This is a genomic window from Candidatus Pantoea communis (assembly GCF_011752685.1).
Classification (GTDB): Bacteria; Pseudomonadota; Gammaproteobacteria; order Enterobacterales; family Enterobacteriaceae; genus Pantoea; species Pantoea communis.
Map to the genome: position 1 here is coordinate 171,856 of NZ_VWXC01000008.1, position 56,262 is coordinate 228,117.

The window sequence follows — 56,262 nt, forward strand, 5'->3', positions numbered from 1 at the left end:
CGTTCTCCAGCCAGTTCACCAGGGTAAACAGCGGCGCATCGCCAATTAAACGGTCACCCATCACCACATCGGCATCGCTCAGGTCGATATCGTCACGCCAGTTTTTCACATCATGAAAAACGCAGGTTAATTCGCAGCCCTGTTGGGCCAGCAAAGGCACCAGCGCCTGCGCCATCACATGCAGTTCGATAGGGAGATGGTAGTGCAGTGTCAGTCTCTCAGGTAGTTTGACAGTGGTCATCCCGGCAGAGGGAACGGGCCAACCGGGCAGCAACTCCTTGCTCGCGGAAATCAAGCCTTCATCCAACGGTAACTGCTGAATCACGCCACTGTGTTGTATTAATGCAATCAGTGTTGTTGCCTGAGCAGCAGTGAAACTGGCGGAAATGCGCGGTGCCAGATAACAGAAGCCGAGGCTGATGCTGTGATCGACCGGGCGCAATGCGTCCAGCTCGTCAGGATCACCAATGGCGATTTGCACCGGGTGGCGACAGCTGGTGCCGAGACCATGGGCAAACAGCTGTGGAGTAATCCAGTATTCCACCACCTGAATCAGCGGTCGTTGCAGATGCCAGCGGGCATGACTTTCCAGGCGAACCAGCTCATCGGTGAAATGGGTCAGCTTCCAGGGGCCACTGCCTATATCCACTGCATCAGGATGTGGCAGCAGGCAGTATTGATGTGCCAGACGCTGCGGCAGCCAGTAGTCGCTCTGACGCAATTGAATACGCAGAGCCAGCGGATGTGGCGCCTCAATGCGTTCGATAGAGGCCAGCAGGCGACTGCCGCGCACGGTTTGCATAATCTGCTGTAACTGAGCAACCAGCTGCGCAGCTTGAATTGGCTCATCGTTGTGCCAGCTGAGCTGAGGTCGTAACTAGAAATACCAGTCACAGCCGCTGCCATCATGTTGCCAGTGATGCGCAAGATCACCTTCTACATCGTCGCCATTAAAGCGCGTCAGGCCAGAGAAAATCTGCCGTACCAGGTGCTGCTCAGCCCTTCCGGTTAGACGCAGCGGCCGCAGCGGCTCCATCGCGCGATAATAGGGAATGCGCAGCACCGGTGCCTGGTTCTGCCATTGGCCGCCCATCAGCGGCCGCAGCATTTTCACCAGCCGCTCAGGATGAAGATCCAGTACCTGCAACGCTTGTATCGCTTCGCCCGCTTCCAGTTGCTGGGTTAGCAGCTGCTGGCGAAGTTGTTCAGGTGAGATCAGAAATGTCAGTTCGCCTTGTTTTCCGCGACCGGACTCGCCGCGCCAGTGCAGCCAGCCTGCATCCTGCCACTGGCGTAATAAGGTACGTACATGGCGCTCACTGCAAAAACAGTGTTGTGCCATGGCGGCTACGCTCAAACGCAGAGGCTCGCCCTGGCTGAGTTGCCACAGGCGCTGAAATTGATTAACCCGATGAAGTTGGCGCATGGCTAAATCCGGAACAGTTTCCTGAAAGTATTCACTATTAGTTCCGTAATTACCAGGCGATAGTAGATTCCTCACTCAGACAGGAGAAATTGCATGGCTCGCCTCGCGGCATTTGATATGGATGGCACGTTGTTACTGCCGACGCATCGGTTAGGGGATGAAACCATCGACACCCTGCATGCCTTGCATCAGCGCGATATCACCATTGCCTTTGCCACGGGCCGCCATCTGATGGATGTGCAGGTGGTACGTGAACAGCTCACCCTGCCGGCCTGGTTGATCACCGGCAATGGCACACGCATTCACGATCTGGAAGGTCAGCAGCTGTTTGGCTGTGATCTGTCCTCTTCTGTAGCCGAAGAGGTGATCCACACGCATTGGCAAACGCCTGCATCAATTCATATTTTCAACGATGAGGGCTGGTTCACCGATAAACCGTTGCTGGGAGCATTGGAAGCACACGTGATGAGCGGCTTCCATTATCAGCTGCGCGATTTGCGTCAGATGTCGGCGCATGAGGTGACCAAAATTTGCTTTATTGCGCCGCATGAGATGCTGCAGGCGTTAAAAGTAGAGTTGCAGCAAGCCCTGGGTGAGCGCGCCAATATCTGTTTTTCCGCATGGGATTGTCTGGAAGTTCTGCCGCTGGACTGCCACAAAGGCGCGGCGCTGGCGCATCTGTGCCAGCATCTGTCGCTATCAATGGCGGATTGTATGGCGTTTGGTGATGCGATGAATGATCGCGAAATGCTGGAGCGCGTTGGCAGCGGGTTCATCATGGGCAACGCCATGCATCAATTGAAATCGTCGCTGCCGCATTTACCGATTATTGGACATTGCGAGACACAGGCGGTGTCTCATTACTTAAATCACTGGATGAGCACACCACACCTCGATTATTCCCCCGAATGCTGAGGCTTACAGTGAACCGGACAGGATGTCCGGTTTTTTATTGCATACCCGTCATACTTCGAATTGCAGGTGCGTTGGCTGCACTCGTTTACCCGAATCACTTACTCCAGTAAGCTCATCGGGATGCTCTCGTTTGCCGCCTTCCTGCAATTCGAATTATTTAGGGTAAAACTCACGCAGCCACGGCTGAATATCCCCGATATGCTGCGCGACCCACTCTGGGTTGTAATAGGTGTCCGGATAACGCTCACCACTGTCGCACAGTAGTGTCACCAGCGAACCTTGCTCGCCATTTTCCCGCATGCGTTTCGCCACCTGCAGCATGCCCCAGAAGTTGGTGCCGGTTGAAGCGCCAGGGCGACGACCCAGAATTTTCTCCAGATGAAGCATCGCAGCCACTGTCGCGCCATCGGGTACTTTGATCATTTCGTCGATCACATCCGGTAAAAACGACGGCTCCACACGCGGACGTCCGATGCCTTCAATCATGCTGCCGCGATCGCTGCGCAGCGCGCTGTCACGACTATGCCAGAAATCAAAGAACACGGAGTGCTGCGGATCCACCACCAGCAGACGCGTATCGTGCCCTTGATAACGGATATAGCGGCCCAGTGTGGCCGAAGTCCCGCCGGTTCCCGCGCTCATCACTACGGTATGCGGCACCGGGAAAGGTTCATGCGCCATCTGACGGAAAATACTTTCTGCGATGTTGTTGTTGCCGCGCCAGTCGGTGGCGCGCTCGGCATAGGTGAACTGATCCATAAAATGACCGTTGAGTTCACGCGCCAGACGTTCCGATTCGCTATACAGCTGACAAGGATCGGCAACGAAATGGCACTCGCCGCCGTAAAAACGGATCATTTCAATTTTGCGTTTCGCCGTGCTGGCGGGCATCACGGCAATAAATGGCAGACCCAACAAACGCGCAAAATAGGCTTCTGACACCGCCGTGCTACCGGATGACGCCTCAATGATAGGCGTATTTTCGCGGATCCAGCCATTGGCCAACCCATACAGGAACAGCGACCGCGCCAGGCGATGCTTCAGGCTGCCACTCGGATGGGTGCTTTCATCTTTGAGGTAAAAGCGGATGCCCGGAAAATCCTCCAGCGCAAAGCGAATAAGATGCGTATCCGCAGAGCGTTGAAAATCGGCGTTAATTTCATTGATGGCGTGGCGAACCCAGGGCGTTTGCATGTGACGAATCCGTAATCATTATTGTGCACAGTGTAAGGCACTGGCAGGAAAATAAGGTTGCTTTAATCCGGGTATAATGCCCGAATAAGAGAAAATTTTTCTCCTGGAGCGCCGAATGCTAGATAAAACTGACCGCACTTTGCTGGCGATACTGCAACAGGATTGCACATTATCACTGCAGGCCTTGGCGGATGCGGTGAATCTCACTACCACGCCGTGCTGGAAACGCCTGAAAAAGCTGGAAGATGATGGCATTATTCGTGCGCGCGTGGCTTTGCTGGATGGGGAGAAGATGGGCCTTTCTCTCACCGCTTTCATGTTTGTCAAAACACAACAGCACAGCAGCGACTGGTTTCAGCAATTTGTTGCCGTGGTACAGCAGATGCCTGAAGTGATGGCATTCTATCGCATGGCCGGAGAGTACGATTATCTGCTGCGCATCCAGGTGGCCGATATGAAAAGTTACGATGCATTTTATAAACGTCTGGTGAATGGCGTGCCAGGCCTGATTGATGTGACCTCCAGTTTCGCCATGGAAGAGATTAAATACACCACCGCGTTGCCGGTAGCGCCCTGAACGGGCACATAAAGAGAGCGTCTTGTGCGATTATTCAGCCAATTAAGTTGGTATTTCCTGCGCGAGTGGCGGCGATATCTGGGTGCCGTCAGCTTGCTGATTGTGATTGCGTTATTGCAACTGCTGCCGCCGCATGTGGTCGGCGTGATTGTTGATGGCGTGACGCAACACACTTTAAGTAGCGGCAAAATTTTCATGTGGATCGGCGTGATGCTGGTGACGGCAGTCATCGTCTATCTATTGCGCTATGTCTGGCGCGTGCTGCTGTTCGGTGCGTCCTACCAGCTCGCGGTTGAATTACGCGAAGATTTCTATCGCCAGCTGAGTCGCCAGCATCCGGCGTTCTACTTGCGTCATCGCACTGGTGATTTGATTGCACGCGCCACCAATGATGTGGATCGCGTGGTGTTTGCCGCCGGTGAGGGCGTCCTGACGCTAGTGGATTCGCTGGTGATGGGCTTAGTGGTGCTGGTGGTGATGAGCGTGCAAATCAGCTGGGAGCTGACGCTGCTGGCGCTAATCCCGATGCCGCTGATGGCGATTGCCATTCAGAAAGATGGTTCTCGTCTGCACCAGCGCTTCAAAGTGGCCCAGGCCGCGTTCTCCAGCCTGAACGACCAAACACAGGAGAGCCTCACCAGCATTCGCATGATCAAAGCCTTTGGCCTGGAGGATCATCAATCGCAACAGTTTGCTGACATTGCGCGCGACACCGGCAAGAAAAACCTGCATGTGGCGCGAGTTGATGCACGTTTCGATCCCATCATTTACATCGCCGTGGGTTTCTCTAACCTGCTGGCGATTGCGGGTGGTGGCTGGATGGTGTGGCACGGTAGTTTGACGCTGGGTCAGCTCACCAGCTTCGTGATGTATCTGGGACTGATGATTTGGCCGATGCTGGCGCTGGCGTGGATGATCAACATCGTTGAACGTGGGAGCGCGGCATGGAGCCGTATTCGCGCGCTGTTGGCGGAAGCGCCGGCGGTGGAGGATGGGCAGAAAGTCCTGCCCGCCGACGCTGGAGATTTACAGGTCGCCATTCGTGAATTCCATTATCCCGCCAACGCAGGCGCGGCGCTGAGCCATGTTAATTTTCAACTGAAACCGGGGCAAATGTTGGGGCTGTGCGGTCCAACAGGCTGTGGTAAAAGCACGCTGTTGAGTCTGATTCAACGTCATTTCGACATCGACCAGGGTGACATTCGCTACCATAACCTGCCGCTAACGCAGCTGCGACTTGATAGCTGGCGCAGTCGGCTGGCGGTGGTGAGCCAGACGCCATTTTTGTTCTCCGATACCGTGGCCAATAACCTGGCACTGGGGCGTCCGAATGCGTCTCAGGAAGAAATTGAGCGTGTGGCGCGCATGGCCTGTGTACACGATGACATTCTGCGTCTGCCGCAGGGCTATGACACTGAAGTGGGTGAGCGCGGTGTGATGCTTTCTGGCGGTCAAAAACAGCGTATTGCCATTGCCCGCGCGCTGTTGCTGAATGCGGAAATCCTGATCCTCGACGATGCACTATCCGCGGTGGACGGTCGCACAGAGCATGAAATTCTGCACAACCTGCGGCAGTGGGGCAAAGGCCGCACATTGATCATCAGTGCGCATCGTTTATCGGCGTTGACCGAGGCCAGTGAAATTCTGGTGCTGCAACAAGGTGCGGTGACTCAGCGCGGCGATCATGACTGCCTGCTAGCGAAAGAGGGATGGTATCGCGATATGTACCGCTATCAGCAACTCGAAGCGGCGCTGGATGAAGATGAAATCGCAGAGGAGGCGAATCATGGCTAAATCGCAACGTTTGTGGCCAACCCTGAAACGCCTGCTGTCATACGGTAAACCCTGGCGAAAATCGTTGTGGCTGGCGGTTGGCATGCTCTGGATCGCGGCGGCGGCAGAAGTCACCGGTCCGGTGCTGGTGAGCTACTTCATTGATAATTTGGTGGCGAAACACCAAATGCCTTGGGCCATCGCCATCGGGCTGCTGGTGTGCTTTATTTTGCTGCAACTGCTGGCTGCGGGTTTGCACTATTTCCAGGCGCTGCTGTTTAACCGCGCGGCGATTGGTGTGGTGCAGCAGTTACGCGTGGACGTGATGAACGCGGCGCTACGTCAGCCGCTTAGTGCCTTCGATACCCAGCCGGTGGGGCAGATTATTTCGCGCGTCACCAACGATACTGAAGTGATTAAAGATCTCTACGTCACGGTAGTAGCCACCGTGCTGCGCAGTGCGGCACTGATTGGCGCAATGCTGGTGGCGATGTTCTCGCTCGACTGGCGCATGGCGCTGGTGGCGATTGTCATCTTCCCGCTGGTACTCACGGTGATGCTGATTTATCAGCGTTACAGCACGCCGATTGCACGTCGTGTGCGTAGCTATCTGGCGGATATCAATAATGGTTTCAATGAAGTGATCAACGGCATGAGCGTGATCCAGCAGTTTCGCCAGCAGGCGCGCTTTGGTGAACGCATGGGCGAGGCCAGCCGCTCACACTATCTGGCGCGCATGGAAACTCTGCGACTGGACGGTTTCTTGTTGCGTCCGCTGTTGAGTCTATTTTCGGCGGTGATTCTCTGTGGGCTGCTTATGCTGTTCAGCTTTGCCACGCCCGGGGTGTTTGAGGTTGGCGTGCTTTACGCCTTCATTACCTATCTGGGACGCCTGAATGAACCGTTGATTGAGCTCACCACGCAGCAATCGATGCTGCAGCAGGCGGTGGTTTCGGGCGAGCGTATCTTCGAACTGATGGATGCCACACAACAGGGCTACGGTGGCGATAATCAGCCGTTGGCTTCTGGGCGCATTGCCTTGCACGATGTCAGTTTTGCCTACCGCGATGATCGGGATGTGCTGAGCCACATTAGTCTGGAGGTTCCGGCGCGCGGTTTTGTGGCGCTGGTGGGGCATACAGGCAGTGGCAAAAGTACGCTGGCGAATTTACTGATGGGATATTACCCGGTGACACGCGGTAGCATCGAGCTGGATGGTCGCCCCTTACCGCAGTTGACGCATGAAGCGTTGCGGCAAAGCGTCGCGATGGTGCAGCAGGATCCGGTGGTGCTGGCTGATACCTTGTTAGCCAACGTGCGGCTGGGACGCGATATCCCGGAAGAGCAGGTGTGGCAGGCACTGGAAAAAGTGCAGCTCGCCCCGCTGGCACGATCGATGTCAGAGGGCATTCATACGCGGCTGGGTGAACAAGGCAACAATCTGTCGGTCGGGCAAAAACAGTTGCTGGCGCTGGCGCGAGTGCTGGTTTCGCTGCCACAAATTTTGATTCTTGATGAAGCGACTGCCAACATCGATTCCGGTACCGAGCAGGCGATTCAGCATGCGCTGCGTGCACTACGCCAGCACAGCACGCTGGTGGTGATTGCGCACCGTCTTTCTACCATCACTGAAGCGGATCAGATTCTGGTGTTGCACCGTGGTCAGGTTGCCGAGCGGGGCACGCATGCACAGTTGCTGGCTCAACAGGGGCGTTACTGGCAGATGTATCAGCTACAGCAGGCGGGTGATGAACTCGCGGCGAGCATACCCGCGCAAGCAGAAGGGTGAATTGCACCTTTTTTGCGCAGATTTATCGGATTGTTCTGTATTGATGCACTTCTTTGAGGCTTAAAGCACCAAAGGGGTGCAATATTGCAACACCTTTCTTTTGTCCTGTTTCCAAACTGAGCCACCCATCACATAACGAAGTGCGATACAGCGCGTCCAGACCACTGACTGCTCACCTTTTTTCATTTATGGCACAGCGTTTGCTTATATCTCCTCGTGTCCGCGAGACTCACTCAATTTATTATCTGGAGGGGAACGTATGAAGCTGGTTACCGTGGTAATCAAACCATTTAAGCTGGAGGACGTGCGTGAAGCTTTATCCTCCATTGGCATTCAGGGACTGACTGTTACCGAAGTGAAGGGGTTTGGTCGCCAGAAAGGTCACGCAGAGCTTTACCGCGGTGCCGAGTACAGCGTGAACTTCCTGCCAAAAGTTAAAATTGATATCGCGATTGCGGACGATCAACTCGATGAAGTGGTGGATGTCATCAGCAAAGCCGCTTACACCGGCAAAATTGGCGACGGCAAAATCTTCGTCGCAGAACTGCAGCGCGTTATTCGTATTCGTACCGGCGAGACCGACGAAGCAGCACTGTAACTGGGGCTCTGAATTGTGATGGGATGGAAAGAAATGAATAAAATGATGACTAAGTTGGGCCTCACCAGCCTGGCACTGTTACCGTCTCTGGCCATGGCGGCAGCACCTGCCGTTGCGGACAAAGCGGATAACGCCTTTATGATGATCTGTACCGCTCTGGTACTGTTTATGACGATTCCGGGCATCGCCCTGTTTTACGGCGGTTTGATTCGCGGTAAAAACGTCCTGTCGATGCTGACCCAGGTTGCCGTGACCTTCGCATTAGTCTGCGTGCTGTGGGTGATTTACGGTTATTCACTGGCCTTCAGCGAGGGCAACGCCTTCTTCGGTAACTTCCAGTGGGCGATGCTGAAAAATATCGAGCTGAAAGCGGTGATGGGCAGCTTCTATCAGTATATTCACGTCGCGTTCCAGGCTTCCTTCGCCTGTATCACCGTGGGCCTGATTGTGGGCGCGATTGCTGAACGTATTCGCTTCTCAGCAGTACTGATTTTTGTGGTGGTCTGGTTGACGCTCTCTTATCTGCCAATCGCACACATGGTGTGGGCTGGCGGTCTGCTGGCGCAAGACGGCGCGCTGGACTTCGCTGGCGGTACCGTTGTTCATATCAACGCAGCCGTTGCGGGTCTGGTGGGTGCTTATCTGGTGGGCAAACGTGCTGGCTTCGGTAAAGAAGCGTTCAAGCCGCACAACCTGCCAATGGTCTTCACCGGTACTGCGATTCTGTATGTGGGCTGGTTCGGTTTCAACGCCGGTTCTGCTTCTTCAGCTAACGAAATCGCAGCATTGGCCTTCCTGAATACTGTTGTGGCGACTGCAGGTGCGGTGCTGTCATGGGTGTTCGGTGAGTGGGCAATGCGTGGCAAACCTTCTCTGCTGGGTGCGTGTTCTGGCTTTATCGCCGGTTTGGTTGCTATCACCCCGGCTTGTGGTTATGTCGGTGTCGGCGGCGCGCTGATTATCGGTCTGGCCGGTGGCCTGGCAGGTATCTGGGGTGTGACCACCCTGAAGAAATGGCTGCGTGTGGATGACCCGTGTGATGTGTTCGGTGTGCACGGCGTGTGCGGTATCCTGGGTTGTATTCTGACCGGTGTGTTCGCCTCCTCTTCACTGGGCGGCGTGGGCTACGCAGAAGGCGTGACCATGGGCCATCAGGTTTGGGTTCAGCTCTTCAGCTGCGGCGTGACCATTGTCTGGTCAGGTGTTGTCGCCTTCATCGGCTTCAAACTGGCGGATATGATCGTTGGCCTGCGTGTTCCAGAAGATCAGGAACGTGAAGGTCTGGATGTGAACAGCCACGGCGAGAACGCTTACAACCAGTAAGAAATGCGCGGTAGAAGAGCAGTGCGCTAAAATTATAAAAAGACGAGGGGGCGATAATATCGCCCCTTTTTTTATGCGTCGCGTTGGCGCATGACGCCTTCCTGAACGGTGGTTGCGACCAGTGTCCCATCCTGCGTGTAGAACTCCCCACGTACAAACCCACGTGCACCTGAAGCTGAGGTGCTCACCACGCTGTATAGCAACCACTCTGAGAGGTCGAACGGGCGGTGGAACCACATGGAGTGGTCAATCGTCGCCACCTGCATGTCAGGCTCTAAAAATCCTTTACCGTGCGGCTGTAGTGCCACAGGCAGGAAGTTGAGATCCGAGGCGTAACCCAGCAGGTATTGATGAATGCGGCGATCGTCCGGCAGCTTGCCGTTGGCACGAATCCACACCTGGCGCATCGGCTCATCAACACGGCCCTTGAGCGGGTTATGGATTTGCACCGGCCGGATATCCAGTGGACGTTCAGCGAGAAACTTTTCTTTGAGTTTGAGCGGCAAATGGGCTGCCAGTTTTTGTGCCAGGTCCTGCTCCGAGGGGAGATTGTCCGGGCCTGGCACCGACGGCATGCTGTTCTGGTGCTCAAATCCGCTTTCGGGTGCCTGGAATGAGGCTGTCATGTAGAAAATGGGGTGACCATTTTGCACCGCGCTGACACGACGCGCGCTGAAGCTTTTGCCATCGCGCAGGGTTTCGACATCGTAAATGATGGCTTTTTCGCTATCACCAGGACGCAGGAAGTAACTGTGGAACGAGTGGATGATGCGCTCTTCCGGCACGGTTTGTTTTGCTGCGTATAACGCCTGACCGACGACCTGGCCGCCAAACACCTGGCGCAGGCCGAGATCTTCACTTTGGCCGCGAAACAGGCCTTCTTCGAGTTTTTCGAGATCGAGTAAATTAAGCAGGTTTTGCAGTGCCTGGCTCATAGCAGATTCCTCTGGGGGGCAATCGCGTCAGTGTGAAAGATCCGACCAGTTTCCGTCAATGATTTTGCCGTGATTTCAGCGAGCTGGCAGCGCTTTTGGGCGCAATCCGGTTTTTTGTGCCAGAATTAAGGGCATTCGGCGGTTGAAAAGCTACCCGACAATTTGTCCGCCGACAATCATAGTGTTCATAAGGAGACGACATCGATGAAACTCTGGCACGTTATTAGCGGTGTGACGCTGGCGGCAGCATTGGCTGGCTGTGCCGATCACAGTAAGCCGGTAGCCACCCCAACGCTGGGCTCCGCCGTTGCGGGGCAGCAGGCTGCGATTACGCAGCCTAATGTTAGTGGTTCGGTGTACATTCGTCAGCGCATTGCGTTGCCGCCGGATGCGGTGCTGACCGTTACGCTGTCCGACGCTTCACTGGCCGATGCACCATCGAAAGTGCTGGCGCAGCATGTGGTGCGCACTGAAGGGAAACAGGCGCCGTTCCAGTTTGTGCTGCCGTTTAACCCGGCCGATATTCAGCCGAATGCGCGTATTCTGTTAAGTGCGGCTATCGCTATTGATGGCAAACTGGCGTTCATTACCGATACTGTGAAGCCGGTGATTAATCAGGGCGGTACGAAAGCGGAACTGCTGTTGGTGCCTGTGACCAATATGGCGATGCAGACCACGCCAGGCGCGGCGACGACAGTGCCGTCAACGTCGCCAACGCAGGTGGTGCCTTCTGCTTCGGTGCCTGCGCCGACGAGTATGTGAAAATCACTCGGTGCTAGTCTGGGCGCACTGCCTGGGAAGCATGTAAAAAACTGGGACGGGGGAGTGTACGGGTAGGCAACACTGTTGCGTAAAGTCGCTGTCTCGTCCCTGATCGCTCGGCACACGCCATCCCTGGCGTGTGACGCTTTACTCCACAGTGTTGCCTGCCCGCACCTCAGCAGGGGTGCGCTTAGTACTCCCAGCGATACTTCTCTAATTCAATCTCACCGGCATCACTGACTTCGATGCCTTCGGCTTCCAGCGCATCGCGCTGGCGGAAGAGATCATCGCCTTGCAGAGAAATGCGGCCATGGCGATTGATGACGCGGAACCACGGTAATTTGCTGCCCTCGGGTAAGCGACGTAATACGCCGCCGACTTGTCGGGCTGCGCGCGGTGAACCGGCAAGCAGGGCGATATCGCCGTAGGTGGTGACTTTGCCTCTGGGGATCGCGGCAATGATTTGCCAGACGCGCTCGGAGAAATTGCTTGTGTCATTCATACACGCACCGGATTCAGCGAATAAATGGCGACTTTAACATGCCGGGAGGGCGAGAATCAGGGTTTTACTGGCAAGCTGTTCAAGAAAACAACGGTCACCCGGCCTGCGCTTGCAATTGCCAGGGGGTTACTTGATAATGCCTGCGCTTTCGAAAGAGAGCTCGTCAATGGGGGCCCTGTTGGTTCTCCCGCAACGCTAACTTGTGAACTCGGTCAGGTCCGGAAGGAAGCAGCCGCAGCAGGCGACGCGTGTGCCGGGATGTAGCTGGCAGGGCCTCCACCATTTCTACTCCCCGAAAAAATCCTCAAGAAATCAGTACACAGCGAAACGCTGGCACTCCTTTGCCTGTGAATCATTCCCTGAAGGGAAAAGATGGCGTAACGAACAGCGGGTAAAAATAGTTAGCGGACGAACTTCCAGACAGAAACCGGTACTTTGTCGTAAAGCTTATTCATCGTCAGTTCAGCGAGACGATGATCGGCCGCAGAATAAAATACCGCGAGTTCGTTGTCAGATAATTCGTACTTGTTTTTTTCAATCACCCGTTCAAGGGTGTCAATTGAGCGACAACGACGCAGTCGCATCAAATAGTCTGTTTTGGTTAAGGCTTGGTTGCTCATAAATAAACCGGTCTCACTCTGATGCTAAAAGGAATGGCTGGGTTGTTGGAGAAAAGCGCACTCTTCGGCAAACAGATTAAATAAGCGTCTTGCTGAACGTTGCCACCGTTGAAGATCCTGAGTATTGATTCCATAACTGCTAAACAGCATAAAGGTATCGTCAAGATATTCATCGATTTGCGTAATCAGCGCTTCATCTTCAACGTGCTTAATTTTGTAATTCATCGTGAAAGATGCGATATGCTCAATCAAATCGTTGAGCTGTAAATTGCTTTCCGCAGTAGGGTCATTCACCCAGCCGTGATGGCTGTCAGTCAGTGTCGCCATACTTTCGTCAAACAGGTTCTCACACAGGAATTTAAGCTGGGCAATATCATGCCGTTTTGGTGAGTATTCGTCCATCTTTTTCCCCTCCAGAGCTTGCACAGTGACCGCAGCGCGGCGAGATTTGGAAAAGCTATCAGGAAGCGATCACGAATATTAAGAATTCAGCGACTCTTTAAATATAATCCACATTCATTAGCTTTGCTCACCTCAATTACCAAATATTACAATTCGTCAGCGGGCGAGGGGCGGGTATTGTCTATCACTGAAAACGCCAGTGCGCCCGGTACTATCTGGAACAAAACCTCTTCATGCTGGGTAGATGTTTCATTTAAATCCAGGCAAGGATTAAATAAATCCCACTTAAAATCGTAAAGCATTTTAAATCGATTGTTATCGTGCGGTTGAATGGAAATAATCTTAAAACTGTCGGGAACTAATTGCGCGTTTTGAGAATACCACTGTAAATCACCTGCCAGGGCTTCGGCTATTTTGAGAATATTCCCCTGGATAATAGCCTGCAACTTCTCGCAATCGTCCTCATCCACAGCAATATCACAATGAATAATAGACTGCATTTCGCTTCCGGTAAAAAAGGAGGATGAATCTATCATTGGGGTTCTGGCCAAATATTGCAAGTTAACTCTGTGCAGAATACGTAATCGTTGCGATGGGATTTATCGCTCAATCGATTCAGATCCAGTGATAGCCACAGAGTCAGCGCCAAATGGTTAACTTTTGAAACACTTTCTCTCGGGTATCGCGCGGGGAAAATCAGGTAGTATAATTGTTATGTTATAACGTTTTTGGTCTCCCTCCATGAATCACAGTGGTTTACTCCTCTCACTTAGCGACCGTCTGCTGGTCGCGCTGCTGCTTATCGCGTTCCTGGCGCTCGCTATCTATTGGGGAATGCAGAAATGATGCATTTCAACCGCTTGCAGGGCGGCTATCAGGGACAAGCGGTGACCCCCATAGTTACCGGAGAACTGGCGGCAGGCAGTATGACGGCATTAATCGGCGCGAACGGCACCGGAAAATCCACGCTACTGAAAACCATCGCCGGTCTGTTGCCGCCGATTGCAGGGACTTGCGAATTAAAGATTTCGCCTAAGGCGCTTGGCTGGTTGCCGCAGCGTAGTGAGTTAGAAACCCGTTTCCCGCTTACCGTTTATGAGCTGGTTGCTATGGGATGCTGGCCGCGCTGCGGCTGGTTTGGTGGCATCAATCGTGCGATGCGACAGGAGATCGATGCCGCACTGGATGCCGTGCAGATGCGTGATTTCGCCGATGCGCAGCCTTCAATGCTTTCCGGCGGCCAGTTGCAGCGGGTGCTGTTTGCGCGCCTAATGCTGCAGCAAAGTAAAGTCTGGCTGCTGGATGAACCCTTTAATGGCATCGATACGCAAACCGTCACGCTGTTGATGTCAATCCTTGAGCAGCAGCAGCAGGCGGGCACCACCTTATTAGTGGTGTTGCACGATCGACCACTGGTCGCGCGTTACTTCAAAGATGTGTTGTCACTTGATGATGCTGACTCCGCTCAAACTCCACTGCTGCGCAGGGTGGCTTCGTGACATTGATTCAACCGTTTATCGAATTTGGTTTTATGCGCCGTGCATTAGTGGCTTGTGTGGCATTAGCGCTGAGCGCCACGCCGCTGGGTGTATTCCTTTCACTGCGTCGTATGAGTCTGGTGGGCGATGCGCTCTCCCATGCGGTGCTGCCTGGCGCGGCGATTGGCTATCTGGTTTCCGGCTTATCGCTGGTGGCGATGGGCATCGGCGGGTTGATTGCGGGGTTAGCCGTTGCGCTGCTTTCTGGTGCCGTCAGTCGATACACCCCCTTAAAAGAGGACGCCAGTTTCTCTGGCTTTTATCTCGGCTCGCTGGCGCTGGGCGTGACGCTGGTGTCATTGCGTGGATCGAGCGTCGATCTGCTGCACGTGCTGTTCGGTTCACTGCTGGCCGTCGATAACGCGGCCATCCTGCTGGTGGGCGGCATCGCGGCTTTCACTTTGCTGATGCTGGCAGTGATTTTCCGTCCGCTGGTGATTGATGCGTTCGACCCGGATTTCCTGCGTGCGCAAGGCAAGTGGAGCGCGCCAATCGTCCACGGCATCTTCCTGATGCTGGTGGTGCTGAATCTGGTTGCGGGTTTTCAGGTGCTCGGCACGTTGATGTCGGTGGGATTGATGATGTTACCGGCGACCAGCGCGCGTTTCTGGAGTCGCCATCTCGCCTGCATGCTCGGCATCGCCATGCTGCTGGCGATGATCGCCGCGCTGGTAGGTTTAATTCTTTCCTGGCACTTCTCACTGCCCGCTGGACCGGCGGTGGTGCTGAGTGCTGCCGTACTGTTTTTGCTTTCTGTTTTAACAGGACCGTGTGGCGGCCTGCTGCGCCGTCGATAACTATACAATTAGGGGATACGAATGAAGAAGTTACCGTTGAGTCTGGCGATTGGCGCCATGTTGATTAGCCCACTGACCATGGCGAAAACCGTGGATGTGGTAGCGAGTTTCACCGTGCTGGCAGATATCGTTAAGCAGGTGGGCGGCGATCACGTTAACGTGAAGTCGCTGGTGCAGCCTAACGGCGATCCTCATACCTTCGAACCAACGCCACAGGATAGCCAGGCATTGGCTAAAGCCAATGTGGTATTTGTGAGTGGTTTGGGGATGGAAGGGTGGATGGATCGCCTGATCAGCGCCTCCGGCTATAAAGGCACGATTGTGGTCGCCTCCAACGGCGTCAACACGCGCAAAATGGAAGAAGACGGCAAAACCGTGACTGACCCACACGCGTGGAATAGCATGCACAATGGCGTGATTTATGCCACCAACGTGATGAATGCGCTGATTAAAGCCGACCCGGAAGATGCGGCGGATATCCGCAAGAGCGGTGAAAGCTACATTCAGCAGTTGGAAAAACTGGATAGCTGGGCAAAAACGGAGTTTGCTGCAGTGCCGAAAAGCAAGCGTAAAGTGCTGACCAGCCATGATGCCTTTGGTTACTTTGGCCAGCGTTACGGTGTGAGTTTCCTGGCGCCAGTCGGTTTCTCCACGGAAGCCGAAGCCAGTGCCAGCGATGTGGCATCGATTATCAAGCAGCTGAAGGCTGAGCACATCAAGACTTACTTCATGGAGAATCAGACCGATCCGCGTTTGGTGAAACAGATTGCCAGCGAAACCGGCGCACAGCCAGGTGGTGAACTCTATCCTGAAGCGTTGTCCGAGGCGAACGGTCCTGCTGCGACCTATGTTGCTGCCTTCAAGCACAACGTCGATATCATGTTGCAGAGCATGAAGTAAAAAAAAGGCCGGGGAGCATCCCGGCCAATTATCACGACACTTTCCTACCTTTTCTTTTTTCTTCCCTGAACCGCCTTAAAGCGCGGATTTGTTTTGCAGATCACGTAAATGCGACCTTTACGACGCACGACTTTGCAATCCTTGTGACGGGTCTTGGCAGACCGTAATGAACTTAAAACCTGCATGCGTTAACTCCTGATTAATTGCCGCGCGTCAGGAAGCTGCCGAAACGCTTGTTGAAGCGTGCGGCGCTGCCTTCTTTGGTGAGATCTTTTTGCTTGCCGGTGTAGTGGACGTGGGATTTAGACGAGACATCCAGCGTCACGTACGGCAGCACTTCACCTTCGAACTCAATGGTGCGTTCGGTTTTAATGGTGGAACCGATTTTGAAATACTCATCGACAGAGGTGTCGTGGAACACCACCGGACGGTAATGAGGATGGATATTGGCTTTCATAACTGCACTCTCATGTAATGTTATAATATAACAATAGTATGAACCTGCAGAGAATTGATTGCAACCGCGATCGCAGTAAGGGTATTGAACGGTCGGGTGAAGGGCGGTGTTCAGGCAATAAAAAAGGCCGCTTGCGCGGCCTTTTCAACAGGTGACAACTTAGTGTTTGTGCTCGACCGGATGGCCTTGCTCAATCTCCGCTTTGTTCTTACCAAAGCGGCGACGTACCACCACAAAGAACACTGGCACGAAGAAGATCGCCAACGCAGTTGCGGTGACCATGCCGCCCATTACGCCAGTACCTACGGCGTTCTGTGCGCCGGAACCAGCACCGGTACTGATGGCCAGCGGCAGAACACCGAGGATAAAGGCCAGTGAGGTCATCAGAATTGGACGCAGACGCATACGTGCTGCTTCCAGTGTTGATTCCACCAAACCTTTCCCTTCCTTCTCCATCAAATCCTTGGCGAATTCAACGATCAGGATGGCGTTCTTCGCCGACAAGCCAATGGTTGTCAGCAGTCCCACCACGAAGTAGACGTCGTTACTGAGTCCGCGCAGGGTGGTGAAGATCAATGCACCGACCACACCCAGCGGCACCACCAGCATAACGGAGAACGGAATCGACCAGCTCTCATACAATGCGGCCAGACACAGGAACACCACAATCAGCGAGATGGCGTACAGGGCAGGGGCCTGGTTACCGGACAGACGTTCCTGGTAAGACATACCGGTCCAGTCATAGCCGATACCCGCAGGCAGTTTGCCCGCCAGCTCTTCCATCAGGTTCATAGCATCGCCGGAGCTCTTGCCTGGTGCAGCCTGACCCAGAATCTCCATCGATGGTAAGCCGTTGTAACGTTCCAGACGTGGTGAACCGTACTGCCACTTCGCCGAAGAGAAGGCTGAGAACGGAACCATAGTGCCGGAGCTGTTACGCACAAACCATTTGCTGATGTCATCTGGCAACATACGCGAGTCAGCCTGGCCCATGACGTACACTTTCTTCACACGACCACGGTCGATGAAGTCATTGACGTACGAACCACCCCAGCCCGCGCCCAGCGTGGTGTTGATGTCAGACAGCGACACACCCAACGCCTGCGCTTTTTCCTGATCGATGATCAGTTTGTACTGTGGCGTATCTTCCATACCGTTTGGACGCACGCCCACCAGCGTATCCGGATGCTGGGCAATCATGCCAAACAGCTGGTTACGCGCGGCGGTTAACTTCTCGTGGCCCAGGTTACCCTGGTCCGTCAGCATGAAGTCGAAGCCGGTGGCGTTACCCAGCTCGATAATCGCTGGCAGGTTGAACGGGAAGACCATCGCATCTTTGATCTGACCTAACGCCTGCATGGCGCGTCCGGCAATCGCTGGCACTTTCAGGCTGGCATCGCCACGCTCATCCCACGGTTTCAGGCTGACGAAAGCAATACCGGTGTTCTGACCACGACCCGCAAAGCCAAAGCCGTTAACGGTAAATACCGAGTTAACGCTGTCTTTCTCTTTGTTCAGGAAGTAATCGGTCACCTGATCCAGCACTTTCTGCGTACGTTCCTGGGTTGCACCGGCTGGCAACTGCGCCTGCGCCAGTAACAGACCCTGATCCTCTTCCGGCAGGAAGGAGGTAGGCAGTTTCAGGAACAGATACGCCATGCCGACTACGATCACCAGGTAGATCACCAGATAACGACCGGTGCTACGTACGATGTGACCTACGCTATCGACGTAGTGGTTGGTGCTCTTATCGAACAAGCGGTTGAACCAGCCGAAGAAGCCGGTGGTTTTACCGTGATCGCCTTTCTTGATCGGTTTCAGCATGGTGGCACAGAGTGCCGGCGTCAGAATCAACGCCACCAGTACTGAGAGTGCCATCGCGGAAACGATGGTGATCGAGAACTGACGATAAATAACCCCGGTCGAGCCGCCGAAGAAGGCCATCGGGATGAATACTGCGGACAGCACCAGGGCAATACCCACCAGCGCACCCTGAATCTGCTCCATCGAACGTTTTGTCGCTTCTTTCGGCGGTAAACCTTCTTCCGCCATCACACGCTCAACGTTCTCTACCACCACGATGGCGTCATCCACCAACAGGCCGATGGCGAGCACCATCCCGAACATCGTCAGGGTGTTTATCGAGTAACCAAAGGCACTGATAATCGCAAACGTACCCAACAGCACCACCGGCACCGCAATGGTCGGAATCAGCGTGGCGCGGAAGTTCTGCAGGAACAGGTACATCACCAGGAACACCAGCACGATCGCTTCAAACAGCGTTTTCACCACTTCGAAGATCGAGATCTTCACGAACGGCGTGGTGTCGTACGGGTAAACGGTTTTCATGCCAGCCGGGAAGAACGGCTGCAGTTTGGCCAGCTCATCTTTCACCGCTTTGGCGGTATCCAATGCATTCGCACCGGTTGCCAGTTTCACACCGATACCCGAAGCCGGTTTGCCGTTGTAGCGAGCGATGATCTCGTAGTTTTCACCACCGAGTTCAATCTTCGCCACGTCACGCAAGCGTACCTGTGAGCCATCCTGGTTCACTTTCAGCATAATATTGCCGAACTCTTCGGTATTGGTCAGACGGGTCTGGGCAATGATCGAGGCGTTCAACTGCTGGCCAGGTACGGGCGGTGTACCCCCTAACTGACCGGCGGCGACCTGGGTGTTCTGGGTGCCCAACGCACTGATGACATCGACCGGCGTCAGCTGGTAGTTGTTCAGTTTGTGCGGGTCGAGCCAGATGCGCATCGCGTACTGCGCACCAAACACCTGAGTATCACCGACGCCAGGCGTACGGCTGATCGGGTCTTTGATGTTTGAAGCAACATAGTCAGAGATATCATTCTGCGTCATGCTGCCGTCATCACTGACAAAGCCCGCTACCATCAGGAAGCTGCTGGAGGATTTTTTAACCTGAATACCTTGCTGCTGTACTTCCTGTGGCAGCAGTGGCATCGCCAGCTGCAGCTTGTTCTGTACCTGTACTTGCGCGATATCGGCGTTGGTACCGGACTGGAAGGTCAGCGTCAGGGTTAAAGTACCGGACGAGTCACTGCTCGAGGCCATATACATCAGGCCATCGATGCCGTTCATGTTTTGTTCGATAACCTGGGTTACCGAATCCTGCAGCGTTTTCGCATCAGCACCCGGGTAGGTTGCCTGGATTTCAACGGCCGGCGGCGCAACATTGGGATATTGCTCAATCGGCAAGCTGATAATCGCAAGAGTACCTGCCAGCATAATGATGATGGCAAGCACCCAGGCAAAAATGGGGCGATCGATAAAGAACTTAGCCATGTATCAGTGGCTCCTGTTTAGGACGATGATTTAGCAGACTGTGATTCCGGTGCTGCTTTGGCATCATCTTTGACTTCTTGTGGTGTCACCTGCGCACCTGGCTTGGCACGCTGAAGACCGACGGTGATCACGCGATCGCCTTCTTTCAGGCCATCCGTTACCAGCCATTTGTCGCCAAATGCCTGATTAGCGGTGATATTACGGACTTCCACTTTGTTATCTGCGCCCACTACCATCGCGGTTGCCTGACCCGTTGGGGTACGAGTTACGCCCTGTTGCGGTACCAGCAGTGCGGTTGGGTTGGTGCCTTCATCCAGACGCGCACGCACAAACATCCCTGGCAGCAGGCGATGGTCCGGGTTCGGGAAGATGGCGCGCAGCGTGATAGAGCCGGTGGTTTCATCCACGGTCACATCAGAGAATTCCAATGTGCCTGTCTGCGTGTATGCGTTACCGTTTTGCATCAAGAGCGTGACGTTGGCTTTGCCGTCATTCTGTTTCAGCTGACCGGATTCCAGCTCTGCGCGCAAACGCAGGAAATCATCACTGGATTGGGTCACATCGACATACATTGGATCGAGCTGCTGCACGGTTGCCAGCGCAGTGGTTTGACCGCTGGAGACCAGAGCGCCCTCAGTGACTGACGACTTACCAATGCGACCGCTGATCGGCGACGTCACTTTGGTGTAAGCCAGATTGATGCGGGCGGTTTCCACATTGGCCTGGGCTGCCTGAACGGCTGCAGCCGTCTGTGCAGCGGTGGCCGCAGCGGTGTCATAGTCCTGCTGGCTGATGTACTTAGTACCCAGCAGCGGCTTATAACGTTTGATGGTTAACTGCGCGACGTGTGCATTGGCTTGCGCCTGTGCTAAATCGCCTTTGGCGCTGTCATAAGCCGCCTGGTAAGTTGCCGGATCGATCTGATACAGGGACACGCCTGCTTTGATATCCGTTCCTTCCTCAAAATTACGCTTCAGAATAATGCCTGACACCTGAGGGCGCACTTCTGCCACGCGGAATGCCGAAGTACGTCCTGGCAGTTCGGTGGTAATTTTCAAAGGCTCGTTTTTTAACGTCACAACACCCACTTCTGGGGGCTGCTGCTGGGCGGCTTGCTGGGATTTATTATCATCACATCCTGTTAACACAAAGCTGCCTGAAAGCATCAGGACGGCCGCCAGAGGCGCTAATCCTCTGTTTTTATTCATAAATAAACCTCTAGTGTCCGATATCAAATGATCAATGGATCACAAACCGATAAACCCATTGCTGCGTTAAAACACGGGTCGTGCTATGGTACATACATTCACAAATGTATGTAAACTTGCCAGTTTGTAAAAAAAGTCCTCTATGGCACGAAAAACCAAAGCGCAAGCACTTGAAACGCGGAACCAAATTCTGGATGCCGCTTTAGCACACTTCTCTGAACACGGTGTGGCTGCCACATCCCTGGCAGATATCGCAACAGCGGCCGGCGTCACGCGCGGTGCTATCTACTGGCATTTCAAAAATAAAGCCGATGTTCTGCATGAAATCTGGCTTCGGTGTGACGCTGGGCTTGACGATGTGGAACTTGAGTATCAGACAAAATACCCGGGCGATCCACTTTCTGTTATCCGTTCGATGTTGATCTATATCCTTGACGCCACAGCAAAGGATCCACAAAGACGCGCATTAATGGAGATTATCTTCCATAAATGTGAATTCGTTGGCGAAATGTCGACATTACAGGATATGCGTCAAAGTTTACTGCTTGAGTGTTACGACCGAATTGAATTGGTGCTACGTGAGTGTATCGAAGTGGGCCAGTTGCCTGCGGGATTGAACACGTTGCAATCGGCGCGTCTGATGTGCGGCTATATCAACGGTATGATGGAAAACTGGCTGTTTAACCCACAGGCGTTTGATCTGGCGACAGATGCGCCGCAGTTGGTGGATGCCTTTATTGATATGCTGCGGCTCAGTCCCACCCTCTCCTCGGCGCGTTAATTAACGCCCTCTGCCGCCTGTTTCTGCTGATAATCGCGTTGGACAATCGCCAGCGCGGCTAACACGGTTGCGGTCGGCACCTGGTTCTCTTCCAGCAGTTGTATCAAATCCACTGCCAGTTTGATCTCATCGGATGCAGTTTCCAGTGACATGATTTCTCCTTGTTAAATACGTAATTTTGCCGCCACCAGCAGCATCAAAATGGAACCCAGCAGTGCCACCCCAAAGCCAGCGGGATGCAACGTCGCTAAATCACCCGTTGTAAAATAAGTCGCGATGTAACCCCCAATTAACGCACCAATCACGGCCAGCACCAGCGTCGGAACACACCCACCCGGCCGACCGGGAAAAACCATGCGCTTGATGCAGCCAGCCACCACGCCAATCGCTATCCACATAATTAGGGTCATGATTTTCCTCCTTCATTCATAGGGGGAGTATATATCCTAAATAATTTCAGGTGCAGGCAAGTGGCAAAGGAATGAACCCGCAGGGGCTTACTCATGCAGACACGGGGGGAATGAGCGTAGCCAACGCACCTGCCCTGTGAAGTATGACGGGTATAAAGGAAAGTGGGCGGTGACTACCGTGCCGGGCCTGACATTTCCAGTTTGTGCATCGCATGGCGACAGCGTGCCAGCCGCTCGTGCAGCACTTCGATATCGCGGATCAACTGCTGCTGCACGCTGAGGGTTTCGGCGCGCGCCAGATGTTGCTCACGTTGTTCGATCATCGCCAGCAAGCGCGTTTCATAGCCCTGATACTCTTCGCGCTTCGACTGGCGCGGATCAACGCGAGGACGCTCACGCGGGGTGCGCAGTTGCTGGCTCTGGCATTCGCGTTGCAGGGCGGCAATCTGGTCCAGCACTTTCTCCGCCAGCCACTGACGGCGTATGACGTTGGTATCAGCAGCGATGAGCTGGGTTAAATTCTGTTCCAGCTCAGCAAGATAATCAGCGAGCCGCGTGCCTTTGCAATGGAACAGTTGGGCGTCAAAACGGGGCTGTCGGCAGGCACCATCGCGTTGCTGTGCGATTTGCTGTCGTAGCTGATCGACAATGGCGAGCAGACGTTGATGTGCGGGCGGTTGGGGCATCACTCTGATTCCGACTGTGTTAACGTAGCGCAGTTCCGATTTTATCAGGCATCAGGCATGCAACGAATTTTTCTTCTGTGTCTTGGCTGGCTGGCGATTGTGCTGGGCACGCTGGGCATTGTATTACCTTTGTTACCGACCACGCCATTTGTGTTGCTGGCCGCCTGGTGCTTTGCCCGTTCGTCACCGCGTTTTCACCACTGGCTGCTGTGGCGCTCGCCGTTTGGTCGCTATATCCGCCACTGGCAACAGCATCGCGCCATGCCGCCCGGCGCCAAAGGCCGCGCCATGTTGCTGATTGTCATCACCTTTGCCGTCTCTATTTGTGTAGTTAACATGCTGTGGGTGCGGATTATGCTGGGCATCATGTTGTGCGCGCTGCTTTTGTTTATGTGGCGTATCCCGGTAGTGGCAGAAAATGCTGACAGCGGCGATTAAGTGCGGCAGGGTTGCATTTAGACAGGTATTTGCATAGATTTGGGCATCTTCGTGCGTGGCTTCCCTTTTTAAACGTCTTCGCTTAACCCGGTTTCCGGGTATTGGCGCTGTCGGATGCTGCGCGTATTAGATATTTTTCCAGGCGTAACACTTATGACCGCAACTGCTCAGCAGCTTGAACTCATCAAAAACAGCATCAAAAGCATCCCTGACTACCCTAAGCCGGGCATCCTGTTCCGTGACGTCACCAGTTTGATGGAAGATCCGCAGGCCTATGCCGCGTCGATTGCCATTCTGGTTGAACGCTATCGTGACAAAGGTATCACCAAAGTGGTGGGCACCGAAGCACGTGGCTTCCTGTTTGGTGCACCGGTGGCACTGGGTCTGTGTGTCGGTTTTGTGCCGGTGCGTAAGCCGGGCAAGCTGCCGCGTGAAACCTACAGCGAGAGCTATGAGCTGGAGTACGGTTCTGATGCGCTGGAGCTGCACAAAGATGCCATTAAGCCAGGTGATGTGGTGCTGGTGGTGGACGATCTGCTGGCCACCGGCGGTACGCTGGAAGCTACGGTGAAACTGATCCGCCGTGCCGGTGGTGAAGTGAAAGATGCTGCGTTCGTGATCAACCTGTTTGATCTGAGCGGTGAAGCGCGCCTTAACGCGATCGGCATTGATTGCTACAGCCTCGTGAATTTCCCCGGCCACTAAGGCCCTGTGCGCCGCTGGCCTTGGCCATCGCGGCGCATTTCATTGCGCGTTCCTGCCGTCGTACCTTGGTATCAATATCTGATAAATCGTACCGCTCAAGCGGATGCGCGATGACATTCAGCGCCTGCAGCGCGGGTATAGGCATATCCCGTTGTGGCTGTTAGACTACTGCCCATATAAACAGGGGTTGCGAAGCTGCATTTTTCCTCTTTGTCTTGTGGCGGAACCCGGTTCATTTAGCCGCACCGCTGTGCCAACTCAATAAATTCCAGTGATTGAATCCACATGAGCTATCAGGTACTTGCGCGAAAATGGCGTCCCCAGGCTTTCGCTGACGTAGTCGGTCAGGAACATGTGCTGACTGCGCTGGCCAACGGATTGTCACTGGGACGAATCCATCATGCTTATCTCTTCTCCGGTACACGCGGCGTGGGGAAAACCTCGATCGCCCGTTTGCTGGCGAAAGGTCTTAACTGCGAAACCGGCATCACCTCCACGCCATGTGGTCAGTGTGATAACTGCCGTGAAATCGAGCAGGGGCGCTTTGTCGATCTGATTGAGATCGATGCCGCGTCACGCACCAAAGTTGAAGACACGCGCGATCTGCTGGATAACGTGCAGTACGCCCCGGCGCGCGGTCGCTTCAAGGTTTATCTGATCGATGAAGTGCACATGCTCTCGCGTCACAGCTTTAATGCGCTGTTGAAAACGCTGGAAGAGCCGCCGTCGCACGTCAAATTCCTGCTGGCGACCACCGATCCGCAAAAACTGCCGGTGACCATTCTGTCGCGTTGCCTGCAGTTCCATCTTAAAGCGCTCGACGTCGAGCAAATTCAGCAGCAGTTAGTGCATATATTGCAGCAGGAGCAGATTGCCGCCGAGCCGCGTGCACTGCATCTGCTGGCGCGTGCCGCTGATGGCAGTATGCGTGATGCCCTGAGTCTCACCGATCAGGCGATTGCCATGGGGCAGGGCAGCGTGACGCGTGAAACCGTGGCGCAAATGCTGGGCACGCTGGATGACGAACAGCCGCTGGCGCTGATTGAAGCGCTGGTGGAGGGCCAGGGTGAACAGGTGATGGCACTGCTGAATCAGGCGGCATCGCGTGGTGTCGAGTGGGAAGCGCTGCTGGTCGAGATGCTGCGTTTGCTGCACCGCGTGGCAATGGTGCAACTGCTGCCGGCTTCGCTGGGCGAGGATGATGTGAATCAGGCACAGCGCCTGCGCGATTTAGCGCGCGTCTTACCGCCCGCCGACGTGCAGCTCTACTACCAAACTTTGTTGATGGGACGTAAAGATCTGCCGCTGGCACCGGATCGTCGCCTCGGTGTCGAGATGACGCTGCTGCGCGCGCTGGCGTTCCATCCGCAGGCGACCATTGCCGAGCCGGTTGCGCGGCCCAGTCTGATCCCGCAGGCGGCACCGCAAGCGTCTGCTGCATCCGCAGGCGTTGCTGCGCCGGCCTCTTCCGCTCAGGTTACTGCTCCAGCTTCGTCAGCCAACACTGCCGCGTCAGCAACGCCAGCGGCTTCCGCTCCCGGACCTGCAGCCACTTCTTCGGCACCTCGCACCGCCTCTGCCGCGCAGCCGCAGATGGCGCCGCCAATGCAGGACGCACCGCCGATGGCTGATGATTACGCCGATATGCAACCGGCGCCAGAACATATGTCCGACTCCACCAGCCAGCTGTTACAGGCGCGAACGCAGTTGCTGCGTCAGGGAGCCGGCAAAGCAAAAAAGAGTGAGCCGGCAGCGCGTCCCGCGCGGCCGGCGAACCCGGCGCTGGAACGTCTTGCCAGTGTCACCGAACGCGTGCAGCAGCGTGCGTCTGAACCCGCGGTAAAAACGCCCGCGAAGCCAGAAGCCTATCGCTGGAAAGCCCAGCAAACGGTCGAGGTAAAAGCAGAGCCCATCGCAACGCCAAAAGCCTTGCGTTCCGCTCTGGAGCATGAGAAAACGCCTGAGCTGGCGCTTCGTCTGGCCGAAGAAGCCCAGCAGCGCGATGCGTGGGCCGCCGAAATAGCCGCACTGACGTTGCCAAAACTGGTGCAGCAGGTGGCGTTAAACGCGTGGAAAGAGGTGGGCGAGAACGCCGTCACGCTGCATTTGCGCAGCAGTCAGCGTCACCTGAATTCAGCGTCGGCAAAACAGGCGTTGACGGAAGCGCTCAGTCAGGCAGCCGGACAAACGGTTGAACTGACCATCGTTGAAGACGATAATCCTGCGGTGTTGACGCCACTGGAATGGCGTCAGGCCATTTATGAAGAGAAACTGGTGCAGGCGCGCCAGTCGATTGAAAGCGATACTCACATTCAGACATTGCGTCGATTCTTCGATGCCGATCTGGATGAAGAGAGTATTCGACCCGTTTGAACACCCGCTGTCGCGCGTGAGTGGCGCGCAGCCCCAGCAGAGAGAGAAGACTATGTTTGGTAAAGGCGGATTGGGCAACCTGATGAAACAGGCCCAGCAGATGCAAGACAAAATGGCCAAAGTTCAGGAAGAGATTGCCGCGCTGGAAGTGACCGGTGAATCAGGCGCTGGCCTGGTCAAAGTCACCATCAATGGTGCACATAACTGCCGTCGTGTTGAAGTTGATCCAAGCTTGCTGGAAGACGACAAAGACATGCTGGAAGATCTGATTGCGGCAGCCTTTAACGATGCGGCACGTCGCATTGATGAAACGCAGAAAGAGAAAATGGCCTCTGTGTCTTCTGGTATGCAGCTGCCACCTGGCTTCAAGATGCCGTTCTGATGCAAACCAGTCCACTGCTTGAATCTTTGATGGAGTCCTTGCGCTGCCTGCCGGGTGTAGGCCCGAAATCGGCGCAGCGCATGGCTTTTCAGCTGTTACAGCGCGATCGTAGCGGTGGCATGCGTCTGGCGCAGGCATTGACCCGCGCGATGTCGGAAATCGGCCACTGTGCCGATTGCCGCACTTTCACCGAGCAGGAAATTTGCACCATCTGCGCCAATCCGCGTCGTCAACAAAACGGCCAGATTTGTGTGGTGGAGAGTCCTGCCGATATCCACGCCATTGAGCAAACCGGCCAGTTTGGCGGTCGCTACTTTGTGCTGATGGGCCACTTGTCACCGCTGGATGGCATCGGTCCACAAGATATCGGTCTGGACCGGTTAGAGCAGCGCCTCGAGCGTGAAACGCTGACCGAAGTGATCCTTGCTACCAACCCTACCGTGGAAGGTGAAGCGACGGCCAACTACATTGCTGAGCTGTGCGGGCAATATGGCGTTGATGCCAGCCGCATTGCACACGGTGTGCCGGTCGGTGGTGAGCTGGAAATGGTCGATGGCACCACGCTGTCGCACTCGCTCGCTGGACGCCACAAGATTAAATTCTAATCACTTGCCGATGTCTTCACCGACATCGGCTTGAAATTCCCATCATCATCCCCATTTCTCTCTCAACCTATGATCAACCCCGATTTAGTTGAGGTAGCAATGACCATGAAAGGACAAGAGACGCGTGGCTTCCAGTCAGAGGTAAAACAACTTCTGCATCTGATGATTCACTCTCTCTATTCAAACAAAGAGATTTTCCTGCGTGAGCTGATCTCCAACGCCTCTGATGCCGCTGACAAACTGCGCTTCCGCGCCCTGTCCACGCCGGATCTGTATGAAGGCGATGGCGACCTGCGCGTGCGTATCTCGGTCGATAAGGATAATCGTACGCTGACCTTAAGCGATAACGGTATCGGCATGCGCCGTGATGAGGTGATTGAGAACCTCGGTACCATCGCGAAGTCCGGCACCAAATCCTTCCTTGAATCCATGGGCTCAGACCAGGCGAAAGACAGTCAGCTGATCGGTCAGTTCGGCGTGGGCTTCTACTCGGCGTTTATCGTTGCGGATAAAGTCACCGTGCGTACTCGTGCTGCGGGCGCGAAAGCCGATGAAGCCGTGTTCTGGGAATCGGCGGGCGAGGGTGAATACACTCTGGCAGAAATTGAGAAAGCCGATCGCGGTACCGAAATCACGCTGCACTTCCGCGAAGGTGAGGATGATTTCCTCGATGCGTGGCGCGTACGCAACGTGATCAGCAAATACTCCGATCACATTGCGCTGCCGGTTGAGATTGAGACCAAAGACGAAGAGAACGACACCACTACCTGGGAGAAGATCAACAAAGCTCAGGCGCTGTGGACGCGCAACAAGTCTGAAATCAGCGACGAAGAGTACAACGAGTTCTATAAACACATCGCCCATGATTACAGCGATCCGGCGATCTGGAGCCACAACCGTGTGGAAGGCAAGCAGGAGTACACCAGCCTGCTGTACATCCCGCAGCGTGCGCCATTCGACATGTTCAACCGCGACAGCAAACACGGCCTGAAGCTGTATGTGCAGCGCGTGTTCATCATGGACGATGCCGAGCAGTTCATGCCGAACTACCTGCGCTTTGTGCGTGGCCTGATAGATTCCAACGATCTGCCGCTGAACGTCTCGCGTGAAATCCTGCAGGACAGCCGTGTCACCCAGAGCCTGCGCGCCGCGCTGACCAAGCGTAGCCTGCAGATGCTGGAAAAACTGGCTAAAGACGACGCCGAAAAATACCAGCAGTTCTGGAAAGAGTTTGGTCTGGTCCTGAAAGAAGGCCCCGCCGAAGACAACACCAATCAGCAGGCGATTGCTAAACTGCTGCGCTTTGCCACCACGCAGAGTGAAGGCGCTGAGCAGACCATTTCGCTGGACGATTACCTGAGCCGCATGGTGGAAGGGCAGGATAAGATTTACTACATCACTGCTGACAGCTATGCCGCCGCGAAGAGCAGCCCGCATCTGGAACTGTTCCGCAAAAAAGGTATCGAGGTACTGCTACTGTCCGATCGTATCGACGAGTGGATGATGAGCTACCTGACCGAGTTCGACGGTAAAACCTTCCAGTCAGTGAGCAAAGCGGATGAGTCGCTGAGCAAACTGGCCGATGAAGAGACCGAAGAGCAGAAGGAAGCGGAAAAAGCGCTGGAGCCGTTTGTTGAGCGCGTGAAAACGCTGCTGGGCGAGCGTGTGAAAGAGGTGCGTCTGACTCATCGTCTGACCGACACCCCGGCGATTGTCACCACCGACGCCAACGAAATGACCACCCAGATGGCGAAGCTGTTTGCTGCTGCGGGCCAGGAAGTGCCGGATGTGAAGTACATCTTCGAAATCAACCCGGAGCATACGCTGGTGAAACGCGTGGCGGATACCCATGACGAAGCGCATTTTGCTGAATGGGTTGAGCTGCTGCTGGATCAGGCGCTGCTGGCTGAGCGCGGCACGCTGGACGATCCTAACCAGTTTATCCGTCGTATGAACCAACTGCTGACGGCATAAGCCATTCAGCGCCCGCGCCGGTTGGCATCAATACCGGCAGCAGGGTTGGCAAGAGACAAAAAGGTCGGCATTGAATGCCGACCTTTCTTTTAATGCAGCGCCTGATCGCGCAGCCAATCCCGGAATAACGTTATCTCCGCATCATGCTGACGTGACATTTTTGTCATCATCCAGGTAGCGCGGTCCACACGCACAAATCCCAATGGGGCGATAAGCGTACCGTCGCTCAACTCCTGCCTGACCAGTAAGCGCGGGGCCATGATCACCCCTAAGCCATTTCTCGCCGCCTGAATGCCCAGAGTGAGATTATCGAAATGCTTACCGACCCAATAATTGCCACGCGCACCGCTGGTTTTCGCCCACTCGGCCCATGCGTGCAGTCGTGTATCGGCATGCAGCAGCGGCAGTGTGGCTAAATCCTGCTCATTGCGAAAACGCGCGGCATACTGAGGCGCGCACAGCGGGCCGATGTAGTCATCGCTGATCAGCGTAGCATCAATATCCTCATCCGGTGACTGCTCATAGCTGAGAATCAGCACATCGGTGTGTTCACTGCGCAACTGGTCGATCTCCACCAGCGGCTGAAACTGCACTTCAATATCGGGATAGCGTTGATAAAAACTGCTAATACGTGGAATCAGCCATTGCGAGAGAAAACTGGGCGCGCAAGAGACGCTGAGGTGATGACGCATGCCGGTGCGAATGCTTTCGCAGGTGGTGGAGAGTTCGCTAAACGCCTTCTGACAACTCACCAGCAAGCGCTCGCCGTGTGAGGTTAATTTGACGCGCCCATTGGTACGGACGAATAAGGGCTTTCCCATCCAGCTTTCCAGCTGTCGAATCTGATGGCTAATGGCGCTGTGTGTCACATGAAGACGCTCGGCCGCCACGCTAAAACTGCTGTGCAGTGCTGCCTGATGAAAATAGTGCAGTGCACGTAACGACGGAAGCGCGGTCATACTCATCCCCTGTGTAAAAACCTAACAGGGATTGTCAGTTTATATCATTTTAATGTCCAGCCGCATTGGCCTAACCTTTCCCCCAGATTATGGCGGGTTGACGGATGGCGTTGTCTGTGTTTAACGCGGCTAATGTTCCCCCTCAATCTGCGACACACACAGCATCTTTATAATTAGAGAAATCTCACGCGATGGATCACCAACATGCTTCTGCCAGGGCGGCGGCAGCGCGCGATCGACTTCGCGGCTTGCTTTCACGTCACTATCGGCTGGAAAATTACGACCTCTTCTTTGCACCTTCTTTGCATATTTCGCGGGTGCTGCTCTCACAACTGTTTTTACGTCAGGAACAGGCGCGCAATCAAACGCGTTACGCTTCGCAATATCCGGTCAGTGAACTGAGTGTGTTACCCGCAGTGCCGATGATGGCTGGTAACATTGCGCTGGTGGAGCATGTCGACATGCTGCAGGGGCGGGTGCGCTCGCTGGCGGAGTGTCAAAGTCAGGGCGTGACCGACGCCTCGGAATCCTTTGCCACCTTGTTGCATAAACGATTAATCAGCGATGCGCGATTGTTTGTGGCGCGGCTCGATCGTCATGCGGCGTTAAGCAGTGACCTGGTGTTAATTGCATTGAAAACCTGCGATTTCAGCACGCTGGTGCGCAGCGAATTGCGGTTATTTGAGCAGGGACTGGCCTTTGGCTCGTCACTGGATCAAACCCTTGAAATGATGGAAAACAGCGACTGGCGGCCGTTTAATATCGCTAGCGTGGATAATATTACGCTTGAGGCCCCGGTTCAGCTGCAATCGATTCAGCAGCACGGCTTACCGTTCGCCCTGTTCCCCATGCCGGTCAGTCTTACCTTGCCCGACTTACCGCAGGATATGCATCTGCTTCCCGCTCATCACCGATTGCGCCTGCATGCCAACGTGCGCGGCGGTGTGAACAAAAATCAAAACGTCACGCCGATCCTGAAGAGACGTCTGAAAGAAGTGTTTAGCGTTAGCCTTGATTCTTAAAAACGGGCACTCTGCTGGTGTTTTGCGCTAAAGCAAGTCAAAGTAAAGCTTTCACCGGAAGCGCGCCCGTTTCCTTGTGGTGCGCGGGTCATAATGGTATGTTCTTGGCCTTCTCAGATTGATCAATGCGATTCGCAAGGGGAATTACGCAATGCGTATTATTCTGCTCGGGGCACCGGGCGCAGGTAAAGGCACTCAGGCTCAATTCATCATGGAGAAATACGGTATTCCGCAAATCTCCACCGGTGACATGTTGCGTGCGGCAGTTAAAGCAGGCACCGAACTGGGCCAACAGGCGAAAGCCATCATGGATGCCGGTAAACTGGTGACAGACGAGCTGGTGATTGCGCTGGTTAAAGAGCGTATCGCGCAGGAAGACTGCAAAAACGGTTTCCTGCTCGATGGCTTCCCACGCACTATCCCACAAGCTGATGCTATGAAAGACGCGGGCATCAATGTGGACTTCGTGCTGGAGTTTGCCGTACCGGACGAACTGATTGTGGATCGTATTGTTGGTCGTCGCGTGCATGCGCCGTCTGGCCGCGTGTATCACGTCACCTATAATCCTCCAAAAGTGGAAGGCAAAGATGACGTGACCGGCGAAGAGCTGACCACGCGTAAAGACGACCAGGAAGAAACCGTGCGTAAGCGTCTGGTGGAATACCATCAGCTGACTGCACCGCTGATTGCTTACTACAGCAAAGAAGCGGAAGCCGGTAACACCCAGTATCACAAGATCGACGGCACCCGTAAGGTGGCTGAAGTGAGCACGCAGCTGGCCGGTATTCTCGGTTAATGCGGATCAGGGGCCGGTTGTCCGGCCCTTTTGCAGCAATTGCTTTCCCCTCCCACGATTTCCGCTACAATTTCCCCCTGATTTTGATCCATTCGTTTTGACATCAAGGAAATACCAATGAGGCAAGAAAAGCCTGGGGTTTTGCTGGTCAACTTAGGCACACCTGATGCGCCTACAACACCTGCCGTTAAGCGCTATCTGAAACAGTTCCTTGGCGACCCGCGCGTGGTGGATACACCGCGTTGGTTGTGGTGGCCGATTCTCAATTTCGCCATTTTGCCGTTCCGTTCGCCGCGCGTGTCGAAACTGTACGCCTCGGTGTGGATGAAAGAAGGCTCTCCGCTGATGGTGTTCAGCAAGCAGCAGCGCGATGCGCTGGCGCAGCGCGTGGATATGCCGGTTGAGCTGGGCATGAGCTACGGCCAGCCAAGCCTCGACGGGGCGGTACAGCGTTTGCTGGACCAGGGTGTCACCAAACTGATTGTGTTGCCGCTCTATCCGCAATTCTCGTGCTCGACGGTGGCTGCCGTTTGGGACGGATTATCCGCCAGCTTTAAACCGCTGCGCTCCCTGCCTGAAGTGGCTTTCATTCGCGATTATGCCGAGCATCCTGCCTATATCGCAGCACTGAAGGCTTCGGTTGAGCGTTCGTTTGCGCAGCATGGCGAACCGGACCTGCTGGTGCTGTCGTATCACGGCATCCCACAGCGCTTTGCCGACGAAGGTGATGATTATCCTCAGCGCTGCAAAGACACCACCGAGGCGCTGGCTGCCGCGTTGGGCATCGCGCCACACAAAATCATGATGACCTTCCAGTCACGCTTTGGTCGCGAGCCATGGTTGACACCGTACACCGACGAAACCATGCAAGGTTTACCGGCCAAGGGCATCAAACATGTTCAGGTGATGAGTCCCGGCTTCTCCGCAGATTGTCTGGAAACCCTGGAAGAGATCAGCGAGCAGAACTGTGAGTTCTTCCTGCACGCCGGTGGCGAGAAGTTTGAATACATTCCCGCGCTCAACGCCGATGACGAGCACATCGAGATGATGGTTCAGCTGGTCAACGCACGCCGATAAAGTGCTGGCAGAGAGTGTGATATCATTCTCTGCCAGATTTCCCTTACGGCAGCCACGATGAAATTTCCCGGCAAACGCAAATCCAAACACTATTTCCCCGTTAACGCGCGCGATCCGCTGCTGCAAGCCACACCTCAGGAGCAGGAAGAGGGCAGTTGGGTGGTGGGTATCGACCAGACGCTGGTGGATATTGAAGCCAAAGTTGATGATGACTTTCTGCAACGCTACGGGCTGAGCGCCGGTCACTCGCTGGTGATCGACGATGCTACCGCAGAAGCTTTGTACAACGAGCTGATGCGCGATGCGCTGATCAGCCATCAGTTTGCCGGCGGCACCATCGGTAACACGCTGCACAACTATTCTGTGCTGGCCGATGACCGTTCGGTATTGCTCGGCGTGATGTGCAACAACATCCAGATTGGCGGCTACGCTTATCGCTATCTGTGCAACACCTCCAGCCGTATGGATCTCAACTTCCTGCAAGGCGTGGATGGCGCGATTGGCCGCTGCTTCACTCTGATTGGTGAGCAGGGCGAACGCACCTTTGCCATCAGCCCGGGTTTAATGAACCAACTGCAGGCGGACAGCATTCCGGAAGAGGTGATTGCCGGGGCGTCGGCGCTGGTGCTGACTTCCTATCTGGTGCGCTGCCAGCCGGGTGAACCGATGCCAGCGGCCACGCTGCGTGCCATCGACTACGCGAAAAAACATAACGTGCCGGTGGTGCTGACGCTGGGAACCAAATACGTGATTCAGGACGATCCGCAGTTCTGGCGCGATTTCCTGCGCGATCATGTATCGATCGTGGCGATGAACGAAGAAGAGGCGCTGGCGCTGACGAGTGAGCAGGATCCGCTGCTGGCGTCGAATATTGCGCTGGACTGGGTGGATCTGGTGCTGTGCACTGCTGGCCCTACCGGTTTGTATATGGCTGGCTTCACCGAAGATGAATTCAAGCGCAAAACCAATCATCCGCTGCTGCCGGGCGCAATTGCCGAGTTCAACCAATATGAGTTCAGCCGCGCTATGCGTCATCAGGATTGCCAGCAGCCGCTGCGCATCTTCTCGCACATCGCGCCTTATATGGGCGGCCCTGAGAAGATCATGAACACCAACGGCGCGGGCGATGGTGCTCTGGCCGCGCTGCTGCACGACATCACCGCCAATAATTTCCACCGCCAGAAAGTGCCGAACTCCAGCAAACACGCACGCGGTTATCTCACCTATTCGTCGCTGGCGCAGGTGTGTAAGTATGCCAACCGGGTGAGTTATCAGGTGCTGAATCAGCATTCACCGCGTCTGATGCGCGGGCTGCCTGAGCGGGAAGACAGTTTAGAAGAGTCGTACTGGGACAGGTAACAGTGAACCCGTAACGGCGCGATTTATCGCGCGTTTGTTGGCAGCGGTGCTACTTGAATTGCGCGATTAATCCCGCCGCTACGGTGTATGTTGAATAGCGGCGCTACGGTATCAGTTGAATTATGGCGCTACGGTGTCTGTTATATCGGGCACTCCCGCACAATCGGGTTCTGCGCGATCTCTTCCTGCAGCACGTTCAGCATGCTGTTGGCGATCTCACGCTCGCCCATCACCACGCGATTGGCACCGCGTTCCATGATGTAATTCACTTCATCGTCGTAATGCGCGCGGGCAATAATTTCGATATCCGGACGCTTCTCACGCGCGGCGGTGACAATTTCCCCGGCTTCGTAACCGTTTGGAATGGTCAGCAGCAGCCAGCGTGCACAGTCGAGTCGGGCTAACTCCATGGTATCGACGCGTGCCGCATTGCCCAGCACCGCCTTGATCCCTTGCTCACGCAGCGCTTCAACGCGCGGACGGGAATTTTCCACCACCACCAGCGGCACATCGGCTTCCATCAGCTGCTGGCCCAGCAAGCTGCCAACGCGGCCATAACCCACAATGACCGCGTGATTACAGATATCCAGCGGAATCTGCTTCTCTTCTTCAATCGCCTCTTCCAGCGTCTGCTCTTCGATGGTTTCAGTCTTATCGAGGTAGCGCTCCAGAAGGGTAAACAGAATCGGGTTCAGCATGATGGAGAGGATCGCAGCCGCCAGCACCAGATTGCGTCCTTCATCACTCAACATGCCGAGTGAAATACCTAATCCGGCAAGGATAAAAGCGAATTCCCCAATTTGCGCCAGACTTACTGAAATGGTTATGGCGGTGCGGCGCGAGTGGCCGAGCAGCGTCACCAGCAGCCAGGCCGCGATGGATTTCCCGAGCACGATGATCGCCAGCGCGCCCAGCACCGCCAGCGGCTGCTCGATCAAAATCATCGGGTCAAACAACATACCGACCGAGACAAAGAACAGCACCGCAAACGCATCGCGTAGTGGGAGAGTATCGTGCGCGGCACGGTGGCTGAGTTCGGATTCGTTAAGCACCATACCGGCAAAGAAGGCGCCGAGGGCGAAGGAGACATCGAAGAATTCAACCGCACCGAAAGCGATACCCAGCGCCAGGGCCAGTACGGATAAGGTGAACAGTTCACGCGATCCGGTGGCGGCACTTTTTGCCAGGATCCACGGCACCACGCGACGACCGACCACCATCATCAGCACCATAAAGGCAACGACTTTGCCGATGGTCAGCATCAGGTCCCAGAACAGCAGAGAGGGGCTGGCGTTGCCTTCTTCCAGCATTCCGACAATGGCGGGCAGCAGCACCAGCGTCAGGACCATCACCAAATCTTCAACAATCAGCCAGCCAATGGCGATCTGCCCCCGCTGGCTATCAATCAGTTGACGCTCTTCCAGCGCACGCAGTAACACCACGGTACTGGCGGTGGAGAGACAGAGGCCAAACACCAGACCGGTCATCCACGACCAGCCCATCGCCCACGACAGCCCCATTCCCAGTAGCGTGGCCACCGCGATTTGCGCGATGGCGCCGGGAATGGCAATGGACTTTACCGACATCAAATCCTTCAGTGAGAAGTGCAAACCCACGCCAAACATCAGCAGGATAACGCCGAGTTCGGCGAGCTCAGGCGCGAGGTTAGTATCGGCGACAAAGCCCGGGGTAAAGGGACCGGCGAGCACGCCAGCCAGCAGATAACCGACCAGCGGGGAGATTCGCAGACGGTTGGCAATCATTCCAAGGATAAAGGCGAGGACCAAGCCCCCGACAATGGTGGTGATCAACGGTGTGGTGTGATGCATGCCTGTCTCCTTGTGTGCAAATGTATCCGCTTGTAACAACCTAGTGTAATGCACAATCGCTAACCACGTTTAAACATTTGAGCGGTGAAACGCGATTAAATTGAAAAATTGAGAAGAAAACGCAGCTTAAGCAGCATTTTCCTCAGTTATCTCACACTATCGGCAGGTTTTACGCAGAATGGAGGGGGGCGAGGAAAAAGCGTTGCCCCCCCAAAAGTGGCTTACGCGTGGCGGTTATCAGGTAAGAAAGCGGTTAAAAGGCCGATTAATGGCAGCCAGGCACAGATTTGATATACCCATTCAATGCTGGTGTGGTCTGCCACTACGCCCAACACGGCGGCACCCAGCCCACCCATGCCAAAGGCAAAACCGAAAAACAGCCCGGAAACCATACCAATACGCCCTGGCATCAGCTCCTGCGCATACACCAAAATGGCAGAAAACGCCGAGGCGAGAATCAACCCGATGATCACGCTCAACACGCTGGTCCACATTAGGTTGGCGTGGGGCAACAGCAAAGTGAAGGGCGCAACGCCAAGAATCGATACCCAAATCACGTATTTACGGCCGATCTTATCGCCAATCGGCCCGCCAATAATGGTGCCCGCAGCCACCGCGCCGAGGAAGGCAAACAGATGGAATTGTGAGGCCTGAACAGAAAGTCCGAACTTCTGGATTAAATAGAAGGTGTAGTAGCTGCTGAGGCTGGTGAGATAGAAGTATTTAGAAAAGATCAGCAGCAGCAAAATGCTGATCGCCAACGCCACTTTCTTACGCGGCAGCGGGTTAACCGGCGCAACCGTTGCCTTTGCTTTACTGGCGCGCTGCTGGTGGCTATACCAGCGGCTGACCTGCAGCAGCACGATAATGCCGAGCAGTGCCGCCAGCACGAACCAGGCAAGATGTCCTTTGCCGTAAGGGGCAACGATCATCGCTGCCAACAGCGGGCCTAACGCGCTACCAAAGTTGCCGCCCACCTGAAACAGGGATTGAGCCAGGCCATGACGTCCACCGGAGGCCATACGCGCCACGCGCGAAGATTCCGGATGAAACACCGAGGAACCGCTGCCCACCAGCGCGGCAGCGAGCAGCACCTGCGGATAGGTGCTGGAGAACGTCAGCAGCACCAGACCACACAGCGTAAAGCCCATCCCAACCGGCAAAGACCAGGGTTTTGGGTATTTGTCGGTGTAATGACCGATGATCGGCTGTAGCAGCGAAGCGGTGACCTGAAAGGTTAGCGTTATCAGACCTATCTGGACGAAGTTAAGGCTAAAATCTTTTTGCAGCATCGGGTAGATCGCCAGCAGCAGCGATTGCAGCATATCGTTGAGCAGATGCGCGAGGCTGATGGCACCTAAAATGCCAAAAGCGGTCCGTCCCGATGCGCGTGCCGGGGTTGCGATGTCACTTGCCATAAAAATCCTGAAGAGTGCGGTTATCGTTATCAGTTTGTTACTACCGCATGACTCTATAAGCCTTTAGTCTTGAGTTAAAGTGCCATCTGTGCGACACAGAAGGGTGATAAAGCACATTAAGTCCACGGCAAAGTGGAAAGACGCAGAATAAGGAGATCGGCTTTGTTGTTATTCCCGCGGAGAGGGCGCTGGCTGGCGCTGATCATGCTGTTGCTGCCGATGCTGGCGCAGGCATGGCAGACGGATCGCAGTTATCGATTCAGTATTCTGCACACCAACGATCATCACGGTCGCTACTGGACCAATGCGCAGGGCGAATACGGTCTGGCGGCGCAGAAAACGCTGATGGATAAACAGCGTTATGATGTGCAGGCCAAAGGCGGTGGTGCCTTGATCCTTTCCGCCGGAGACGTGAATACCGGCGTACCGGAATCGGATCTGCTCAATGCCGAACCCGATATTCGTGGCATGAACCTCATCGGCTACGATGCCATGGCGCTCGGCAATCACGAATTCGATAAGCCGCTCAGCGTGCTACAACAGCAACAGAAGTGGGCTAAATTTCCCTTCCTCTCTGCCAATATCTATCAAAAGGGCACCGACCAGCGTCTGTTCAAGCCGTGGGCGACCTTCAATCGCATGGGTCTGAAGATCGCGGTGATTGGCCTGACCACCACCGATACGCTGAAAATTTCCAATCCGGAAAATATTGCCAATATCGACATCCGCGATCCGGTGAAAGAGACGGAAAAAGCGGTGGCGGAACTGCGTGCCAGTGAAAAACCCGATGTGATTGTGGCGCTGACGCACATGGGCCATTACGACGATGGGCAGCACGGCAGCAACGCACCGGGTGATGTGGAACTGGCGCGCAGCCTGCCGCCGGGCACTATTAATGTGATTATTGGTGGCCACTCGCAGGACGCGGTGTGCATGGAAAAAGATAATGTCAGCGTAAAAGATTATCAGCCCGGCCAGCCTTGTCAGCCCGATCGCCAAAATGGCGTGTGGATCATGCAGGCAAAAGAGTGGGGCAAATACGTCGGGCGCGGCGATTTCACCTTCCGCAACGGCGAATTGACGCTGGACAGCTATCAGCTGATCCCGGTGAATCTCAAGCACGAAGTGAAGAATCTGGATGGCAGCGTTTCCTGGCTTACCTGGCAGGAAGAGATCCCACCCAACAGCGCAATGATGAAATTGTTGACGCCGTATCAACTGCGCGCGGCAAAGAAACTCGACGTCACGGTTGGCAGCAGTGATGGCGTGTTCGTGGGCGAACGCGACAAAGTGCGCTTTGAACAAACCAACCTTGGGCAGCTGATTCTGCGCGCGCAGATGGCAGCGACCCAAGCGGATTTCGCGGTGATCAGTGGCGGTGGCATTCGCACTTCACTGGCCGCGGGCAAACTGAGCTGGCGCGATCTGTTGCAGGTGCAGCCGTTTGGTAATCAGGTGGTGTCAGTCACGCTGACCGGAGACGAATTACTGAAGTATCTTGCCACGGTTGCCAATATCAAGACCAACTCCGGTGGTTTCGCGCAATTCAGCAATATCAGTCTGGTGGCAGATGGCAAAGCGGTGAGTGAGGTGAAGATCAATGGCGAGCCGCTGCAAAAAGACAAAACCTATCGCATGGCCACCAACAGCTTTAATGCCAGCGGCGGTGATGGTTATCCCAACATCGAAGCACATGCGGGCTTCAGCAATACCGGACTGCGCGATGCAGATGTGCTGCGCGATTTTGTCACGGCGCACTCACCGCTGAAAATCGCCGACTATGCGCCAACCGGCATTGTGCATTTGACGGAGCAGCAGGTACAGGAGCGCGACAAAGCGCAGGAAAAACCCAGGAAGCGCAGCTACCCGCAAGCCATTTTGGCGTGGATCTGGCCGCGTGCGCTGCACAATTAAAAACGGCGCCCGATTGGGCGCCGTTGTTTTATGCCTGACAGGATTTCTGCGTCAGCCAGCGCTGGCGCAATTTATCCCACATCCAGTTATAAGCCATGGTATAGGGCAGGAAGAACAGGAAGAACGCCACTTCCAGCATGAAGGCTTCCAGCAGCGTGATCTTCAGCATCCAGGCGGCAATCGGCAAACCGATAACGATAAAGCCCCCTTCAAAGCCCAGCGCGTGGATGGCGCGCAGGCCGAGGCCGCGTTTTCTCTGCGGCGGCCAGATGCGATCAAAACCGGTGTTATAGATCATGTTCCACAGCATGGCGACCGTTGACAACATAATCGCCAGCGCGCCCATCTGAAACAGCGGCTTTTCCATAATCCAGGCGGCCAGCGGAGCCACAGTGAGAATCGCCAGCACTTCAAATCCTGCAGCATGATAAAAACGTTCTTTCAGCGAACGGGTACGCATATAAACCTCCTTTTGGGTAACGCGACACATTTTCTCACCGCAAAATGCTAAGATAAAATGATTACCTATCGATAAAAGCGATGGTTCACCATGAAATACTCCCCGGAATCCCTTGAGGCCTTTGTCCAGACTGTCGCCAGCGGCTCGTTTTCTGCGGCGGCGCGTGCGCTGGCCAAAAGCCAGTCCACCATCAGCAGCGCCGTGGCGAATCTGGAAGACGATCTCGGTTTCACCCTGTTCGATCGCAGCGGTCGCCAGCCGGTACTAACCGAGCAAGGACAGCGCGCACTGGCGCAGGTACAGCAGATTCTGGCGGCCAGTCAGCGGTTGGATGAGCTGGCGGTGCGGCTGTCACAGGGCGTGGAACCGCGACTCAGTCTGGCGATTTCTGATTTCTGGCAGGCCGATCATCATGAAAATCTGCTCAACCGCTTTGAAGCGCGTTATCCGGATATTGAATTTGAATGCATGATTGCTGAGGACGCGGACGCGCTGGACCTGCTGCAGGCCGGTCGCGTGCATCTCGGCGTGGTGCGTGCGCAGCCGCAGCTGCCGCCTGATTTAGCGGTGGCACGTTTACAGGTGGGGGCGGAAATGACGATCTATCTGCATCAGGAGCATGTGCTGGCGCAGTCAAAACAGGTGAGTGAAGCACAACTCGGTGAATTGCGTCATTTACGGCTTAATACCTGGGTGCAAAACCGTGAACCCTTGCCTGCTGGCCGAGTGTGGTCGGCGCCTTCTTATTTATTGCTACTGGAAATGGCGGAGCAGGGCTTTGGCTGGAGCGTATTACCGCGCTGGCTGGTGGAGCAGTTTGGTCATCAGGTGTTGAAAGAGTTGCCGGTGCCAGGCTGGCCACAGCGCATCGCGGTGGATGTAATCTGGTCGCGACGCAATCCGCCAGGTCCTGCCGGGCGCTGGATGATTGATCAACTCTGCGCCCAGCAACCGGATTAATCGCGGCGCGCCACGTCGGCCAGTGTGGCATCCAGCAGTCGTGCCAGGTCCTGCGCCGCCAGTTCTATATCCAGCCCGCGCTTACCGCCGGAGACAAAGATGGTGGCAAATTCTGCAGCCTGCTGATCGATCACCGTTGGCAGACGTTTTTTCTGCCCCAGCGGGCTGATGCCACCCACCAGATAGCCGGTGACGCGCTGTGCCAGTTGCGGGTCGGCCATATCCGCTTTTTTAGCGCCCAGCGCCTTTGCCACTTTTTTCAAATCGAGCTGCGAGGAAACTGGCGTCACGGCTACCGCCAGCGCTTTAGCATCGCCGTTGAGCGCCACGAGCAGGGTTTTGAACACCTGGCGTGCATCGAGATTGAGCTTACGCACCGCCTCATCACCAAAATTTGTTTCGTGGCTGTCATGCTCATAAGGATGAAGGGTAAAGGCGACCTTTTGTTTTTCCAGCAGTTTTACGGCGGGTGTCATGTTCTGTCCTTGCTACGAAAATTCTTATTTCAGTTTTGGTGAATAATACTGGCGAAATTCTGAACTTTGCGCGAAAATTGGCCCGCGCCAGCAATGCTGGTGATAACCAAAATCATAAACAAATTCCTCTTTGACGGGCCGATAGCGATATTGGCCTTCTTTTTTGCCTGTAATTCACTGCTTACTGCTTACTGCTTACTGCTTACTGCTTACTGCTTACTGCTTACTGCTTACTGCTTACTGCTCATCCGCTGTGCCAACCCTCCGCCGCGCATCCGGCAAAGCACATTTCCGCACAATCAGAGAGACGCACGTCATCGATCTGATCGCTTTCAGGACATGAGGATGCATAAGGTCTTGCGGTGACGGCATTTGTTACGATTTCAGCAATCCCGGCAAATTATCCTCGCCATACAGATGCAGCGCACCCACGGCCACCACATAGCGGCCTTTTGGCAGCGCCTGCAATAACTCGCGCCAGTGCTGATTGCGATTGCGCATCAGCGTGTCATTGAGATCGCTGCTAAAGGTGGTCGGCAGGGCCACCGGTTGCTGCGTGGGCGGTGCATCCAGCCACCAGCTGATCATGGTTTGCAGCAGGCGGGCGTTGGTGTGCCAATGCTCCAGCGTGTCCAGTAACAGCGATAAACCCTCCTGCGGTAGCGACTTCAGCAGTGCGATCTGGGTTTCCGGGCCTTCCAGTTCAATAATGCGCTTATTAGCCGATTTCGCCGCCATCAGCAGTTGGTAATCAATGCCATATTGCGGCCGTAACCCCAGACGCTGCGCCTGTTGTGCCTGCAGCATCAAGGCGATTTGCCAGAACGGCAGCGTGTCGAACACTGCCATGGAAAGCGAAAGCTCATCGCACAGCACATCCAGTCGCTGCAACACCTCTGCATCCAGACGCATTGCCAGCGGTGCACAGGCATCATCATTGCTGAAGGGCGATGCACCCTGGGTAATATCCGCTTCGACAATCAGTGCGTCGGCCTTGCTCAGCTGACGCAGCAGACCGGCGGGCAAAGGCTGCATATCGCGCGTGCCCATATGAATGCTGCCCGCCAGATGCAGGCGTCGATCGCCCAATTTGATATCCATTGCCGGCCAGGTATAGCGTGCCGGGAAGAGGCTGGCGGCCATCTGCTGGAAGCTGTGCCACAGACTGCGTCTCATGCCCTGTCCTTTTGAAGTCAAAAATCCATGCTAGCGATTTCAGTCACTGAAAAACAGGGCAGAGAGGGCGATTAGCGTTTTGCTGGCTTAAAGCGCAACAAACGATTCGCGTTACTCACCACGGTAATCGAAGACAGCGCCATCGCCGCGCCCGCCACGATTGGGCTAAGCAGCAAACCCGTGAACGGGTAGAGCACGCCCGCCGCAATTGGAATCCCCAGGCTGTTATAGACAAAAGCCCCGAGCAAGTTCTGGCGCATATTACGCAGTGTCGCGCCTGCCATCGCCAGCGCATCGGCAACACAGTGCAAATCGTTGCGCATCAACGTCATGGCGGCGGTTTCGACGGCCACATCGCTGCCGCCACCCATGGCAATCCCCACATCGGCCTGCGCCAGCGCGGGCGCATCGTTGATGCCATCGCCGACCATCACCACTTTGCGCCCCTGCTGCTGCAACTGCGCAATCGCCTGCGCTTTGCCTTCGGGCAGCACGCCCGCGATCACTTCATCAATACCGGCTTCGGCAGCAATCATCTGCGCGGTTTTCTGATGATCGCCGGTCAGCATGATTAACCGATAACCCAACTGGTGCAGGCGCTGTAACGCGTCCGTGCTTTCCGGACGCAGGCTGTCGCGCAAGGCGATCAGCCCCAGCAGCTGACGATGATCGGCCAGCAGCACTGGCGTAGTGCCTTGCGCGGCGAAACGGTCGATATCTTGTTGTGCGGCGCGGTAATCAATCTGTTGTTCATCCAGCAGCGCCTGATTGCCGAGCAGCAGCGTTCTGCCCGCCACTTTAGCGCTCACGCCTTTGCCGCGTATTGTACGAAATTGCTTAGTCGGCTCATCGCTGAGATCGGGTGCTGCCGCCAGAATCGCTTTCGCCAGCGGATGGTTCGAACTTTGTTCCAGTTGCGCCGCAGCGCTCAGCACCTGCTGACGATTCCAGTCGCCATAGACCAGCACATCGCTCACCTGCGGGGTGCCGCGCGTCAGCGTGCCGGTTTTATCAAACACGATGGTATCGACTTCGCTGGCACGCTGTAGCGCATCAGCATCGCGCACCAGCACGCCCAATTCTGCCGCGCGACCGACGCCGGCAATCACCGACATTGGCGTCGCCAGCCCCAGCGCGCAAGGGCAGGCGATAATCAGCACCGTGGTGACAATAACCAGCGTGTAGGCCAACTGCGGCTGCGGGCCGACCAGATACCACACCAGACCCGCCAGCAGGGCAATCGCCACCACCACCGGCACAAACACCGCTGAGATGCGATCGGCCAGGCGGCCAATGTCCGGTTTGCTGCTCTGCGCCTGGCGCACCAGATTGATGATCCGCGCCAGCGTGGTGTGGCTGCCGGTGGCGCGTGCCACGAAGCGCAGCGTGCCATCCTGCACCAGTGTCCCGGCATAGACTTTATCGCCGGGCTGTTTCGCCTGTGGCACCGCTTCACCGGTCAACATTGCTTCATCAAACCAGGCTTCGCCGCTGTCGACTTCGCCATCCACCGGCACGCGATCGCCGGTGACCAGCTTCAGCAGCATGTCGGGCTGGACCTCGCTCAACGGCATCAGCGTTTCGCCCTGTTCACCGATCACACGCGCCTGCGCAGGGGTGAGATCCAACAGGCGTTCGAGGGCTTTGGATGCCCGCTGGCGTGCTCGCTGTTCCAGCGCATGGCCGAGGTTTATCAAACCGACGATCATCACGCTGGCTTCGAAATAGAGATGTCGTGCCTGCATCGGGAAAAATTCTGGCCACAGCGCCACGCTCATCGAGTAGATCCATGCGGCGCCAGTGCCTAAGGCCACCAGCGTATCCATGGTGGCGGTGCCGTGCTGTAGGCTGCGCCACGCACTGCGATAGAAATGGCCGCCAGCGATTACCATTACCAGCAAAGTGATCACGCCGAGCGAGCGCCATAACGTTTGGTTGGCGTCACTCAGCATCATGTTGTCGCCGAGCATGCCCCAGATCATCATGGGCACGCCGAGCAGCAGCGCCAATGCCGCCTGCCAGCTAAAGCGGCGCATCGCCTGCTGTGCGCTAACCTGCTGGCGTTCACGCCGCGTCTGTTCATCGTCGATCACTTCAGCGGAATAGCCCGCCTGATCCACTGCGCCAATCAGCGCCTCGGCTTGCGCATCGCCTAACACCAGCGCACTGCGCTCTCCGAGGTTGACGCGGGCCTGACTGACGCCGGGCACTTTCTGCAACGCCTGTTCCACCCGGCTTACACAGCTGGCACAGCTCATGCCGCCGATCAGCAAATGGTGAGCAGGAAGGTTTTCTTCTGCCGGTTGCGACACCGTTGTCAGCGCCTCCGGCGGCGGCTCTGTTGCTGTCAACGGCTCAGGCTTTGGGCTGTCTTTCACCGCCGCGTGATAGCCGGCCTGTTCAACGGTCGCAATCAGATCGCTGGCGCTGGCGGCACCGGTAACGCGCGCTTCCTGCTGCGTAACTTCCGCCTGTTCCACATCGTCGCGCTGCTCCAGCGCTTCTTTCACCCGTTTGACGCAGTGGCCACAGGACAAACCGTCCAGCGCCAGTAATTGTGTGTGTGACATCTTAAACTCCTTAAACGAGAGGTTTGACTGTCTGCAAACTTTGCATTAATTATAGAGCCTAAACCTTCCATTCAGGGGAAGGTCAAGCGGTCATGAGGTGAAGACAAAAGATGAACATCAGCGATGTGGCAAAAAAAACCGGGCTAACCAGCAAGGCGATCCGTTTTTATGAAGAGAAGGGCGTGGTGACGCCGCCGTTGCGCAGTAACAATGGTTATCGCAGCTATGCCGCGCATCATATTGATGAGCTGAATCTGCTGCGTCAGGCGCGTCAGGTCGGGTTTACGCTGGACGAATGCCGCGAGCTGGTGACGCTGTTCAACGATCCCGCACGCCACAGCGCGGATGTCAAAGCGCGCACCTTGCAGAAAGCAGATGAAATCGCTGCGCACATCGAAGAATTGCATGCAATGCGCGCGCGACTGCTGGAACTTGCTGAAGCCTGCCCCGGCGATGACAGTGCCGAGTGCCCGATCATCAATCATCTGGCGGGCTGCTGCCATCAGGGCGAAGGGAAACGCGGCTGAATCTGCAGCGTGATACCGATCACACCGGTGACGATCACGGGCGTTCCGGCGGGCAAATCTTCTGTCGCCTGCACTCGCCAACTGCTGTCGCCTATGCGCACATGGCCTAACCCATCCTTAAGGGTGTTATCAAGGGTCAGGTGCATCCCGATCAGCTGCGATCCACGTTGATTCAGGGTGTTGGGCTGCTGAGCAACCTCGCGGTAGCGCATCCAGCGATACCAGAAATAGACGCACAGCAACGTCAGCACCGCGAACAAAATGCCCTGATGCGTCCACGAGAACGGGAAAAGCCATTCAATAAGACCGACCAGCACCGCCGCTAATCCACTCCACAGCAGATAACCGCTGGTGCCGAGCATTTCAGCCGCCAGCAGCAGGCCGCCCAGCGTCAGCCAGAACCAGTGCGGATGGGCAATCAGCTCAATCAGGATCACGGTTTACGCTCCTGACGGCTCTCCTTCAACAATTCGCCGATCCCGGCAATAGAACCCAGCAAACTGCTGGCATCCAGCGGCATCATCACCACTTTGCTGTTATGAGATTCACCGATCTTCTGCAACGCATCGGTATATTTCTGCGCCACAAAGTAGTTCACCGCCTGAATATCGCCTGCGGCAATCGCTTCCGATACCGCACGCGTGGCATTGGCTTCCGCCTGCGCCTGACGTTCACGCGCTTCGGCCTGCAGGAAGGCGGAGGTACGTTCACCTTCGGCTTTCAGAATCTGCGACTGCTTGTCACCTTCAGCACGCAGTATCGCCGCCTGGCGCACGCCTTCTGCGGTAAGGATGTCAGCACGCTTGGTACGTTCGGCTTTCATCTGCGCATTCATTGCTGCGATTAATTCCTGCGGTGGACGCACGTCACGAATTTCGATACGGGTGATCTTCACACCCCACGGATTGGTGGCTTCATCGACGATATGCAGTAGGCGGGTATTGATGTTATCGCGCTGCGACAGCATCTCATCCAATTCCATGCTACCCAGTACCGTACGGATGTTGGTCATGGTCAGATTGAGGATCGACAGCTCAAGATTGCTGACTTCATAGGCCGCGCGCGCAGGATCAACCACCTGAATAAAGCACACGGCATCAATGGTGACGTTGGCGTTATCTTTGGAGATGATTTCTTGCGAGGGGATATCGAGGACTTGTTCCATCATATTGATCTTGCGACCAATACGATCCATGAACGGCACGATCAAACTCAGGCCGGGGGGCAGGGTTTTGGTGTAACGACCAAAACGTTCCACCGTCCACTGATAGCCTTGTGGCACAATTTTTACACCGGCCCACACCGTAACGAGTGCGAGCACGATAATGACGGGAATGACAGTCAACATATAACCTCCTGGTTGTCAGATTGTCGGGCCGAATCGTTCGGCCCGTTGCACGCGCGGTACCGATCAGTACAGCAGCGAGTACAGCTGGCGGCGATAGCGCGTGGCGAGTGCATCGCCTGTGCCGAGCGCGGCCAAAATCTCCTGGAACATCTTACGTACCTGACCTTCTCCGGCACTGAGATCGCTCTTCAGGAAGCTGAACAGCAGATCCAGTGCTTCTTCGTTACGGCCCACCTGGTGCAGCTGTAAAGCAAGTTTAGCAGCCAGCTCTGCATTCGCGGGCTCACTGGCCAACTGTTCCTGCAATTGCTGGATCTCTGGAGTATCCGCAGCTTGTTTCAGCAGTTCGATTTGCGAAACCAGGCTCTGATAGCGGGTATCCTGATCCTGTAAGGGCACCACTGCCAGCACGGCTTCGGCTTCATCGCTGCGGTTCAAAGTCATCAACACTTCTGCCAACAGGAAACCAATTTCACTGTTCTGGTTGCTCAGCGCCCAGGCATCTTTCAGCAACGGCAGCGCATCCAGCGGTTTGCCTTCTTCCTTCAGCTGCATCGCCTGATGGGTTTTGATCTCTTCTTCACGCGGCAGCACTTTTTGCAACAGCGCGCGGATCGCCTCTTCCGGCTGCGGGCCCTGGAAGCCATCCACCGGCTGCCCGTTCTGGAACAGGTACACGGTTGGAATCGAGCGCAGACCAAACTGCGATGCCACCATCTGCTCTTTATCACAATCCAGTTTGGCCAAAATGAACTGACCCGCATACTCCTGTGCCAGACGTTCCAGCACCGGCGTCAGCTCCTGACAGTGTTGGCTGCGATCGGACCAGAAATAGAACAGCACCGGCATCTGCGTGGATTGTTCCAGCGTCTGGTGCAGGTTGGATTCGTTGATGTCGATAATCAAAGCGTGTGACATGAATACGTCTCTTTGCAGAAAGTGTGTTGAGAATATGGGGGCAAGCTGCCCCGCTTCAAGTTCAAATCTAGCTTGTCGATCAGTTGCTGCGCAAGATGCGATCCAGCATCCAGCCCGGTAACAGGCGTTTCAGCAGGCTCATTACCCATGCGACCAGCGTCACCGGATAGCGCAGGCGCGGATGTTTGCTTTCCAGCGCGTGGCGCAGCTTGGGCAAAATGGCTTCCGGCGGCAGCGTAAAGCGTGCGGCAATGCCGGGATTGCGCACCGGTTTGTCCTGCTCGCCCTGATGCACATTGTCGGTGAAACGCGTGGCAATCGGCCCCGGCTCGATCAAACTCACGCGTACACCGGAAGCGCGGACTTCCATGCGCAGCGCATCGCTCCAGGCTTCCAGCGCCCATTTGCTGGCGGCATAGGCACCGCGCCCGGGCGTGGAGATCAGCCCCAGCACCGAGCTGGTATTGATAATACGCCCATTGCCGCTGGCTTGCAGAGCAGGCAGCAGGCGCATCGTCAGTTGGTGCGTACCAAACAGGTTGGTGGAGAACTGCTTTTCCAGCTGCGCGCGCGAGACGCTGCTCAACGGGCCATATTGACCAAAGCCGCCGTTGTTGAACAGGCCATGCAAGCGATGCTCGCACAATTCCAGAATATGGTCGGCTGCGGCATCCACGCTGGCTTCATCATCAAGATCGAGCAGCACGCCAATAAAGCCCAGCGCCTCCATGCGCGCCACATCATCCGCGCGACGGCAGGCGGCAATCACGCGATAACCGCGAGACTGCAAATCGTTGGCAGCCGCTAAGCCAATACCGCTGGAGCAGCCGGTGATGAGGATATTTTTTTGCATAATCACTGTAAGGCTGTTTGAGATTGATAACAGATTCAGTGATTTGTACTACTGGCGTCAACCTTTAGTTATGGCCAACCCGGATGCTTAAGCGCGTGGTTTGCTGAGTGCGTTGAATGGCCTTTCAATGTACTTCCATGCCAGCCATGCCAAAAGTAATGAGAGGACAACCGAGACACAAAATCGCCAAGGCCCATCTTCAATCCCCAGACCATTCAAACGTTTACCTAGCCCTTGATTCATCAAGGTGTGTACGAGGTAAAGTGAAAATGAGATATCACCTAACATCAGCCATGCGCGTGGGATAAACTTCCCAATTTTCTCTTCTGAAGCAATGGCGAATAAGAGAACAAGTGCATAAATCCATCCTGAACCGGTTAAGCCATGCCCGACAAACAGCCCATGGCTAAAAAGCGCAGCCATCATGACTACCGAAGCGGTAAACATGATCAGCATCAGGTTAGCGTTGAGTTTACGCAGCAGCGGTTCACTTAGCCCAATGAGCATGCCGACCAGGAACAATAAAATCATCGGATTGGTGACAAGGTTTAGCTGTGCACTGCCGAGATCATAACCTTGCTCTGCGAGGCTGAGGTTTTTCCCGGCAAGCCAGGGGATGGCGAAGAGAGTTAAGACGAACCAAATTGCGATAGCTAAAGCCCGACGTGGTAATCCCAGAAGCAATCCCACCGCAAGATAAAAGTAGAGTTCATAATTCAGGGTCCAGCGAATTCCATACATGCCACTGTCATCCACATAAAAGGGACCGTGCTCAGGATATATCGGCTGAAAGGTGAGCGCGCTTATGAGGTTCTGGGTTTTATCCGCATAATGGAAGGTGCTCATGGCGCCAGAGAGCAGAAAGGTAATGATCAGAATAATGTAGTACGCAGGTAATATCCGGAAGAGGCGGCGCTTCAAAAAATGCACCGTTCCTGAAAGCGTGGCGGGTGTCGTTTTCAAGGTTAAAACAATCACAAAACCGCTAATCAGAAAAAACAGGTCAACACCGGTGGCTCCCCAACCAAATAATGAGTCTCCTAACCCAGATGACTTTGCATTGATGTTCCAGCGGAAATGGAAAAACATCACGCTGAGGGCAGCGAATCCCCTGAGCGCGTGCACACTTTTAAAATAACTCGGATTCATTTAATTATTCTTAACTGTGGTAGCCAGCCGCAAGTAGACGGCTCAAATTGTGCCCTTTTATATCATTGCGTTAAGGATGTGACCACGAAAAGTTAAGAGTGCAAAGAATTAGTAAATAATGATTTGGTTTAAGTAAGAAGTGTGATGTTGCGCATCGTCAGGTCTGCAGATGCGCATGAATGGAATTTGTGCCGCCATTGCCAGGGTTTGCATTTCTTTACCTGTTAAAAATCACACACCTGCTTTAATTCTGCTTTACTAGCGGAGCCAGTTCGTTGGCCATCAGATTGGCGATAAACGGCTGCGCATCCGGATTGGGGTGAATACCGTCCTGCTGCATCCATTCCGGCTTCAGATAGACCTGCTCCATAAAGAAGGGCACCAGAGGAATGTTGTACTGCTGTGCCAGCTGCGGATAGATCGCGCTAAACGCTTCGGTATAACGACGTCCATAATTAGCGGGTAAACGAATTTGCATCAGCAGCGGCTGCGCTTTAGCGGCTTTGACTTCGTCGATCACTTTACTCAGATCCTGCGCGATATTGGCAGGCGGGAAGCCGCGCAAGCCATCGTTACCGCCCAATTCGATTAACACCCAACGTGGTTGATGCTGTTTTAATAGGCCAGGCAAACGCGCCAGCCCTTGTCCGGCGGTATCTCCGCTGATGCTGGCGTTAATAATCTGGGGCTGCTGTTGCCAGGTTTTATTGAGCAGGCTGGGCCATGCCGCAGTGGCGGACATGCGATACCCGGCGCTCAGGCTGTCGCCCAGTACCAGCAAGGTATCGGCGGCGGCGATGCGGGACACCAGCAGAAGCAATAACAACAGGAAGGGATAATGCCAGCGGAAAACATTGTTGCAGTTCATCATCTTACTAAGTCCGTCGGTCAGGGAGAGCATCAGCTGACCATCCTTACCGGAGTTGAGCTGGTTGTCAAACCAGCTGAGACCATTGCGCTGATTGGCGAATCGGGTTCCGGCAAATCCACATTACTGGGCATTCTGGCCGGGCTGGACGATGGCAGCAGCGGCGAGGTCAATCTGCTCGGCCAGCCGCTGCATCATATGAACGAAGAACAACGTGCCGCGTTGCGCGCGCGGGAAGTCGGCTTTGTGTTCCAGTCCTTTATGCTGGTGCCAACACTCAATGCGCTGGAGAACGTGCAGCTGCCTGCCTTGCTGCGCGGTGACAGCGATCGCGATAGCCGCGCCCAGGCGGTGGATCTCTTAACGCAACTTGGCCTGAAAGATCGTCTGCATCATCTGCCCGCGCAGCTTTCGGGCGGGGAACAACAGCGTGTGGCGCTGGCACGCGCGTTTAGTGGCCGTCCGGGTTTGCTGTTCGCCGATGAACCGACCGGCAACCTGGATCGTAAAACCGGCGATCGCATTGCCGACTTACTTTTCTCCCTCAACCGCGATTTCGCCACCACGCTGATTCTGGTGACGCACGATGAGCAACTGGCGGCGCGCTGCGATCGCCGGCTGCGCCTGCGCGACGGCAAGCTGTGGGAGGAGACATGATTTGGCGCTGGTTCTGGCGTGAATGGCGCTCGCCGTCGCTGCTGATTGTCTGGCTGGCACTGACGCTGGCGGTGGCCTGCGTGCTGGCGCTGGGTTCGATCAGCGATCGCATGGAGAAAGGGCTGAGCCAGCAGAGCCGTGATTTTATGGCGGGCGACCGTACCCTGCGCAGCAGCGCGCCCGCGCCGGAAGCCTGGCTGAAAAAAGCGCGCGATGAAGGGCTCTCCGTCAGTCGTCAGCTCAGTTTTATGACCATGACCTTCGCCGATCAGACGCCGCAGCTGGCGGACGTGAAAGCCGTGGATGATGCCTATCCGATGTTCGGCACCTTGCAGACTGATCCGCCGGGATTAAAACCGCAGGCGGGCACGGTGCTGGCCGCGCCACGCTTGCTGGCGCTGCTGAATCTGAAAGTTGGCGACAATGTTGATGTCGGTGACACCACGCTGCGTATTGCCGGTGAAGTGATTCAGGAACCGGATGGCGGCTTTAATCCGTTCCAGACGGCGCCGCGCCTGCTGATGAACCTCGCGGATGTCGATAAAACCGGTGCGATTCAGCCCGGTAGCCGACTCAGCTGGCGCTACAAGTTCTCCGGCGATCCGGCTCCGCTGGCGCGTTATGACAGCTGGATCCAGCCGCAGTTAAAAGCCGGTGAGCGCTGGATCAGCGTCGAGAACTCCGAAGATGCGCTGGGTCGCTCGATGCAACGCGCCCAGCAATTTCTCCTGTTATCAGCACTGCTGACGCTGATGCTGGCGATTGCCGCCGTGGCGGTGGCGATGAGCCATTACTGCCGCAGCCGCTACGATCTGGTAGCAGTGCTGAAAACGCTGGGCGCGACGCGCAAAGCCTTGCAACGGTTGATCATCGGCCAGTGGCTGGCGGTGTTGCTGCTGGCGGCGATAGCGGGCAGCGTGCTGGGGCAGGGGATTGAGGTCATCCTGCTGGCGATGCTCAAACCAGTGCTGCCCGCCGCCTTGCCTGCCGCCAGCTTCTGGCCGTGGCTGTGGGCGATTGGCGCGATGTTTGTGATTTCGCTGCTGGTGGGATTGCGCCCCTATCGCCTGTTGATGGCAACTCAGCCGCTGCGTGTGCTCCGGCGCGATGCGGTGGCAAATGTCTGGCCGCTGCGCATTTATCTTCCCGCCATGGCGCTGGTGGTGGTTGGCCTGCTGGCATTATTGATGGGCGGCAGCAAAATGCTGTGGGCGCTGCTGGCGGGCGTGGTGATGCTGGCGCTGCTGCTGTCACTGCTCGGCTGGGGCACGCTGTTGCTGCTGCGTAAGCTGGTGGTGCGCAATCTGGCGATGCGTCTGGCGATCAATCGTCTGCTACGACAGCCGGTGATGACGCTGAGCCAGCTGGCGGCATTTTCGCTCTCCTTTATGCTGCTGGCGTTACTGTTGGTGATGCGCGGCGATCTGCTGGATCGCTGGCAGCAGCAGTTACCGCCGGATGCACCGAACTATTTCCTGCTTAACATGACGCAGGAACAGGTGCCGCAGGTGCGCGAGTTCCTCAATCAGCATCATATTAAACCGGAATCCTATTACCCGATTGTGCGTGCGCGTCTGACGGAACTGAACGGCAAAGAAGCCGATCCGAAGATGGATAACGCGCTGAACCGCGAATTGAATCTGACGTGGCAGGGGGAGCTACCGGATCACAATCCGCTGCTGGCCGGGAGCTGGCCGCCGAAAGCGGGTGAAGTGTCGATGGAAGTGGAACTGGCGGATCGCCTTGGCCTGAAGCTCGGCGATACGCTGACCTTCAGCGGTGATACCCAGCAGTTCAGCGCCAAAGTCACCAGCCTGCGCAAAGTGGATTGGGAAAGCCTGCGGCCGAACTTCTTCTTTATCTTCCCGCCGGGCGCGCTGGATCAACAGCCGCAAACCTGGTTGACCAGTTTCCGCATGGACAGCAATCCGGCGCTGCTGGCACAGCTCAATCGCGCCTTCCCGACGCTGAGTTTGCTGGATGTCGGCAGCATGCTGAAGCAGATCGGTCTGGTGCTGGCGCAGGTCAGTCAGGCGCTGGAGATCATGGTGGTGCTGGTGACGGTGTGCGGTGTTCTGCTGTTGCTGGCGCAGATTCAGGTCGGTATGCGACAGCGCAGGCAAGAGTTGGTGGTGTATCGCACGCTCGGTGCCAGTAAACGCCTGCTGCGCGGCACGCTGTGGTGCGAGTTTGCCTTGCTTGGCGTGGTGTCGGGTATTGCAGCGGCACTAGGCGCAGAAGCGGCGCTGTGGGGATTACAGCGTAAGATCTTCGATTTCCCCTGGGAGCCGGACTGGACGCTGTGGATGGCATTACCGATTTGCGGCGCGCTGCTGTTGTCGCTGTGCGGTGGTTGGCTGGGCGTGCGATTGCTGGAAGGGAAGGCGCTGTTCAGGCGGTTTGAAGCGGCTTAATCTAGTGCACAAAAATCAAAGGCCGCTTGCGCGGCCTTTTTCATTTACAGCTTCTCAACCGCCCAGGCAATTCCGCTGGCGTACTCTTCCGGCAGCAGCGGCACCAAGGCGTTCAACGCAGCCGTAAGGCGCGCCTGATCGCTGTCAGTGATATTTAAGTGCCCAACCTTACGGCCCGGACGCACTTCTTTGTCATACCAGTGCAGATGCACCAGCGGCTGTTGCAGCCAGTCGACATTCACGTCGGTGCCAATCAGGTTCACCATCACCGACGGCGCGAACACCACCGGTTTCGGCAGTGCCAGACCCAGCACCGCACGCAGATGCAGCTCAAACTGGCTGATCGACGCGCCGTTCTGCGTCCAGTGACCGCTGTTGTGCACGCGCGGCGCCAGTTCGTTGATCAGCAGGCCTTCTGGCGTGATGAAACACTCCATCGCCATCACACCAACGTACTTCAGCTCATGCATGATCGCGCTAAGCATCGCTTCCGCCTGCTGCTGTTGCGCAGCATCGGCCTGCGGGAACGCCACGCTGGTGCGCAGAATGCCGTCCTGATGCAGGTTATGCGTCAGCGGATAGAACACCGTGGTGCCATCCTGACCGCGCGCACCAACCAGCGACACTTCACCGCTGAAGTTAATGCCCTGTTCAACGATGCATTCGCCGTAGCACTCATCCGGCAGCGAATCGGTTTCGTTGGCGCGCAAACGCCACTGACCACGACCGTCATAACCGCCGGTGCGACGTTTCACAATCGCCAGTTCGCCCAGCGAGCTGAACACCTGCGGCCACTCAGCTTTATCTGCCAGCAACTGCCAGGGCGCCGTCGCCAGGTTCAGCTGATCGAGCAGCTGTTTCTGCGTCAGGCGATCGGCGAGACGCGGGAAGATATCGCGGTTCACAAACGCCGGATGCAGCGCCAGCTCGCGTGTTAACGCGGTTTCCGGCCAACGCTCAATCTCTGCGGTGATCACGCTTTCGGCGATCGGCAGGGCAGAAGGTTCGGCATCCAGACCTACCGGATACACCGCGATGCCCAGCGGTTCACCCGCCTGGCGCAGCATACGGCCTAACTGACCGTTGCCGAGTACGCAAACCGGTTTCATGCATCCACCCGCGGATCTGGGTTGTTCAGCACTTCATCAGTCTGGGTTTGACGCCATGTGGCGAGACGCGCCGCCAGGTCTTTGTCATGCACCGCCAGAATCTGTGCCGCCAACAGCGCAGCGTTAGCCGCACCGGCTTTACCGATCGCCAATGTGCCGACAGGAATGCCGCGCGGCATCTGCACGATGGAGTAGAGGCTATCCACACCGCTCAGCGCGGCGCTTTGAACCGGCACGCCCAGCACTGGCACCAGCGTTTTGGCAGCAATCATGCCCGGCAGATGCGCAGCACCGCCCGCTCCGGCAATGATCACATGGAAACCGTTATCTGCGGCGGTTTCGGCAAAGCTGAACAGTTTGTCTGGCGTACGGTGAGCAGAGACCACTTCAACGTGGAACGGAACATCCAGGCTGTTAAGAATTTCCTCGGCGAACTGCATGGTAGCCCAGTCACTTTTAGAACCCATGACGATGGCGATACGAGCCGGGGTGGCGTTGGATGACATGCGTCAACTCCTGTGAATAGTCAAACGAACCTGGCCGGGCGGGCAGGTAAAGAAGGGCACAGAGAATAGCATGAGAAGAGAGCAAGGAAAACGGTTGCGTGGCCGGAAAACGGGCAATGATGCGTCAGGATGGGCAGATGATGAATCTTCATCCCGCTGAGTGTCGAGCCCGGATGCGCCCGACTATTAGGTTTCGATTTTAAAACGGGAATTCGATCAGCTGCACGCCATCGGCATCGACCTGAATCATCGAGCCATTTTCGTGCCAGGCACCGAGCACCACGCGCTGGGCGCTTTCACCTTGCACAACCAGCTCATGCACCGCCGGACGGTGAGTATGCCCGTGAATCAAAATCCGCACCTGCTGGCGCGTCATCGTATCGATCACGGCTTGCTGATTAACATCCATGATGCTCATCGACTTGTGCTGATTGGCTTGCTTGCTGTCGGCGCGCATACGTGCGGCAATGCGCATGCGGATGCGCAACGGCAGGGCGAGGAACAAGCATTGTAGCCAG

At 55.6% G+C, this 56,262-nt stretch carries 55 protein-coding genes, 1 other RNA gene, 1 pseudogene and 1 other annotated feature (2 of these 58 cut by a window edge); of the genes and pseudogenes, 27 read left to right on the forward strand and 30 right to left on the reverse strand.

What is annotated here, in order from left to right; all coding sequences use genetic code 11:
• Positions 1 to 1,426, reverse strand: a pseudogene (locus tag F3J37_RS12835) (SgrR family transcriptional regulator) (it extends 290 nt beyond the left edge of the window).
• 93 nt (positions 1,427 to 1,519) lie between these two features.
• Here F3J37_RS12835 and cof point away from each other — a divergent pair.
• Entirely contained in the window at positions 1,520 to 2,341 is an 822-nt protein-coding gene (cof, locus tag F3J37_RS12840) for an HMP-PP phosphatase (protein WP_166933731.1), read from the forward strand.
• Positions 2,342 to 2,494: 153 nt separating this feature from the next.
• Here the strand turns inward: cof and F3J37_RS12845 are convergent, their stop codons facing one another.
• Positions 2,495 to 3,535 carry a PLP-dependent cysteine synthase family protein gene (locus F3J37_RS12845; RefSeq protein ID WP_166933733.1) on the reverse strand — a complete coding sequence of 347 codons (1,041 nt, stop codon included), beginning with the start codon at positions 3,533 to 3,535 and terminating at the stop codon, positions 2,495 to 2,497.
• Positions 3,536 to 3,650: 115 nt separating this feature from the next.
• Between F3J37_RS12845 and F3J37_RS12850 the strand changes: the two genes are divergently transcribed.
• The 5 genes from F3J37_RS12850 to amtB all read left to right on the forward strand — a co-directional run bounded on the left by F3J37_RS12850 (position 3,651) and on the right by amtB (position 9,595).
• Positions 3,651 to 4,112 carry an Lrp/AsnC family transcriptional regulator gene (locus F3J37_RS12850; RefSeq protein ID WP_034828126.1) on the forward strand — a complete coding sequence of 154 codons (462 nt, stop codon included), beginning with the start codon at positions 3,651 to 3,653 and terminating at the stop codon, positions 4,110 to 4,112.
• 24 nt (positions 4,113 to 4,136) lie between these two features.
• Positions 4,137 to 5,906 (forward strand): SmdA family multidrug ABC transporter permease/ATP-binding protein, encoded by a 1,770-nt coding sequence (locus F3J37_RS12855; protein ID WP_166933734.1) that lies wholly within the window; start codon positions 4,137 to 4,139, stop codon positions 5,904 to 5,906.
• The gene (locus F3J37_RS12860; RefSeq protein WP_166933735.1) at positions 5,899 to 7,674 is read left to right on the forward strand and encodes a SmdB family multidrug efflux ABC transporter permease/ATP-binding protein; all 1,776 of its coding nucleotides are present in this window, start codon (positions 5,899 to 5,901) and stop codon (positions 7,672 to 7,674) included. Before F3J37_RS12855 ends, F3J37_RS12860 begins: the two co-directional genes overlap by 8 nt.
• 259 nt (positions 7,675 to 7,933) lie before the next feature.
• Complete coding sequence (glnK, locus tag F3J37_RS12865) at positions 7,934 to 8,272, forward strand: P-II family nitrogen regulator (protein ID WP_007886947.1); 339 nt, start codon at positions 7,934 to 7,936, stop codon at positions 8,270 to 8,272.
• 33 nt (positions 8,273 to 8,305) lie between these two features.
• The gene (amtB, locus tag F3J37_RS12870; RefSeq protein ID WP_038648536.1) at positions 8,306 to 9,595 is read left to right on the forward strand and encodes an ammonium transporter AmtB; all 1,290 of its coding nucleotides are present in this window, start codon (positions 8,306 to 8,308) and stop codon (positions 9,593 to 9,595) included.
• A 71-nt stretch (positions 9,596 to 9,666) separates the two neighbouring features.
• Here the strand turns inward: amtB and tesB are convergent, their stop codons facing one another.
• Positions 9,667 to 10,530, reverse strand: a complete 864-nt coding sequence (tesB, locus tag F3J37_RS12875) for an acyl-CoA thioesterase II (RefSeq protein WP_058962377.1) — start codon at positions 10,528 to 10,530, stop codon at positions 9,667 to 9,669.
• A gap of 204 nt (positions 10,531 to 10,734) precedes the next feature.
• Between tesB and F3J37_RS12880 the strand changes: the two genes are divergently transcribed.
• Positions 10,735 to 11,292: a YbaY family lipoprotein gene (locus F3J37_RS12880; RefSeq protein ID WP_034828134.1), complete on the forward strand. Its 558-nt coding sequence runs from the start codon at positions 10,735 to 10,737 to the stop codon at positions 11,290 to 11,292.
• 190 nt (positions 11,293 to 11,482) lie between these two features.
• On the opposite strand, the gene F3J37_RS12885 is transcribed toward F3J37_RS12880, so the two are convergent.
• Positions 11,483 to 11,794, reverse strand: coding sequence for an MGMT family protein (locus F3J37_RS12885; RefSeq protein WP_097117484.1), 312 nt, complete (start codon positions 11,792 to 11,794; stop codon positions 11,483 to 11,485).
• Between the two features lie 176 nt (positions 11,795 to 11,970).
• Here F3J37_RS12885 and ffs point away from each other — a divergent pair.
• Positions 11,971 to 12,067, forward strand: an RNA gene (gene ffs / locus F3J37_RS12890) — signal recognition particle sRNA small type.
• 128 nt (positions 12,068 to 12,195) lie between these two features.
• Here ffs and hha read toward each other — a convergent pair.
• The 3 genes from hha to F3J37_RS12905 all read right to left on the reverse strand — a co-directional run bounded on the left by hha (position 12,196) and on the right by F3J37_RS12905 (position 13,316).
• On the reverse strand, positions 12,196 to 12,414 hold the full coding sequence (gene hha / locus F3J37_RS12895) for a hemolysin expression-modulating protein Hha (protein WP_034828137.1): 219 nt from the start codon (positions 12,412 to 12,414) through the stop codon (positions 12,196 to 12,198).
• Between the two features lie 24 nt (positions 12,415 to 12,438).
• Positions 12,439 to 12,816, reverse strand: a complete 378-nt coding sequence (gene tomB, locus F3J37_RS12900; protein ID WP_034828139.1) for an Hha toxicity modulator TomB — start codon at positions 12,814 to 12,816, stop codon at positions 12,439 to 12,441.
• Between the two features lie 146 nt (positions 12,817 to 12,962).
• A complete protein-coding gene (locus tag F3J37_RS12905) occupies positions 12,963 to 13,316 on the reverse strand; it encodes a hypothetical protein (RefSeq protein ID WP_166933736.1) in 354 nt (117 codons plus the stop codon).
• 342 nt (positions 13,317 to 13,658) lie between these two features.
• On the opposite strand from F3J37_RS12905, the gene F3J37_RS12910 reads away from it, so the two are divergent.
• From F3J37_RS12910 to F3J37_RS12920, 3 genes are read left to right on the forward strand one after another with little or no spacing between them, the layout of a single operon-like run.
• Entirely contained in the window at positions 13,659 to 14,315 is a 657-nt protein-coding gene (locus F3J37_RS12910) for a metal ABC transporter ATP-binding protein (protein WP_034828143.1), read from the forward strand.
• Positions 14,312 to 15,151 carry a metal ABC transporter permease gene (locus F3J37_RS12915; RefSeq protein ID WP_045816335.1) on the forward strand — a complete coding sequence of 280 codons (840 nt, stop codon included), beginning with the start codon at positions 14,312 to 14,314 and terminating at the stop codon, positions 15,149 to 15,151. The genes F3J37_RS12910 and F3J37_RS12915 overlap by 4 nt, the downstream gene beginning before the upstream one ends.
• Positions 15,152 to 15,172: 21 nt before the next feature.
• Positions 15,173 to 16,051, forward strand: a complete 879-nt coding sequence (locus tag F3J37_RS12920) for a metal ABC transporter substrate-binding protein (RefSeq protein WP_058962373.1) — start codon at positions 15,173 to 15,175, stop codon at positions 16,049 to 16,051.
• A gap of 44 nt (positions 16,052 to 16,095) precedes the next feature.
• Here the strand turns inward: F3J37_RS12920 and ykgO are convergent, their stop codons facing one another.
• The 4 genes from ykgO to F3J37_RS12940 all read right to left on the reverse strand — a co-directional run bounded on the left by ykgO (position 16,096) and on the right by F3J37_RS12940 (position 21,025).
• The gene (gene ykgO, locus F3J37_RS12925; protein ID WP_008103894.1) at positions 16,096 to 16,236 is read right to left on the reverse strand and encodes a type B 50S ribosomal protein L36; all 141 of its coding nucleotides are present in this window, start codon (positions 16,234 to 16,236) and stop codon (positions 16,096 to 16,098) included.
• A 14-nt stretch (positions 16,237 to 16,250) separates the two neighbouring features.
• Positions 16,251 to 16,508: a type B 50S ribosomal protein L31 gene (locus F3J37_RS12930; protein ID WP_034828149.1), complete on the reverse strand. Its 258-nt coding sequence runs from the start codon at positions 16,506 to 16,508 to the stop codon at positions 16,251 to 16,253.
• A gap of 159 nt (positions 16,509 to 16,667) precedes the next feature.
• Positions 16,668 to 19,817 (reverse strand): multidrug efflux RND transporter permease subunit AcrB, encoded by a 3,150-nt coding sequence (locus F3J37_RS12935; protein WP_034828151.1) that lies wholly within the window; start codon positions 19,815 to 19,817, stop codon positions 16,668 to 16,670.
• 17 nt (positions 19,818 to 19,834) lie between these two features.
• A complete protein-coding gene (locus F3J37_RS12940; RefSeq protein ID WP_034828153.1) occupies positions 19,835 to 21,025 on the reverse strand; it encodes an efflux RND transporter periplasmic adaptor subunit in 1,191 nt (396 codons plus the stop codon).
• Positions 21,026 to 21,167: 142 nt separating this feature from the next.
• Here F3J37_RS12940 and acrR point away from each other — a divergent pair, with 142 nt between their 5' ends.
• The gene (acrR, locus tag F3J37_RS12945) at positions 21,168 to 21,806 is read left to right on the forward strand and encodes a multidrug efflux transporter transcriptional repressor AcrR (protein WP_166933737.1); all 639 of its coding nucleotides are present in this window, start codon (positions 21,168 to 21,170) and stop codon (positions 21,804 to 21,806) included.
• Here acrR and rsmS read toward each other — a convergent pair.
• From rsmS to priC, 3 genes are all read right to left on the reverse strand, one after another.
• A complete protein-coding gene (rsmS, locus tag F3J37_RS12950) occupies positions 21,803 to 21,958 on the reverse strand; it encodes a pleiotropic regulatory protein RsmS (protein WP_064511361.1) in 156 nt (51 codons plus the stop codon). The genes acrR and rsmS overlap by 4 nt on opposite strands.
• 12 nt (positions 21,959 to 21,970) lie before the next feature.
• Entirely contained in the window at positions 21,971 to 22,216 is a 246-nt protein-coding gene (locus tag F3J37_RS12955) for a GlsB/YeaQ/YmgE family stress response membrane protein (protein WP_166933738.1), read from the reverse strand.
• Between the two features lie 173 nt (positions 22,217 to 22,389).
• Positions 22,390 to 22,902, reverse strand: coding sequence for a primosomal replication protein PriC (gene priC / locus F3J37_RS12960; protein WP_166933739.1), 513 nt, complete (start codon positions 22,900 to 22,902; stop codon positions 22,390 to 22,392).
• Between the two features lie 57 nt (positions 22,903 to 22,959).
• Here priC and F3J37_RS12965 point away from each other — a divergent pair, with 57 nt between their 5' ends.
• The 6 genes from F3J37_RS12965 to htpG all read left to right on the forward strand — a co-directional run bounded on the left by F3J37_RS12965 (position 22,960) and on the right by htpG (position 29,379).
• On the forward strand, positions 22,960 to 23,340 hold the full coding sequence (locus F3J37_RS12965; protein WP_166933740.1) for a DUF454 family protein: 381 nt from the start codon (positions 22,960 to 22,962) through the stop codon (positions 23,338 to 23,340).
• A gap of 153 nt (positions 23,341 to 23,493) precedes the next feature.
• Positions 23,494 to 24,045, forward strand: a complete 552-nt coding sequence (gene apt, locus F3J37_RS12970; protein ID WP_166933741.1) for an adenine phosphoribosyltransferase — start codon at positions 23,494 to 23,496, stop codon at positions 24,043 to 24,045.
• 285 nt (positions 24,046 to 24,330) lie between these two features.
• Positions 24,331 to 26,418 (forward strand): DNA polymerase III subunit gamma/tau, encoded by a 2,088-nt coding sequence (gene dnaX / locus F3J37_RS12975; RefSeq protein ID WP_166933742.1) that lies wholly within the window; start codon positions 24,331 to 24,333, stop codon positions 26,416 to 26,418.
• Positions 25,760 to 25,821: a sequence feature (DnaX frameshifting element), on the forward strand. Its footprint overlaps the gene before it by 62 nt.
• A gap of 52 nt (positions 26,419 to 26,470) precedes the next feature.
• Positions 26,471 to 26,800: a YbaB/EbfC family nucleoid-associated protein gene (locus tag F3J37_RS12980; protein WP_031377860.1), complete on the forward strand. Its 330-nt coding sequence runs from the start codon at positions 26,471 to 26,473 to the stop codon at positions 26,798 to 26,800.
• Positions 26,800 to 27,405: a recombination mediator RecR gene (gene recR / locus F3J37_RS12985; RefSeq protein ID WP_007886897.1), complete on the forward strand. Its 606-nt coding sequence runs from the start codon at positions 26,800 to 26,802 to the stop codon at positions 27,403 to 27,405. The genes F3J37_RS12980 and recR overlap by 1 nt, the downstream gene beginning before the upstream one ends.
• A 99-nt stretch (positions 27,406 to 27,504) precedes the next feature.
• Positions 27,505 to 29,379, forward strand: a complete 1,875-nt coding sequence (htpG, locus tag F3J37_RS12990) for a molecular chaperone HtpG (RefSeq protein ID WP_058962244.1) — start codon at positions 27,505 to 27,507, stop codon at positions 29,377 to 29,379.
• An 89-nt stretch (positions 29,380 to 29,468) separates the two neighbouring features.
• Here the strand turns inward: htpG and F3J37_RS12995 are convergent, their stop codons facing one another.
• Complete coding sequence (locus F3J37_RS12995; protein ID WP_166933744.1) at positions 29,469 to 30,338, reverse strand: LysR substrate-binding domain-containing protein; 870 nt, start codon at positions 30,336 to 30,338, stop codon at positions 29,469 to 29,471.
• A 191-nt stretch (positions 30,339 to 30,529) separates the two neighbouring features.
• Here F3J37_RS12995 and F3J37_RS13000 point away from each other — a divergent pair, with 191 nt between their 5' ends.
• From F3J37_RS13000 to F3J37_RS13015, 4 genes are all read left to right on the forward strand, one after another.
• A complete protein-coding gene (locus tag F3J37_RS13000; protein WP_166933745.1) occupies positions 30,530 to 31,360 on the forward strand; it encodes a DUF6024 family protein in 831 nt (276 codons plus the stop codon).
• Positions 31,361 to 31,511: 151 nt separating this feature from the next.
• A complete protein-coding gene (gene adk, locus F3J37_RS13005) occupies positions 31,512 to 32,156 on the forward strand; it encodes an adenylate kinase (RefSeq protein WP_034828185.1) in 645 nt (214 codons plus the stop codon).
• Positions 32,157 to 32,273: 117 nt separating this feature from the next.
• Positions 32,274 to 33,233, forward strand: coding sequence for a ferrochelatase (gene hemH / locus F3J37_RS13010; protein ID WP_034828187.1), 960 nt, complete (start codon positions 32,274 to 32,276; stop codon positions 33,231 to 33,233).
• Between the two features lie 57 nt (positions 33,234 to 33,290).
• Positions 33,291 to 34,592: an inosine/guanosine kinase gene (locus tag F3J37_RS13015; protein ID WP_166933747.1), complete on the forward strand. Its 1,302-nt coding sequence runs from the start codon at positions 33,291 to 33,293 to the stop codon at positions 34,590 to 34,592.
• Between the two features lie 140 nt (positions 34,593 to 34,732).
• Here the strand turns inward: F3J37_RS13015 and ybaL are convergent, their stop codons facing one another.
• Together ybaL and F3J37_RS13025 are read right to left on the reverse strand one after the other, a co-directional pair.
• Positions 34,733 to 36,421 carry a YbaL family putative K(+) efflux transporter gene (ybaL, locus tag F3J37_RS13020; RefSeq protein ID WP_166933749.1) on the reverse strand — a complete coding sequence of 563 codons (1,689 nt, stop codon included), beginning with the start codon at positions 36,419 to 36,421 and terminating at the stop codon, positions 34,733 to 34,735.
• Between the two features lie 221 nt (positions 36,422 to 36,642).
• Complete coding sequence (locus F3J37_RS13025) at positions 36,643 to 37,839, reverse strand: MFS transporter (RefSeq protein WP_166933751.1); 1,197 nt, start codon at positions 37,837 to 37,839, stop codon at positions 36,643 to 36,645.
• Between the two features lie 162 nt (positions 37,840 to 38,001).
• Here F3J37_RS13025 and ushA point away from each other — a divergent pair, with 162 nt between their 5' ends.
• Positions 38,002 to 39,753: a bifunctional UDP-sugar hydrolase/5'-nucleotidase UshA gene (gene ushA / locus F3J37_RS13030; protein ID WP_166933753.1), complete on the forward strand. Its 1,752-nt coding sequence runs from the start codon at positions 38,002 to 38,004 to the stop codon at positions 39,751 to 39,753.
• 28 nt (positions 39,754 to 39,781) lie between these two features.
• On the opposite strand, the gene F3J37_RS13035 is transcribed toward ushA, so the two are convergent.
• Positions 39,782 to 40,213, reverse strand: a complete 432-nt coding sequence (locus F3J37_RS13035) for a multidrug/biocide efflux PACE transporter (protein WP_034828198.1) — start codon at positions 40,211 to 40,213, stop codon at positions 39,782 to 39,784.
• Between the two features lie 90 nt (positions 40,214 to 40,303).
• On the opposite strand from F3J37_RS13035, the gene F3J37_RS13040 reads away from it, so the two are divergent.
• Positions 40,304 to 41,173 carry a LysR family transcriptional regulator gene (locus tag F3J37_RS13040; RefSeq protein ID WP_166933755.1) on the forward strand — a complete coding sequence of 290 codons (870 nt, stop codon included), beginning with the start codon at positions 40,304 to 40,306 and terminating at the stop codon, positions 41,171 to 41,173.
• Here F3J37_RS13040 and ybaK read toward each other — a convergent pair.
• The 3 genes from ybaK to copA form a co-directional block, all read right to left on the reverse strand.
• The gene (gene ybaK, locus F3J37_RS13045) at positions 41,170 to 41,649 is read right to left on the reverse strand and encodes a Cys-tRNA(Pro)/Cys-tRNA(Cys) deacylase YbaK (RefSeq protein ID WP_045816347.1); all 480 of its coding nucleotides are present in this window, start codon (positions 41,647 to 41,649) and stop codon (positions 41,170 to 41,172) included. The two genes, F3J37_RS13040 and ybaK, sit on opposite strands and share 4 nt — an antisense overlap.
• A gap of 375 nt (positions 41,650 to 42,024) precedes the next feature.
• Entirely contained in the window at positions 42,025 to 42,825 is an 801-nt protein-coding gene (locus F3J37_RS13050; RefSeq protein ID WP_166933757.1) for a TraB/GumN family protein, read from the reverse strand.
• A 71-nt stretch (positions 42,826 to 42,896) separates the two neighbouring features.
• Positions 42,897 to 45,395 carry a copper-exporting P-type ATPase CopA gene (copA, locus tag F3J37_RS13055; RefSeq protein WP_166933758.1) on the reverse strand — a complete coding sequence of 833 codons (2,499 nt, stop codon included), beginning with the start codon at positions 45,393 to 45,395 and terminating at the stop codon, positions 42,897 to 42,899.
• A gap of 110 nt (positions 45,396 to 45,505) precedes the next feature.
• Between copA and cueR the strand changes: the two genes are divergently transcribed.
• The gene (cueR, locus tag F3J37_RS13060) at positions 45,506 to 45,922 is read left to right on the forward strand and encodes a Cu(I)-responsive transcriptional regulator (protein ID WP_034828208.1); all 417 of its coding nucleotides are present in this window, start codon (positions 45,506 to 45,508) and stop codon (positions 45,920 to 45,922) included.
• Here cueR and F3J37_RS13065 read toward each other — a convergent pair.
• From F3J37_RS13065 to tesA, 6 genes are all read right to left on the reverse strand, one after another.
• The gene (locus F3J37_RS13065) at positions 45,898 to 46,356 is read right to left on the reverse strand and encodes an NfeD family protein (RefSeq protein ID WP_166933786.1); all 459 of its coding nucleotides are present in this window, start codon (positions 46,354 to 46,356) and stop codon (positions 45,898 to 45,900) included. The genes cueR and F3J37_RS13065 overlap by 25 nt on opposite strands.
• Positions 46,356 to 47,270: an SPFH domain-containing protein gene (locus tag F3J37_RS13070; RefSeq protein WP_034828210.1), complete on the reverse strand. Its 915-nt coding sequence runs from the start codon at positions 47,268 to 47,270 to the stop codon at positions 46,356 to 46,358. The genes F3J37_RS13065 and F3J37_RS13070 overlap by 1 nt, the downstream gene beginning before the upstream one ends.
• 63 nt (positions 47,271 to 47,333) lie before the next feature.
• Complete coding sequence (locus F3J37_RS13075; protein WP_166933760.1) at positions 47,334 to 48,188, reverse strand: thioredoxin family protein; 855 nt, start codon at positions 48,186 to 48,188, stop codon at positions 47,334 to 47,336.
• 79 nt (positions 48,189 to 48,267) lie between these two features.
• Positions 48,268 to 49,041 carry an SDR family oxidoreductase gene (locus F3J37_RS13080; protein ID WP_160832660.1) on the reverse strand — a complete coding sequence of 258 codons (774 nt, stop codon included), beginning with the start codon at positions 49,039 to 49,041 and terminating at the stop codon, positions 48,268 to 48,270.
• A gap of 87 nt (positions 49,042 to 49,128) precedes the next feature.
• Positions 49,129 to 50,190, reverse strand: coding sequence for an acyltransferase family protein (locus F3J37_RS13085; protein WP_166933762.1), 1,062 nt, complete (start codon positions 50,188 to 50,190; stop codon positions 49,129 to 49,131).
• Positions 50,191 to 50,434: 244 nt separating this feature from the next.
• On the reverse strand, positions 50,435 to 51,061 hold the full coding sequence (gene tesA / locus F3J37_RS13090) for a multifunctional acyl-CoA thioesterase I/protease I/lysophospholipase L1 (RefSeq protein WP_224934094.1): 627 nt from the start codon (positions 51,059 to 51,061) through the stop codon (positions 50,435 to 50,437).
• Here tesA and ybbA point away from each other — a divergent pair.
• Complete coding sequence (gene ybbA, locus F3J37_RS13095; RefSeq protein WP_160867904.1) at positions 51,029 to 51,715, forward strand: putative ABC transporter ATP-binding protein YbbA; 687 nt, start codon at positions 51,029 to 51,031, stop codon at positions 51,713 to 51,715. The genes tesA and ybbA overlap by 33 nt on opposite strands.
• Positions 51,712 to 54,129 carry a putative ABC transporter permease subunit YbbP gene (gene ybbP / locus F3J37_RS13100; RefSeq protein WP_166933764.1) on the forward strand — a complete coding sequence of 806 codons (2,418 nt, stop codon included), beginning with the start codon at positions 51,712 to 51,714 and terminating at the stop codon, positions 54,127 to 54,129. Before ybbA ends, ybbP begins: the two co-directional genes overlap by 4 nt.
• A 44-nt stretch (positions 54,130 to 54,173) precedes the next feature.
• On the opposite strand, the gene purK is transcribed toward ybbP, so the two are convergent.
• The 3 genes from purK to F3J37_RS13115 all read right to left on the reverse strand — a co-directional run.
• Entirely contained in the window at positions 54,174 to 55,238 is a 1,065-nt protein-coding gene (gene purK, locus F3J37_RS13105) for a 5-(carboxyamino)imidazole ribonucleotide synthase (RefSeq protein WP_166933766.1), read from the reverse strand.
• Positions 55,235 to 55,744: a 5-(carboxyamino)imidazole ribonucleotide mutase gene (purE, locus tag F3J37_RS13110; RefSeq protein ID WP_034828223.1), complete on the reverse strand. Its 510-nt coding sequence runs from the start codon at positions 55,742 to 55,744 to the stop codon at positions 55,235 to 55,237. Before purE ends, purK begins: the two co-directional genes overlap by 4 nt.
• Before the next feature lie 199 nt (positions 55,745 to 55,943).
• Positions 55,944 to 56,262 carry the final stretch of a UDP-2,3-diacylglucosamine diphosphatase gene (locus F3J37_RS13115; protein WP_166933768.1) on the reverse strand. It continues 398 nt past the right edge of the window, so 319 of the gene's 717 nt are visible here — the last part of the coding sequence; the start codon falls outside the window, past its right edge — the gene reads right to left on this strand; the stop codon is at positions 55,944 to 55,946.

Coding starts and splice junctions, on each gene's coding strand:
- cof (WP_166933731.1), top strand. CDS start 1,520: ATGGCTCGCCTCGCGGCATTTGATATGGATGGCACGTTGTTACTGCCG.
- F3J37_RS12845 (WP_166933733.1), bottom strand. CDS start 3,535: ATGCAAACGCCCTGGGTTCGCCACGCCATCAATGAAATTAACGCCGAT.
- F3J37_RS12850 (WP_034828126.1), top strand. CDS start 3,651: ATGCTAGATAAAACTGACCGCACTTTGCTGGCGATACTGCAACAGGAT.
- F3J37_RS12860 (WP_166933735.1), top strand. CDS start 5,899: ATGGCTAAATCGCAACGTTTGTGGCCAACCCTGAAACGCCTGCTGTCA.
- glnK (WP_007886947.1), top strand. CDS start 7,934: ATGAAGCTGGTTACCGTGGTAATCAAACCATTTAAGCTGGAGGACGTG.
- amtB (WP_038648536.1), top strand. CDS start 8,306: ATGAATAAAATGATGACTAAGTTGGGCCTCACCAGCCTGGCACTGTTA.
- tesB (WP_058962377.1), bottom strand. CDS start 10,530: ATGAGCCAGGCACTGCAAAACCTGCTTAATTTACTCGATCTCGAAAAA.
- F3J37_RS12880 (WP_034828134.1), top strand. CDS start 10,735: ATGAAACTCTGGCACGTTATTAGCGGTGTGACGCTGGCGGCAGCATTG.
- F3J37_RS12885 (WP_097117484.1), bottom strand. CDS start 11,794: ATGAATGACACAAGCAATTTCTCCGAGCGCGTCTGGCAAATCATTGCC.
- hha (WP_034828137.1), bottom strand. CDS start 12,414: ATGAGCAACCAAGCCTTAACCAAAACAGACTATTTGATGCGACTGCGT.
- tomB (WP_034828139.1), bottom strand. CDS start 12,816: ATGGACGAATACTCACCAAAACGGCATGATATTGCCCAGCTTAAATTC.
- F3J37_RS12905 (WP_166933736.1), bottom strand. CDS start 13,316: ATGCAGTCTATTATTCATTGTGATATTGCTGTGGATGAGGACGATTGC.
- F3J37_RS12910 (WP_034828143.1), top strand. CDS start 13,659: ATGATGCATTTCAACCGCTTGCAGGGCGGCTATCAGGGACAAGCGGTG.
- F3J37_RS12920 (WP_058962373.1), top strand. CDS start 15,173: ATGAAGAAGTTACCGTTGAGTCTGGCGATTGGCGCCATGTTGATTAGC.
- ykgO (WP_008103894.1), bottom strand. CDS start 16,236: ATGCAGGTTTTAAGTTCATTACGGTCTGCCAAGACCCGTCACAAGGAT.
- F3J37_RS12930 (WP_034828149.1), bottom strand. CDS start 16,508: ATGAAAGCCAATATCCATCCTCATTACCGTCCGGTGGTGTTCCACGAC.
- F3J37_RS12935 (WP_034828151.1), bottom strand. CDS start 19,817: ATGGCTAAGTTCTTTATCGATCGCCCCATTTTTGCCTGGGTGCTTGCC.
- F3J37_RS12940 (WP_034828153.1), bottom strand. CDS start 21,025: ATGAATAAAAACAGAGGATTAGCGCCTCTGGCGGCCGTCCTGATGCTT.
- acrR (WP_166933737.1), top strand. CDS start 21,168: ATGGCACGAAAAACCAAAGCGCAAGCACTTGAAACGCGGAACCAAATT.
- rsmS (WP_064511361.1), bottom strand. CDS start 21,958: ATGTCACTGGAAACTGCATCCGATGAGATCAAACTGGCAGTGGATTTG.
- F3J37_RS12955 (WP_166933738.1), bottom strand. CDS start 22,216: ATGACCCTAATTATGTGGATAGCGATTGGCGTGGTGGCTGGCTGCATC.
- priC (WP_166933739.1), bottom strand. CDS start 22,902: ATGCCCCAACCGCCCGCACATCAACGTCTGCTCGCCATTGTCGATCAG.
- F3J37_RS12965 (WP_166933740.1), top strand. CDS start 22,960: ATGCAACGAATTTTTCTTCTGTGTCTTGGCTGGCTGGCGATTGTGCTG.
- apt (WP_166933741.1), top strand. CDS start 23,494: ATGACCGCAACTGCTCAGCAGCTTGAACTCATCAAAAACAGCATCAAA.
- dnaX (WP_166933742.1), top strand. CDS start 24,331: ATGAGCTATCAGGTACTTGCGCGAAAATGGCGTCCCCAGGCTTTCGCT.
- F3J37_RS12980 (WP_031377860.1), top strand. CDS start 26,471: ATGTTTGGTAAAGGCGGATTGGGCAACCTGATGAAACAGGCCCAGCAG.
- recR (WP_007886897.1), top strand. CDS start 26,800: ATGCAAACCAGTCCACTGCTTGAATCTTTGATGGAGTCCTTGCGCTGC.
- htpG (WP_058962244.1), top strand. CDS start 27,505: ATGACCATGAAAGGACAAGAGACGCGTGGCTTCCAGTCAGAGGTAAAA.
- F3J37_RS12995 (WP_166933744.1), bottom strand. CDS start 30,338: ATGACCGCGCTTCCGTCGTTACGTGCACTGCACTATTTTCATCAGGCA.
- F3J37_RS13000 (WP_166933745.1), top strand. CDS start 30,530: ATGGATCACCAACATGCTTCTGCCAGGGCGGCGGCAGCGCGCGATCGA.
- adk (WP_034828185.1), top strand. CDS start 31,512: ATGCGTATTATTCTGCTCGGGGCACCGGGCGCAGGTAAAGGCACTCAG.
- hemH (WP_034828187.1), top strand. CDS start 32,274: ATGAGGCAAGAAAAGCCTGGGGTTTTGCTGGTCAACTTAGGCACACCT.
- F3J37_RS13015 (WP_166933747.1), top strand. CDS start 33,291: ATGAAATTTCCCGGCAAACGCAAATCCAAACACTATTTCCCCGTTAAC.
- ybaL (WP_166933749.1), bottom strand. CDS start 36,421: ATGCATCACACCACACCGTTGATCACCACCATTGTCGGGGGCTTGGTC.
- F3J37_RS13025 (WP_166933751.1), bottom strand. CDS start 37,839: ATGGCAAGTGACATCGCAACCCCGGCACGCGCATCGGGACGGACCGCT.
- F3J37_RS13035 (WP_034828198.1), bottom strand. CDS start 40,213: ATGCGTACCCGTTCGCTGAAAGAACGTTTTTATCATGCTGCAGGATTT.
- F3J37_RS13040 (WP_166933755.1), top strand. CDS start 40,304: ATGAAATACTCCCCGGAATCCCTTGAGGCCTTTGTCCAGACTGTCGCC.
- ybaK (WP_045816347.1), bottom strand. CDS start 41,649: ATGACACCCGCCGTAAAACTGCTGGAAAAACAAAAGGTCGCCTTTACC.
- F3J37_RS13050 (WP_166933757.1), bottom strand. CDS start 42,825: ATGAGACGCAGTCTGTGGCACAGCTTCCAGCAGATGGCCGCCAGCCTC.
- copA (WP_166933758.1), bottom strand. CDS start 45,395: ATGTCACACACACAATTACTGGCGCTGGACGGTTTGTCCTGTGGCCAC.
- cueR (WP_034828208.1), top strand. CDS start 45,506: ATGAACATCAGCGATGTGGCAAAAAAAACCGGGCTAACCAGCAAGGCG.
- F3J37_RS13070 (WP_034828210.1), bottom strand. CDS start 47,270: ATGTTGACTGTCATTCCCGTCATTATCGTGCTCGCACTCGTTACGGTG.
- F3J37_RS13075 (WP_166933760.1), bottom strand. CDS start 48,188: ATGTCACACGCTTTGATTATCGACATCAACGAATCCAACCTGCACCAG.
- F3J37_RS13080 (WP_160832660.1), bottom strand. CDS start 49,041: ATGCAAAAAAATATCCTCATCACCGGCTGCTCCAGCGGTATTGGCTTA.
- F3J37_RS13085 (WP_166933762.1), bottom strand. CDS start 50,190: ATGAATCCGAGTTATTTTAAAAGTGTGCACGCGCTCAGGGGATTCGCT.
- ybbA (WP_160867904.1), top strand. CDS start 51,029: ATGCCAGCGGAAAACATTGTTGCAGTTCATCATCTTACTAAGTCCGTC.
- tesA (WP_224934094.1), bottom strand. CDS start 51,061: ATGATGAACTGCAACAATGTTTTCCGCTGGCATTATCCCTTCCTGTTG.
- ybbP (WP_166933764.1), top strand. CDS start 51,712: ATGATTTGGCGCTGGTTCTGGCGTGAATGGCGCTCGCCGTCGCTGCTG.
- purK (WP_166933766.1), bottom strand. CDS start 55,238: ATGAAACCGGTTTGCGTACTCGGCAACGGTCAGTTAGGCCGTATGCTG.
- purE (WP_034828223.1), bottom strand. CDS start 55,744: ATGTCATCCAACGCCACCCCGGCTCGTATCGCCATCGTCATGGGTTCT.